At 69.6% G+C, this 55,389-nt stretch carries 47 protein-coding genes, 1 tRNA gene and 2 pseudogenes; 22 read left to right on the top strand and 28 right to left on the bottom strand.

Going from position 1 to position 55,389, the window contains the following annotated elements; translation table 11 throughout:
* Positions 1 to 44: 44 nt before the first annotated feature.
* From ACFRMN_RS35220 to ACFRMN_RS35200, 5 genes are all read right to left on the bottom strand, one after another.
* Positions 45 to 1,118: a C40 family peptidase gene (locus tag ACFRMN_RS35220; RefSeq protein ID WP_383027726.1), complete on the bottom strand. Its 1,074-nt coding sequence runs from the start codon at positions 1,116 to 1,118 to the stop codon at positions 45 to 47.
* A 28-nt stretch (positions 1,119 to 1,146) separates the two neighbouring features.
* Entirely contained in the window at positions 1,147 to 1,629 is a 483-nt protein-coding gene (locus ACFRMN_RS35215) for a poly-gamma-glutamate biosynthesis protein PgsC/CapC (protein ID WP_382877922.1), read from the bottom strand.
* On the bottom strand, positions 1,626 to 3,362 hold the full coding sequence (gene pgsB / locus ACFRMN_RS35210) for a poly-gamma-glutamate synthase PgsB (protein ID WP_383027722.1): 1,737 nt from the start codon (positions 3,360 to 3,362) through the stop codon (positions 1,626 to 1,628). The genes ACFRMN_RS35215 and pgsB overlap by 4 nt, the downstream gene beginning before the upstream one ends.
* Before the next feature lie 6 nt (positions 3,363 to 3,368).
* Positions 3,369 to 5,684: a HAMP domain-containing protein gene (locus ACFRMN_RS35205; RefSeq protein WP_383027720.1), complete on the bottom strand. Its 2,316-nt coding sequence runs from the start codon at positions 5,682 to 5,684 to the stop codon at positions 3,369 to 3,371.
* 359 nt (positions 5,685 to 6,043) lie between these two features.
* Positions 6,044 to 7,375, bottom strand: a complete 1,332-nt coding sequence (locus ACFRMN_RS35200; protein ID WP_383027717.1) for a CapA family protein — start codon at positions 7,373 to 7,375, stop codon at positions 6,044 to 6,046.
* Between the two features lie 53 nt (positions 7,376 to 7,428).
* On the opposite strand from ACFRMN_RS35200, the gene ACFRMN_RS35195 reads away from it, so the two are divergent.
* Entirely contained in the window at positions 7,429 to 8,376 is a 948-nt protein-coding gene (locus ACFRMN_RS35195; RefSeq protein WP_383027714.1) for a hypothetical protein, read from the top strand.
* An 86-nt stretch (positions 8,377 to 8,462) separates the two neighbouring features.
* On the opposite strand, the gene ACFRMN_RS35190 is transcribed toward ACFRMN_RS35195, so the two are convergent.
* A complete protein-coding gene (locus ACFRMN_RS35190) occupies positions 8,463 to 9,323 on the bottom strand; it encodes a MerR family transcriptional regulator (RefSeq protein WP_383027712.1) in 861 nt (286 codons plus the stop codon).
* Between the two features lie 295 nt (positions 9,324 to 9,618).
* Here ACFRMN_RS35190 and ACFRMN_RS35185 point away from each other — a divergent pair, with 295 nt between their 5' ends.
* Entirely contained in the window at positions 9,619 to 10,368 is a 750-nt protein-coding gene (locus ACFRMN_RS35185; protein ID WP_383027709.1) for an adhesin, read from the top strand.
* Between the two features lie 195 nt (positions 10,369 to 10,563).
* On the opposite strand, the pseudogene ACFRMN_RS35180 reads toward ACFRMN_RS35185, so the two are convergent.
* The 4 genes and pseudogenes from ACFRMN_RS35180 to ACFRMN_RS35165 form a co-directional block, all read right to left on the bottom strand.
* A pseudogene (locus ACFRMN_RS35180) lies at positions 10,564 to 10,635 on the bottom strand (FG-GAP repeat protein); the annotation flags it as partial.
* A 173-nt stretch (positions 10,636 to 10,808) separates the two neighbouring features.
* Entirely contained in the window at positions 10,809 to 11,030 is a 222-nt protein-coding gene (locus tag ACFRMN_RS35175; RefSeq protein WP_383027706.1) for a hypothetical protein, read from the bottom strand.
* 117 nt (positions 11,031 to 11,147) lie between these two features.
* Positions 11,148 to 11,915: a DUF1775 domain-containing protein gene (locus ACFRMN_RS35170; RefSeq protein WP_383027704.1), complete on the bottom strand. Its 768-nt coding sequence runs from the start codon at positions 11,913 to 11,915 to the stop codon at positions 11,148 to 11,150.
* Between the two features lie 55 nt (positions 11,916 to 11,970).
* A complete protein-coding gene (locus ACFRMN_RS35165; protein WP_383027702.1) occupies positions 11,971 to 12,627 on the bottom strand; it encodes a hypothetical protein in 657 nt (218 codons plus the stop codon).
* 278 nt (positions 12,628 to 12,905) lie between these two features.
* Between ACFRMN_RS35165 and ACFRMN_RS35160 the strand changes: the two genes are divergently transcribed.
* Together ACFRMN_RS35160 and ACFRMN_RS35155 are read left to right on the top strand one after the other, a co-directional pair.
* The gene (locus ACFRMN_RS35160) at positions 12,906 to 13,265 is read left to right on the top strand and encodes an ArsR/SmtB family transcription factor (RefSeq protein ID WP_383027700.1); all 360 of its coding nucleotides are present in this window, start codon (positions 12,906 to 12,908) and stop codon (positions 13,263 to 13,265) included.
* Between the two features lie 113 nt (positions 13,266 to 13,378).
* Positions 13,379 to 14,743 (top strand): MFS transporter, encoded by a 1,365-nt coding sequence (locus ACFRMN_RS35155; protein WP_383027697.1) that lies wholly within the window; start codon positions 13,379 to 13,381, stop codon positions 14,741 to 14,743.
* Between the two features lie 31 nt (positions 14,744 to 14,774).
* Here ACFRMN_RS35155 and ACFRMN_RS35150 read toward each other — a convergent pair whose 3' ends face one another.
* Together ACFRMN_RS35150 and ACFRMN_RS35145 are read right to left on the bottom strand one after the other, a co-directional pair.
* Positions 14,775 to 15,179 carry a (2Fe-2S) ferredoxin domain-containing protein gene (locus ACFRMN_RS35150; RefSeq protein ID WP_383027694.1) on the bottom strand — a complete coding sequence of 135 codons (405 nt, stop codon included), beginning with the start codon at positions 15,177 to 15,179 and terminating at the stop codon, positions 14,775 to 14,777.
* Positions 15,176 to 17,179, bottom strand: a complete 2,004-nt coding sequence (locus tag ACFRMN_RS35145) for a heavy metal translocating P-type ATPase (RefSeq protein WP_383027692.1) — start codon at positions 17,177 to 17,179, stop codon at positions 15,176 to 15,178. Before ACFRMN_RS35145 ends, ACFRMN_RS35150 begins: the two co-directional genes overlap by 4 nt.
* A 98-nt stretch (positions 17,180 to 17,277) precedes the next feature.
* Between ACFRMN_RS35145 and ACFRMN_RS35140 the strand changes: the two genes are divergently transcribed.
* From ACFRMN_RS35140 to ACFRMN_RS35120, 5 genes are all read left to right on the top strand, one after another.
* On the top strand, positions 17,278 to 17,652 hold the full coding sequence (locus tag ACFRMN_RS35140; protein ID WP_383027689.1) for an ArsR/SmtB family transcription factor: 375 nt from the start codon (positions 17,278 to 17,280) through the stop codon (positions 17,650 to 17,652).
* A gap of 218 nt (positions 17,653 to 17,870) precedes the next feature.
* On the top strand, positions 17,871 to 18,248 hold the full coding sequence (locus ACFRMN_RS35135) for a hypothetical protein (RefSeq protein ID WP_383027687.1): 378 nt from the start codon (positions 17,871 to 17,873) through the stop codon (positions 18,246 to 18,248).
* Positions 18,249 to 18,416: 168 nt separating this feature from the next.
* Positions 18,417 to 19,088, top strand: a complete 672-nt coding sequence (locus tag ACFRMN_RS35130; RefSeq protein ID WP_383027684.1) for a carbonic anhydrase — start codon at positions 18,417 to 18,419, stop codon at positions 19,086 to 19,088.
* A complete protein-coding gene (locus ACFRMN_RS35125; protein WP_383027682.1) occupies positions 19,085 to 20,614 on the top strand; it encodes a SulP family inorganic anion transporter in 1,530 nt (509 codons plus the stop codon). The genes ACFRMN_RS35130 and ACFRMN_RS35125 overlap by 4 nt, the downstream gene beginning before the upstream one ends.
* Positions 20,615 to 21,352: 738 nt before the next feature.
* A complete protein-coding gene (locus ACFRMN_RS35120) occupies positions 21,353 to 21,511 on the top strand; it encodes a hypothetical protein (RefSeq protein WP_383027680.1) in 159 nt (52 codons plus the stop codon).
* A gap of 100 nt (positions 21,512 to 21,611) precedes the next feature.
* On the opposite strand, the gene ACFRMN_RS35115 is transcribed toward ACFRMN_RS35120, so the two are convergent.
* From ACFRMN_RS35115 to ACFRMN_RS35105, 3 genes are all read right to left on the bottom strand, one after another.
* Positions 21,612 to 21,896 (bottom strand): hypothetical protein, encoded by a 285-nt coding sequence (locus ACFRMN_RS35115; RefSeq protein ID WP_383027678.1) that lies wholly within the window; start codon positions 21,894 to 21,896, stop codon positions 21,612 to 21,614.
* Positions 21,897 to 21,981: 85 nt separating this feature from the next.
* Positions 21,982 to 22,398 (bottom strand): hypothetical protein, encoded by a 417-nt coding sequence (locus tag ACFRMN_RS35110; RefSeq protein ID WP_383027675.1) that lies wholly within the window; start codon positions 22,396 to 22,398, stop codon positions 21,982 to 21,984.
* 116 nt (positions 22,399 to 22,514) lie between these two features.
* Positions 22,515 to 23,483, bottom strand: a complete 969-nt coding sequence (locus tag ACFRMN_RS35105; protein WP_383027673.1) for a hypothetical protein — start codon at positions 23,481 to 23,483, stop codon at positions 22,515 to 22,517.
* A 144-nt stretch (positions 23,484 to 23,627) separates the two neighbouring features.
* Between ACFRMN_RS35105 and ACFRMN_RS35100 the strand changes: the two genes are divergently transcribed.
* Positions 23,628 to 23,819 (top strand): hypothetical protein, encoded by a 192-nt coding sequence (locus ACFRMN_RS35100; RefSeq protein ID WP_383027670.1) that lies wholly within the window; start codon positions 23,628 to 23,630, stop codon positions 23,817 to 23,819.
* A 564-nt stretch (positions 23,820 to 24,383) separates the two neighbouring features.
* Here the strand turns inward: ACFRMN_RS35100 and ACFRMN_RS35095 are convergent.
* From ACFRMN_RS35095 to ACFRMN_RS35085, 3 genes and pseudogenes are all read right to left on the bottom strand, one after another.
* Positions 24,384 to 24,456 (bottom strand) — tRNA-Arg (locus ACFRMN_RS35095).
* A gap of 379 nt (positions 24,457 to 24,835) precedes the next feature.
* A pseudogene (locus ACFRMN_RS35090) lies at positions 24,836 to 24,978 on the bottom strand (sensor histidine kinase); the annotation flags it as partial.
* 288 nt (positions 24,979 to 25,266) lie between these two features.
* A complete protein-coding gene (locus ACFRMN_RS35085; RefSeq protein ID WP_383027667.1) occupies positions 25,267 to 26,193 on the bottom strand; it encodes an MBL fold metallo-hydrolase in 927 nt (308 codons plus the stop codon).
* A gap of 100 nt (positions 26,194 to 26,293) precedes the next feature.
* On the opposite strand from ACFRMN_RS35085, the gene ACFRMN_RS35080 reads away from it, so the two are divergent.
* Positions 26,294 to 27,286 (top strand): cupin domain-containing protein, encoded by a 993-nt coding sequence (locus tag ACFRMN_RS35080; RefSeq protein WP_383027664.1) that lies wholly within the window; start codon positions 26,294 to 26,296, stop codon positions 27,284 to 27,286.
* A 59-nt stretch (positions 27,287 to 27,345) separates the two neighbouring features.
* Here ACFRMN_RS35080 and ACFRMN_RS35075 read toward each other — a convergent pair whose 3' ends face one another.
* The 6 genes from ACFRMN_RS35075 to ACFRMN_RS35050 all read right to left on the bottom strand — a co-directional run bounded on the left by ACFRMN_RS35075 (position 27,346) and on the right by ACFRMN_RS35050 (position 34,860).
* On the bottom strand, positions 27,346 to 27,909 hold the full coding sequence (locus tag ACFRMN_RS35075) for a hypothetical protein (RefSeq protein WP_383027662.1): 564 nt from the start codon (positions 27,907 to 27,909) through the stop codon (positions 27,346 to 27,348).
* A gap of 27 nt (positions 27,910 to 27,936) precedes the next feature.
* Positions 27,937 to 28,128: a hypothetical protein gene (locus ACFRMN_RS35070; protein ID WP_383027659.1), complete on the bottom strand. Its 192-nt coding sequence runs from the start codon at positions 28,126 to 28,128 to the stop codon at positions 27,937 to 27,939.
* A gap of 205 nt (positions 28,129 to 28,333) precedes the next feature.
* Entirely contained in the window at positions 28,334 to 28,735 is a 402-nt protein-coding gene (locus ACFRMN_RS35065) for an XRE family transcriptional regulator (protein ID WP_383027656.1), read from the bottom strand.
* Positions 28,736 to 29,411: 676 nt separating this feature from the next.
* Positions 29,412 to 30,098, bottom strand: coding sequence for an RES family NAD+ phosphorylase (locus tag ACFRMN_RS35060; RefSeq protein ID WP_383027653.1), 687 nt, complete (start codon positions 30,096 to 30,098; stop codon positions 29,412 to 29,414).
* A gap of 321 nt (positions 30,099 to 30,419) precedes the next feature.
* Positions 30,420 to 32,783, bottom strand: coding sequence for a WD40 repeat domain-containing protein (locus tag ACFRMN_RS35055; protein WP_383027651.1), 2,364 nt, complete (start codon positions 32,781 to 32,783; stop codon positions 30,420 to 30,422).
* A complete protein-coding gene (locus ACFRMN_RS35050; protein ID WP_383027648.1) occupies positions 32,770 to 34,860 on the bottom strand; it encodes a hypothetical protein in 2,091 nt (696 codons plus the stop codon). The genes ACFRMN_RS35055 and ACFRMN_RS35050 overlap by 14 nt, the downstream gene beginning before the upstream one ends.
* Before the next feature lie 119 nt (positions 34,861 to 34,979).
* On the opposite strand from ACFRMN_RS35050, the gene ACFRMN_RS35045 reads away from it, so the two are divergent.
* A complete protein-coding gene (locus tag ACFRMN_RS35045) occupies positions 34,980 to 36,458 on the top strand; it encodes a hypothetical protein (protein WP_383027645.1) in 1,479 nt (492 codons plus the stop codon).
* A 140-nt stretch (positions 36,459 to 36,598) separates the two neighbouring features.
* On the top strand, positions 36,599 to 38,356 hold the full coding sequence (locus ACFRMN_RS35040) for a class I adenylate-forming enzyme family protein (protein ID WP_383027643.1): 1,758 nt from the start codon (positions 36,599 to 36,601) through the stop codon (positions 38,354 to 38,356).
* A gap of 73 nt (positions 38,357 to 38,429) precedes the next feature.
* On the opposite strand, the gene ACFRMN_RS35035 is transcribed toward ACFRMN_RS35040, so the two are convergent.
* Entirely contained in the window at positions 38,430 to 39,839 is a 1,410-nt protein-coding gene (locus ACFRMN_RS35035) for a M6 family metalloprotease domain-containing protein (protein ID WP_383027640.1), read from the bottom strand.
* A 303-nt stretch (positions 39,840 to 40,142) separates the two neighbouring features.
* Here ACFRMN_RS35035 and ACFRMN_RS35030 point away from each other — a divergent pair, with 303 nt between their 5' ends.
* Both ACFRMN_RS35030 and ACFRMN_RS35025 read left to right on the top strand, forming a co-directional pair.
* Complete coding sequence (locus tag ACFRMN_RS35030; RefSeq protein ID WP_383027638.1) at positions 40,143 to 40,799, top strand: TetR/AcrR family transcriptional regulator; 657 nt, start codon at positions 40,143 to 40,145, stop codon at positions 40,797 to 40,799.
* Positions 40,800 to 41,139: 340 nt separating this feature from the next.
* Positions 41,140 to 42,675 carry an MFS transporter gene (locus ACFRMN_RS35025; protein WP_383027635.1) on the top strand — a complete coding sequence of 512 codons (1,536 nt, stop codon included), beginning with the start codon at positions 41,140 to 41,142 and terminating at the stop codon, positions 42,673 to 42,675.
* 187 nt (positions 42,676 to 42,862) lie between these two features.
* Here ACFRMN_RS35025 and ACFRMN_RS35020 read toward each other — a convergent pair whose 3' ends face one another.
* Positions 42,863 to 43,396, bottom strand: a complete 534-nt coding sequence (locus tag ACFRMN_RS35020) for a MarR family winged helix-turn-helix transcriptional regulator (RefSeq protein ID WP_383027731.1) — start codon at positions 43,394 to 43,396, stop codon at positions 42,863 to 42,865.
* 135 nt (positions 43,397 to 43,531) lie between these two features.
* On the opposite strand from ACFRMN_RS35020, the gene ACFRMN_RS35015 reads away from it, so the two are divergent.
* On the top strand, positions 43,532 to 44,314 hold the full coding sequence (locus ACFRMN_RS35015) for a dioxygenase (RefSeq protein ID WP_383027633.1): 783 nt from the start codon (positions 43,532 to 43,534) through the stop codon (positions 44,312 to 44,314).
* A 422-nt stretch (positions 44,315 to 44,736) separates the two neighbouring features.
* Positions 44,737 to 45,732, top strand: coding sequence for an RNA polymerase sigma factor RpoD/SigA (locus tag ACFRMN_RS35010; protein WP_383027630.1), 996 nt, complete (start codon positions 44,737 to 44,739; stop codon positions 45,730 to 45,732).
* Between the two features lie 231 nt (positions 45,733 to 45,963).
* Here ACFRMN_RS35010 and ACFRMN_RS35005 read toward each other — a convergent pair whose 3' ends face one another.
* Entirely contained in the window at positions 45,964 to 46,938 is a 975-nt protein-coding gene (locus ACFRMN_RS35005) for a helix-turn-helix transcriptional regulator (RefSeq protein ID WP_383027628.1), read from the bottom strand.
* Positions 46,939 to 47,193: 255 nt separating this feature from the next.
* Between ACFRMN_RS35005 and ACFRMN_RS35000 the strand changes: the two genes are divergently transcribed.
* From ACFRMN_RS35000 to ACFRMN_RS34980, 5 genes are all read left to right on the top strand, one after another.
* The gene (locus ACFRMN_RS35000) at positions 47,194 to 48,684 is read left to right on the top strand and encodes an MFS transporter (RefSeq protein ID WP_383027729.1); all 1,491 of its coding nucleotides are present in this window, start codon (positions 47,194 to 47,196) and stop codon (positions 48,682 to 48,684) included.
* 184 nt (positions 48,685 to 48,868) lie between these two features.
* Positions 48,869 to 50,131: a S1 family peptidase gene (locus ACFRMN_RS34995; RefSeq protein WP_383027625.1), complete on the top strand. Its 1,263-nt coding sequence runs from the start codon at positions 48,869 to 48,871 to the stop codon at positions 50,129 to 50,131.
* 134 nt (positions 50,132 to 50,265) lie between these two features.
* Entirely contained in the window at positions 50,266 to 51,033 is a 768-nt protein-coding gene (locus tag ACFRMN_RS34990; protein ID WP_383027623.1) for a DeoR/GlpR family DNA-binding transcription regulator, read from the top strand.
* A 17-nt stretch (positions 51,034 to 51,050) separates the two neighbouring features.
* Positions 51,051 to 51,998, top strand: coding sequence for a 1-phosphofructokinase (gene pfkB / locus ACFRMN_RS34985; RefSeq protein WP_383027620.1), 948 nt, complete (start codon positions 51,051 to 51,053; stop codon positions 51,996 to 51,998).
* Between the two features lie 148 nt (positions 51,999 to 52,146).
* On the top strand, positions 52,147 to 54,312 hold the full coding sequence (locus tag ACFRMN_RS34980; RefSeq protein WP_383027617.1) for a fructose-specific PTS transporter subunit EIIC: 2,166 nt from the start codon (positions 52,147 to 52,149) through the stop codon (positions 54,310 to 54,312).
* 79 nt (positions 54,313 to 54,391) lie between these two features.
* Here ACFRMN_RS34980 and ACFRMN_RS34975 read toward each other — a convergent pair whose 3' ends face one another.
* Positions 54,392 to 55,240, bottom strand: a complete 849-nt coding sequence (locus ACFRMN_RS34975; RefSeq protein ID WP_383027614.1) for a DUF6227 family protein — start codon at positions 55,238 to 55,240, stop codon at positions 54,392 to 54,394.
* Positions 55,241 to 55,389: the final 149 nt, after the last annotated feature.

Raw genomic sequence — 55,389 nt, 5'->3', positions numbered from 1 at the left:
GGCGTAACCGTACGTACGGTTACGCCCCCGCCCCCCGCTGTACGTCAGAGGCGCTTCGCCGCCCGCAGCAGCCCCGCGTAGAAGCCGTTACCGTCCAGGCGCGAGGTGCCGCCCTGGTCGCCGATCGTCGGGCCGTTGACCTCTTTGCGGCTGGAGACGAAGATCTGGTGGCCGTCGGTGTCGTTGCCCACGTACAGGCCGACGTGGTCCATCCGGTTCCCGGTCCGCTTGTCCATCTTGAAGAACACCAGGTCGCCCGGCTGGAGCTTGCTGGTGGACTCCGGCCGCGTGTACCAGGGGGCAGGGCCCTGCAGCTTGTAGATGTCCACGCCGACGTCCGAGCGCGTCATGCCGTTGGCGGTGCGCGGCAGACCGTCGCCGACCTTGTCGGTCCCCATCAGCGGGTAGCGGGCACGATAGCCGAACACCGTCCGGATGAAGCCCGAGCAGTCCAGCGCGCGGTACTTCGGCTGCTCCGGCTGCATGGTGGTGCCGTCCCGGAAGGTGTACGGGATGCCGAGGTAGTCGTAGAAGTCGGACTGCTCCAGGCGGTTCGTGGGATTCGACTCGTCGATCGGTCCGAAGAACGCGTCGCCCGCGTACGGAACGCCCTCGTCGTCCTTCTTGATGGGCGCGCCCTCGACGTACTGGAAGGCGAACGCGAAGATGTCGTCCTCCTCGCTGCCGTAGTACTCCTTGAACCAGTCCTTGAACCACTTCTCCTTCTCGGCGCCCTTCTTCCACGCCTCCGGCATGAGCCGCACCCAGTTCTCGGTGACCACCCGGGACTTGGTGTTCGTCGGCTCCTCGAACGTACGGCTGGGGCCGGTGAGGGTCGCCGTACGCGCGTCGTCGGTGAAGGTGGCGAGGATGTCGCCGTCGCCGCTGCGCAGCACCGAGCGTGCCGGGTTCTGCAGCCGCTCCCAGGTCTGCTCGCCGGCCGTGCTCCCGTTCCCGGACGTCAGCGCGGGGATGTCGGTGATGGCCTGGACGGCGGGCGCCTTCGCCTGCTCGTCCTTGCGGAGTTCAACGGTGAGATAGGCGCTGCCGGCCAGCAGCGCGAGGACCGTCGCGGCGTGCAGGACCGGGCGGCCCCGCTTCTTGGACTTGGCACTCATGACGAATCGGCTCCCGTGGATGGGCGGGTCAGGCTGACGGCAGGGCGCCGAGCAGGATGCCGGCGGTGAGGACGACGTAGGCCGTGAGCGTGACCGTGCCGGTGGCGAGGATGGTCGCGCCCTTGGGCTGGCGTACGAGCTGGTAGGCGATCAGACCCGGGACGATGAAGCCGAGCGTCTGGTTCGCGTACATCAGCGGGAATTCGAGCGAGAGCACGATCATCACGGTGCCCTGGAGGAGCACACCGATCATGACGACCGCGGAGAACAGGCGCTTTCCGTAGAGGATCACGAAGCGCTGGACGAGCAGGGTGGTCACATACGTCAGTACGGTCACGCCGACGACCATGGCGGCGCGCTGAAGGTCCTCGACGAGGGTCAGCGCCAGCCAGCCCGGCGTGATCATGCCGCCGGGGGAGAGGTTGGTCGTGAGGTAGCAGATCAGGGAGAACATCAGGCCCAGACCGATGCCGATCGCGGCGATCTCGGGGGTGAGGACTGCGGGGATCAACGGGGTTCTCCTGGGTTCTGCGGCGCCACGGAGTGCGAGGGGTTCGGGGAGGGCGGGAGCTGCCTGTGCTCGGGGTGGTGCGGCTGCTGGTGGGAGGCGGGGTGGTGCTGCGTGGGATCGCCGGAGCCGGACGGGCCCGGCTGCTGGGACTGTGTCCGCTCCGGCGTCTGCTCCGGCGTCTGCTCCGGCGTCTGGACCGGCATCTGGACCGGTTCGAACAGGCCGCGCTCGCGCGGCGGCCCGGCGGCGGGACGCTGCTGGTAGCGCTGCTCGTACGCCTCCGGGTAGGGCTGGAACGGGTCGAGGCGCGGCGCGTAGCGGGCCAGTGCCATCGTCTCGTCGTGACGCGGGTGCTGCTGGTTCTGGTGCTGCTGCGGGACGGTGCCGGGGACGGCGTCGGCGGAGACGACCGGGATGGCGACGGTGTCCGACGCCTGGCCCTGGCCCTGTGCCTGCCCCTGCCCCTGCCCCTGTGCCTGTGCCGGAACGTGCGGTTCCGCCGTCCGTACGGGGGCGGACGGGCCGGCGGGCCCGTCCTCCGGGTCCGGCGTCTCGTCCGGCGGCAGCTCCGCCAGGTGTTCGAGCAGCAGCTCACCCTGGCCGTGGATATTGCCGATCGCGACCAGTGAGGAGTCGGGCCCGAGCATGCCGAGCAGCTCGCGCATGAACTCCTCGGGGTCGCGCTTGTCGCCGCCCAGGTCGACCGCGCGCGAACGCCAGTCGGCCGGGATGGCGTCGATGGCGCTCTTCGCCGGATGGCCGATGACGAAGACCTTCTCCGGCTGGAGTTCGGGGATGATCTCGCCCATCTGGCCATTGCGCTCGACCCGGTCGGGACGGCAGTTGATGACCACGTGGAGCGGACGGTTGATCGCGCCCAGATCGAGCAGCTGGTTGATGTTCATCAGCGTCGACTCGGGGTCGTTCGCCGCGAAGACGTTCGCGAAGCGCAGCCGCTTGGCGTCCGGCGTGAGGTAACGCTCCACGGAGAGGACACCCGGGTCCGGCGGCGCGTCGTACATCCCCTGGAGCGCGGTCTCGCGCTCCACGCCCAGCAGTTCGGCGACCTTCAGCGCGATGGCCACGTTCTCCTTGAACGTGAACCAGCTGAAGCCGCGCAGCTCCTCGTCGGAGACCGTCTCCGGGTCCGCGTAGATCAGCTGGCAGTTCCTCGCGTCGGCCTCCTCCTGGAGGATCGCGAACCGGTCCTTCTCCGCGGTGACACAGATGCCGTCCTCCGGCATGGAGCGGGAGAGCGAGCGCGCCACGTCGTCGAGCGTCGGGCCCATCTCGGCGAGATGGTCCTCACGTACGTTGCACAGCACACCGATCGTGGACCGGATCAGCTTGGACTGGTTGATCTCCTGGAGCGCCGGCATGACCGCCATGCACTCGATCACCAGCGCGTCGGGGTTGTACGCGGCGGCCCGGCGCACGATGCCGATCTGCTCCACCACGTTGGCGATGCCGAACTTGCGGTAGACGGGCTCCTCGGTCGCGTCCGGGTGGATGAACCTGGCCGCCGTACCGGTGGTCTTGGCGACCGTGATCAGCTCGCCGCCGCGCAGCGCGCCCGCGCACAGCCGGGTGATGGACGACTTGCCGCGGATGCCGTTGACCAGTACCCGGGTGGGGATGCGGTTCAGGTTGGTGAAGTGCCGTCGCTGTTCGACGAGTCCGGCGACCAACAGGATCGCGCTGCACACGAGCAGCACGAAATAGAGGAAGAGCACGGTCGGTCAGATCCTTTCGGCGAGGGCCGGCGGCGCGCCTTCGCGCCTGCGCTGCTCCTGGAGCTGCTGGCGCAGCAGTTCCAGGGAGCGTGCGATGGCCCCGACCTCGTCGTGATGGCGCGGGTAGAGGACGGTGCGGCGGTCGCCGTCGGCCAGCGTCTCGGCCTGCTCGGCCAGTTCGCGCAGCGGACGTACGACCACGATGTGCAGCCAGCCCAGACAGGCGGCGGCCGCGGTGACGCCGAGCAGGCCGGCGAGGACGGTGCGGTTCTGTGCGCTGTATTCGGGGATGGCGAGGGCGGAGGCGGGCTGCCAGCTGACGACGGTCCAGCCGAGTGACTTGGCCGCTCCGCCGCCGGCGAAGGGGGCCGCCGCGGCGATCTGGATGCCGTCGCTGTCGCGGAAGAGGACTCCGCTGGGGCGTGTGCCGAGGCCGACCTTCTGGCCGGTGGCCTCGACGAGGGAGTCGAGCCTGCTGGAGGGCAGTTTCTGGAACGCGCGGTAGCCGGTGTTGGAGCCCACGGTCCTGCGCTCGGCGTCGACGATCCGTATCTGGCCGAGACCGGGCCGCTTGAGGAGCGAGTTGAGGAAGTCGACGCGGAACTCGCCGACCACCGAGGCGCCGTCGCGGCCGGGCAGCTCGGCGTATCCGGCGACCTGGGGTTCCTTGGCGTCGGTGCTGAGGATGCCGATCGGTTCGGTGCTGGTGCGCTTGCCGCCGGGGTGCTGCGGGTCGTCGCCCGCCTTGGCGAGGACGGAGCCGTCGGCGGAGAGCACGTACAGCGAGCGGTAGCGCGGGTGCTCGGTCCTGGTGCGTTCGAGGACCTTCGCCATGTCCGCGGGTGCGGTCTGGTCGCCGATGAGGGTGGCGACGGACAGCAGGTCGGCGTGGCCCTCGTTGAGGGCGCGGCGTACCCGGTCGGTGACGGTGTCGGTGCGGTCGCGCTGGTCGTTGACGAGCTGCTGCGGTACGACGGCGGTGTCCCCGGCGCGGTTGAGCAGCAGCATCATCGGGGCGGACCAGATCAGCAGCAGGATCCCGCCGCCGGCCAGCAGCGCGCGGGTGCCTACGCGCCGCCCGCGCCGCTTGGAGCCGCTGGTTCCGGTTCCCTTGTCCGCGGCCGGGCCCGCGCCGGGCGCGGGAGCGCCGAGCAGCTGGAGCCGCAGCTGTTCCAGCGCGTCCCCGATGCGTCGCGTCTCGCCGAACCGGGGCACGGTCACCGGCCGGGTGAGATCGCCGCGGGTGAGGCGGCGGCTCTCCAGGAAGAGCCGGAGCAGCGGGCGCTGGACCGTACCGAGCAGCAGGGCCACCGCGAGCGCCCCGATGACGATCAGGGCGGCGGCGGACAACAGGCCGAACAGCGGGTCGTTCACCCGGCTGGTGTTCTCCGGGACGGTGACCTGCGTGACCACGGAGAGACCGAGGCCGGTCGCGTCGGTGCTCTCGCCCGCCTCGGGCGCCGCGAGCGTCGCGTATCCGGCGACCGTGCGCTCCTCGGAGATCCGGGGGCCCGTCATCGTCCCGCTGACGCCGAGGAAGCCGCCGGAGCCCGGCTCCTTGGTCGTCTGCGGATTCTGGCCGGACTTCTGCGCGGCGAGCTTCGCGAAGGCCTTGAGCTGCTTCTCGGTCTCCTTCAGCTCGTCCTTGATGCTCTCCGATTCGGTGTCCGCGGAGATCTGGAGGCCGTCGCTGCTGAGGATCGTGCCGTCCGAGTCGGCCACGGCGATCACCCGGAACTTGCCGAGGCTGATACCGGGGACCTTCAGGCTGTTCGAGGTGACCAGAAGCTGCTGCGGCTGCCCCTCCCACGACAGCAGGGCGAAGGTGAGCAGGCGGGTCTCGCCGTTCTTCAGCCGCACCATCCGGGGGGCGAGCCCGTCCTCGTCGGACAGCTTCTTCCGGTCGACCGCGAGGAGCGGCACGTTCTCACCGCGCGCGGCGAGCAGCTTGCCGGACTTGATCTCGACGATGGCCGAGCCGCGCCACTTCTGGTAGACGCTCCCGAGCTTGTCGAGGACGGTGTCGGCGGAGACCGGATCGCCCGCGTTGAACAGGGCCGCCGTCCGGCTGAGGTCCGTGATCGACTCGTCCAGCGAAGCCCGCAGCGCGATGGCGCCGTCCTCGGCGAAGTGCTGCTGGGAGATCCGGACCGCCTTGGGGAGCGCCTCGTTCTCCGGCTTGCCGAAGCCCAGGGCCGTGAGGCCGGCCAGCGCGAGCAGCAGTGCCGAGAGGACCGCGATCGGTGGGCGTATGCCGCCCAGGAGCGACATGTCGGCCCGTCTGCGGACCTTGTGCCGCCGCTTCGCAGACGAAACGGCCATGGGGTACCTCTCTCAGCGTGGTGCGGGCAGCGCCGGTGCGCGCGCGTCCGTGCGCGCAGGCGGATGAGCGGATAAAGACGAGCGTGTGGGGGAAGGAGGGGGGACGGGGGGATTTCCCCCACCGTTCCCACGCGTCCCACGCGCGAAATTAGGACCGGTCGCGCCGTCGAATGGTTGTGCAAAATCAGACAGTCGCGCGTGTGATCTGTATTACAGATGTTACGTACCGGACATGCGGAACCTCCGGCCGGAAGCTACCGTCAGGGTGCCTCGTACCGAAGGGATTCCGGGCCGCGGGGCGTTGGAGCGCGGTATCCGCGCCCGAAACCCCGGCAGACCGAACAACCGCCGGAATCAGCCTAGTTGGGCGGCTCCTCAAGAGGTGTCAGCCCGTCCTTCGCCGCACCGCGGTTCAGCATCGTGCCTTGTGTACGGTCGAAGGCCAGCCGGTAACGGGCGAGTTGCACCTCGGTGTACTTCTTCCCCTCGTCCGGCGTGCCGCTTTCCGGCCCGCCGTTCTTGAGTGCCCGCGCCACATCCACCAGCCGGTAGTCCGTGACCGCGCCGTCCGGCAGCTTGTCGGGCGTCTCGGGGTCCTCCGGGTCCGGCGGGATGTCGACGAACGTCGGCACGTACTGCGCCCGTACATCCCACGTGCCGCCGCGCTTGGTGAAGGTGAACCAGCCGATGACACCCTCCTCGGACTGCCCGGTGGGCACCTCGTGCCGGGCGACCTGGTTGCCGAGACTGTAGGCGACCCAGGTGTTGTTGATCTTCTCCATCGGCTGCACGACATGGGAGTGATGGCCGATCACGAGATTGATGCCGGTGTCCTTCGTGATGCGTTCGGCCAGCTTCATCTGCTGGGGGCTCGGCGCGTTCTGGTGCTCACGCCCCCAGTGGATGCTGAGGATCACCACCTCCGCGCCCGCCGCGCGGGCCCGCTTCTCGGCCGCCGCGATCTCCTTGAAGGACGTCTTGTTGACCAGCCACGGCTTGTCCGCGGGCACCTCTTCGGCCCCGAATCCGTAGGCGAAGGAGAGCTGCGCCACCTTCACGCCCTTCACCTGGCTGATGAGTGGCGTGCGCCACTCGTCCTCGCTCCTGGCCGAGCCCGTGTGGCGCAGACCGGCCTCGTCGAGCGCGTCCAGGGTGCGCTTCACGCCGTCGGCGCCGTGGTCGATCGAGTGGTTCGACGCCGTCGAGCAGGTGTCGTAGCCGACGCCCTTGAGCGTGGTGGTGATCTCGGGGGGGACCTGGAAGTTCGGGTGCCCCTCGTAGGGCCCGCCCTTCTTGGCGACCACCGGCTCCATGTGGCAGATCGCCAGATCCGCCTTGCTGATCACCGGCTTCACTCCGGCCATCAGCGGTGCGAAGTCGAGCGTCCCGGCCTTGCCTCCCATGGCCTTCGCGTCCTTCGTCGCCTGATCCGTCAGCGGCGGATGGATCAGTACGTCACCGGCCGCGGCGACCGTGAACGACGGGCCTCCGCCTCCCTTGGCGTCCGCGCCGCCGTCGCCGGAGCCGAGTACGGAACAACCCGCGACGGCCGTGGCGAGGGAGGCGGCGAGACAGGCTGTCGCGGCGGTGCGGAGGGCCGTACGGCCGGCGGCACGTCGCTCGCGGAGCGGAGAGAGTCGTCCGCGAAGCAGGGGGAGTCGTCCGCGAAGCAGAGGGAGGGGTTGTTTCACATAGGTATTTTGAACGTCATATGACACGATCTCCGACCGTGAAGATAACAATCATGGCAAGCCTGCTGGTCGGGGTCCTGATCGCGGCAGCTGTGGTGATCGTCACTCCGGTCCTGGACCGGCACTCCGACGACCCCTCCGCACCCGCCACCGGCAACGGTACCGACCTCGATCTGGAACGCCGGATCGCGGGATTCGCCACGGACACCGTGGCCGGTGCCCGTTTCCTGCCGCCCAACCGCGTCGAGCGCGAGACCGTCGCCGCCGGGGTCGGACTCTATCTCGACGGCAAGCGCGGTGAGGCCGAACGCAGGCTCGCCGAGGTCGACTTCGGCGTACACATCCTCCGGGACACCGTGAAGGGGCGGCGGTACGCGGAGATCGCCGACCGGGCCCGCGAGGGCGCGCGCGGCTGGGGGCGGGTCTACATCGACCTCGACGCGCCCGCCCGCTTCTCGGTGCAGGTGCCGCACCCCGTCGCCGACGCGTACAGCGAGACCCTCGGCTTCGGCGTGCTGCGCGGCGCCCCCGGCGGAGTACTGGTCGTGGCCGGTGCGCATCGCGCGGCGGGCGAGGGGAACGCCGCGGACGTCGCGCACCGTACCGACACGGTCTTCCACGCGGTCTGCGCGGAACTCGTCGCCCGCGGACTCCCCGGCATACAGGTCCACGGCTTCGCGGACGAGACGTCACGGGCGCACGACGCGGTGGTGTCCACGGGCGCGGGCGACGACGGCCGCCGACAGGCCGTCACCCTGGCGCGGGCCCTGGCGGACGACGGCTTCCGGGTGTGCCGCGCCTGGTCGGCCAAGTGCCCGCTGGCGGGGCGTACGAACAAGCAGGGCCGGCTCGCGGCGGACGACGGAGTCCCGTTCATTCATGTGGAGTTCAGCCGTACGGTCCGGGAGGACGCGGGCCGCAGCCGCCGTGTGGTGGAGGCGATGACGACGGCAGTGGCGGAGTGGAAGGCGCCGGCCCGGGAGGCGGGCGCGGGGAAGTGAGGGCGGGAGGGTGAGGGCGGCCCCGGGGTCAGCAGCTGCCCTGGCGTCCGCTGCCAGGGGCTCGCTGCCCCGGGGCCGCCCCGGAGTCAGCCCGCCGTACCCGCCCCACCCACCGGGAAGGCGATGTCGCAGACCTCGTCCGTGGCCGACGCGGCGTCCCAGTCGGCGAAGTAGATCTCACGGCAGGGCCCGCTGACCGACAGTCCCCGTTCCGTGATCCACTCCTCGACCGCCTCGAACGCGGACAGGATCTGCGGGTGCGCCACCTGGGCCTTGGTGATGCGTACGTACGCCAGGCGCTGTGCCGGTTCGATGCGCAGCGTGGTCGTACGACCCGTCCCCGTAGAGCCGCTGGCTGCCGCGTACGCCTCCGCCGCCGCGATGTCCGCGACCGGAACACATGCCTCGGCGGGTCCGTCACTGTCCGGGCTCACCGCCGCGTAGTACGCGATGAACGGGATGCCGGCGACGCCTCCGCACTCCCCGGCGGCCTTCGTCAGCCGGTCCAGGGCGGCCGGGATCCAGCGAGGCAGCTCATCGGCGAGCACGTGCTTACGCTCGGTGAGGACGGCCTGCTCCGGCGTGTCGACGGTCTTGATCTCGTACATGTGGGTTCTCCTGCCCGACAGTCGGTCACGGATATGGTCGGCGACCTCGCGCCGTACGGCATGGCGTTCCTCGACCTCGGTCCAGTAGCCCGCCACCTCGTCGGCGGCCCGCTCACCCGCCAGCGCGACCACTTCGGCGATCCTGGCGAGCGGCATGTCGAGCTGCCGCAGCAGTGCGACCAGTCTGGCGCGCTCCACCTGGTCCGTGCGGTACCAGCGATAGCCGGTGAACGCGTCGACCCGCGCGGGAGTGAGCAGACCGAGCCGGTCGTACAGCCGCAGTGCCTTGGGCGAGAGCCGCGACCGCGCCGCGAACTCGCCGATCGTGAGCAGTTCCACGAGGTCCCATCCTCCGTCACCGGACCGCTTTCGGCCCGGTGGCCCGACGGTGCGCTCTGACCTTGGGGAAAGGTCAACCAACCAATCGTGAGCTTCTGCCGCCGGAGAGTGGCGGGATCCTCCATAGTGAGGCGGCATGAGGTGCGAACGGTGCGGGAGTGGCCGGGGAGTATCGCTGCCGGGTGTGGTGTGTCCTGTGTGCTCCGCGTGCGACACGGCCGCGCGGGAGCCCGTCGGGCACACGCCCCACGACGGCCGCCGCTCGCGCGGGCGCCCGCTGGTGAGGGTGACGGTGGTGGCGCTGGCACTGGGTTCCCTGGGCGCGACGCTCGCCCTGGTCGCCTGCTCCGGGGGCGGTGGCGGGGGCGGAAGCGGGGCGGACGGCGCAGCGGCGCGCGGGGTCCCGACCAGGATCGGCCCACCGGAGCTGCCGGGCCTGGGCGGCGGAGGCTCATCCACGCCCTCGTCTCCGTCCCAGGACGCCGGCGAGACCTTTTCCCCGGAGCCGGAGCCGGAGCCGGAGCCGGACCCGGACCCGGGCTACTCGGCGTGGGCGGGCCCGGGCTGCGCCTCGGGCGAGTACAGCGAACACGGCCGCTTCGAGAACGGCGACGCCGCCTGGTACACCGTCACCAACGGCGGCTACGAGGGCGGGTCGTGCGACGGACGCTTCTCCGCCGTCCCCATGTCCGGCAGCCCCGCCCAGGACCGCGGCTCCACGGCGACCTGGTCCTGGAAGCTGGGCAAGGCCTACGCGAAGTGCGCCCTGGCCGTCTACGTCCCGGACAGCGGCCGTCCCACCGACACCGCGGGCCACCCCACCGTCTACCGCGTCCTGCGCGACCCCACCGACACCACATCCGCCTACGCCGCCTTCGGCGTACGCCAGACCGCCCACCGCGGCAGCCTAGTGAGGGTGGGCAGCTACCGGGTCGAGGGGGAGTCCTTCTCGGTCCAACTCCTCGACCGCGGCAGGGACTGGGGAAGCCAGGACCGCTACGGAGCCCACCACGCGGCGGCGCAGATGAAACTCAACTGCGGCTGACTCCGACGGGCCCTGGACAGGGGCCCGGCCCGAGCCCTGTCCAGGCCCCTGTCCCGCGTGTCGCGGTACGCCCTGTCCGGCGAGGACGTCGCCGAAGTACGACAGACCGGTGGGCCCGCCGACCGAGGCGGCGCCGAAGGACGTCGAACCGGTGGCGGTGATACCGCTCGTACCGGACTTGAAGAGCCGGACCGAACCCGCGCCCTCGTTGCTCTCGCCCGGCGCACCGATCGCGACATCCGCGTATCCGTCGCCGTCGAAGTCGCCCTGTACCCCGGACGGCGCGGCGTCGGCGCTGCCCCCGGACGCCGTGGCGGCCCATCCGGGCGAGCTGACGCGGAAGCCGTACTGCCGCCCCCTCTATTCCAGGACACCCCATGTCGCCGGGGGAGAGAGGTCCGCCCCTCGGCCTTCTGATGTCGGCCGAGGGGCGGAAACCGCTACTTGGCGGTGGTGTCGAGTGCCGCGAGTGCCTGGGCCCAGCGGGCGTACTTCAGGTTGGCCAGATCCGCCACCGTCTTGATGCCGAACGCCTCCTCCAGCAGGTCGCCCTGGCGGTCCGACACGCCCTTGAGGGCGGAGACAGGAGCGGCAAGGACGGCGGGCAGGTCCTTGTCCGCCCACGCCTTGTCGAGCACCTTGTCCAAGTCGATCTGAGCCACTGCGTCCTCCTGTGACGTACTGGTCCCGCCGGCGGGCGGGGAGCTGCGAATGCGACCACCAGCGGAACCGCGCCTACAGGTAAAGGAGTTCCCAAGTCGGCAGCCGACGCTCTCCTTTCAGCCATCCACCACACGTCGGTACGTCAGGCCGTGTTGGCGTCGCCTCGGCGGCGGAACCACCACAGACCGCCGCCGATCAGGGCGACGACGACCACCACGAGAGCGATGATCAGGACTGGACTCGATCCGTCGTCCCTCCTTGCCGGCCGTGGCGGCTTCGGTGGGCGAGGCCGACTGCTTGTCCGTCGGTTCGCTGGCCGCTGGGCTGGACGGCTCGGCTGTGCTCGGCTCCGCGGCCGGGCTGGGACTGGCCGGCTTCGCACCGGGCGCCGCGGGCTTGAGTTCAAGCATCGGTGCGGGGCTGCCGTGCTCGCCTTCCGCGGGCTCTTCCAGTTCGATCCATCGGTCGACGCGGCCGTCGCTGTAGGTCTGGAGCGTCTTGAAGGCAAGGGACTTGGCGTCCGGTAGCTGTCGCACGGTCACGGCGTAGGCGGCGTCCTTACCGGCGGCGACCTGGGGGCCGCCCACGGTGTAGCCCCGGTCCGTGGCTTCGAGCTTCCAGCCCGTGGGGCCCTCCTTGTAGGTGACGTCGGCCGGTGCGATGCCTTCGGGCAGGATCACCTCCAGCTTGGTGATCCCCGCCTTGTCGGACTCCGTCTCGGCGCTGAAGTCCAGGGTGACGTTCTCGGCGAGAGCGCTGGCGTCCTTCGCCTCGACTTCCACATGCGCCGACGCCGGAGCGGCGAGAGCGACGGAGGCGGCCAGAGCGAGGACGGTGAGGGCGGACAGGCGACGCGCGGTGTGCGACGCGGTGAATCGGGACACGGGTAACTCCCATGATGGTGACGGGTGTACGGGCACGCGGCAGCGCGCCCCGAGGTCAGGTGGCTGGGGCGAGTTCAGCCGGTGGACCTCGGCGCACCACCGCGTGCGCCAGTACCAGGGAGTTGTGTGGGGGTGACTGCGCCCGCGCTCTGACGGGTCGCAGAACGCGCGGTACGGCAGGCGGTACTCCTGCCGGGACCAGTCGTACGAGCAGTTCGACGAGCACATCGCCGAGACGTTCGCCGGCCGCCCGGCACGCGGCGTCCGCTCGCTGCAGGCACCACGCCACCAAGAGGGCGGCCGCGATGTGTGCTGCGGTCATCGAGGTTCCGTGGTGCCCCGCGTGCCATACCTCGTGGGCGTCGAGCGGCGCGCCATGGTCGGCCATCGTGTGCGGATCAGTCGCCGGGTGGCCACCCGCACGCGCGAGCCAGAAGTGCAGGGCGGCCTGTGTGGCTCCGGTGGCCGACATCACCGCGGGCAATGACCTCGGCCCGCGGACGGTGGGAATGGTCAGGAGGAAGAGCAGGCAGAGGGCGACCGGGACGCTCCGCCAGGGCACCGGATGCCCTGAAGCCAGATGGTGCCCGGTGACGGCCAGCCCGGTACTCGCCACGGCGAACACCGCGGCGCGGACAGCGGCGACCGGCGCACCGGTCGGCGGGTCTGAGCCGGCCCGGCGCGCAGCGCGGAATCCACTCGTCCACGACATGGCGGCCCCATCATGCGGCATGACCACCGGTTGCCGGTACGGACTTCCGGTATGTCATACGACGTCCGGGAAGCGGATCGCTCCCCAGCCACAGCCGACGCCCGCCAGCCACAGCCGACGCCCGCCAGCCACAGCCGACGCCCGCCAGCCACAGCCGACGCCCGCCAGCCACAGCCGATGCCCGCCGAACGCGGCCCGCTCTCCTGGCAGCGTTCCCGCCCAGACGTCCCACCGGTGGCTGAGGGCTTCCCGTCAGCGCACACGCCTACGATGTGTTCATGCCCGGACGCACAGAACCCTCAACAGCGAGTGATACGCATCAGCACACGCCCGGCGTCCGTGAGCTTGCCGCGGCGGCGTCGGTCTTCTCCCTGCTCGCCGACCCCACGCGACTGCATCTGGTGTGGCTGCTGACCCGAGGCGAGTCGGATGTGACCGCGCTGGCGGAGGCGTGCGGGGCGGCGCGGCCCGCGGTGAGTCAGCATCTGGCCAAGTTGCGGCTCGCGGAGCTGGTGCGGGCGCGGAAGGACGGCCGTCATGTCGTCTACGCGCTCACGGACGGACACCTGCGCCGCCTGGTCGTTGAAGCGATCAGTCATGCGAACCACCAGGTCACCGGCGAACCCTGGCACGACTGAGCACTCCCGCTGATTTCCTCCTGGCCGGATCCAGCTCCAACATGTGCATGGATGCGCACATGTGCACTAAATTAATGAGCGTAGCCCGCCCGCCGGTCTAAGGAGCACGTCGCATGCTCGTTGTGCTGCGCAACCGCACGTATCGGCATCTCTTCACGGCCCAGGCCATCGCGCTCGTCGGAACCGGTCTCGCCACGGTGGCCCTGAGCCTGCTCGCCTACGACATGGCCGGGGCGGACGCGTCCGCCGTCCTCGGCACGGCCCTGGCGATCAAGATGGTCGCGTATGTGGGCGTCGCCCCGGTCGTCGGCGCGTTCGCCGACCGGATACCGCGCCGCGCGCTGCTGGTGTCGATGGACCTGATCCGAGCCGGTGTCGCGCTTTCCCTGCCCTTCGTCACCCAGGTCTGGCAGGTCTACGTCCTGGTCTTCCTGCTGCAATGCGCCTCGGCGGCCTTCACCCCGGCGTTCCAGGCGACGATTCCTGAAGTCCTTCCGGAGGAAGGCGATTACACTCGCGCGCTGTCGCTGTCGCGACTGGCGTACGACCTGGAGAGCCTGTTCAGCCCGGCGCTGGCCGCCGCTCTGCTGACCGTGATCTCCTACAACTGGCTGTTCGCCAGTACCACGGTGGGCTTTCTCGCCTCGGGGGCACTGGTGGTCTCGGTGCTGCTGCCCCGGCCGGCGCCGGTCGAACGCGGTGGTGGCGTGTACGCGAAGACGTCCTTCGGTACGCGGCTGTTCCTCGCCACCCCCAGACTCCGTGCCCTGCTGGCGCTGGACCTGGCGGTCGCGGCGGGCGGCGCCATGGTGATCGTCAACACGGTGGTGCTGGTGCGCGACAACCTGGACCGGACCGTCGGCGACGTCTCGCTGGCGCTGGGCGCCTACGGAGCCGGATCCATGGCCGCCGCGCTTCTGCTGCCCCGAGTACTGGACCGCGTCAACGACCGTACGGTGATGCTGCCCGCGGCCTTCGCCCTGACCGGGGTGCTGATCGCCCTCTCCTTCGGCACCGCCGTCGCCCCCGGTCCCTGGGCCTGGCCCGCCCTGCTCGCCGGCTGGACGGTGCTCGGCGCCACGTCCTCCGCGATCCTCACTCCCAGTGGACGGCTCCTGCGACGCTCCGTCACGGCCGCCGATCTTCCGGCCGCCTTCGCCGCACAGTTCTCCCTGACGCACAGCTGCTGGCTGCTCACCTACCCCCTCGCGGGCTGGCTGGCGTCAAAGGCGGGCATGCCCGTGGCGGCCGCCGCACTGGCCGCTGTCGCGCTCGCCGCCGCTGTCACCGCACTGGGCATCTGGCCACGCGAAGACCCCGACCAGCTCGACCACCTGCACGACGAACTCCCCGCGGAGCATCCGCATGTACGGGACGCGATCCCCACCCGTGACGGATGGCGGCACGGCCACGACTACCGCATCGACACCCTGCACAGCCGCTGGCCCTCACCCCGCCGCGCCTCCGAGAGAGTCTGACCGCCGGGGCCCACGGGGGCGCCCCGGGAGATCAGTCCTCGAGTTCCCGTCGGACGCGGCGGGAGGGGGTGAAGGTGTAGAGGTCGAGGATCTCGGGCGGGTCGGCCAGTCCGGGGCCGCCGTTCTTCACCCAGGTGGTGATGTCGGCGGCGGCGTCGAGGTCGTTGACCGGGCCGAGCCAGACCGGGCGGCCACCGGCCCGCCGTCCTTCGGCGGAGGGCTGGATGACGACGACGTTGGCGTGTTCGCAGGCGTCCAGGCAGTCGGTACGCCGTACGGAGGCCACGTCCGCCAACGATGCGCGGAGACCGGCCAGTTGAGCGGCGTGGTCCAGGTGCGGGACCTTGGGGGTGCCGCAGCAGCAGCCGCGGCAGACGGTCACGGTGGGACGGGCCGCCCCCGGCGGGGTGGCGGCCTCCCGACCACGGCGGCTCATCGCGCGTCTTCCGTACCGGCGGGTGTGGCGGCGCGGCGCCAGGCCGCGTCGCGGAGCAGGCGCAGGCCGTTGAGGCCCACGATGACGGTCGAGCCCTCGTGTCCCAGGACGCCGAGCGGCAGCGGCAGATGGCCGACGAGGTCCCAGATGACCAGGCCGGAGATGAAGACGCTCGCGATGATCAGGTTCTGGATCACCAGGCGGCGGGCCGCGCGGGAGAGCGCGACGACGGCCGGCACGGTGGCGAGTTCGTCGCGGACGATGACGGCGTCGGCGGTCTCCAGGGCGAGGTCGGAGCCGGCCCGGCCCATGGCGAGTCCGGTGTGGGCGGCGGCCAGCGCGGGGGCGTCGTTGACGCCGTCGCCGACCACCAGCACCTTGCGGCCGGCCGTCTCCTGCTCCCGTACGGCGGTGACCTTGTCCTGCGGGAGCAGCCCGGCGCGGACATCGGTGATCCCGGCCTCCGCGGCGAGGCGGGCGGCGGCTCGCGGGTTGTCGCCGGTCAGCAGAGTGGGGGCGGTGCCGGTCAGGGTGGTGAGGGCGGCGACGGTGGCGGCGGCGTCGGGGCGCAGCCGGTCGGCGATGCCCAGTACCCCGACGGGGACACCGTCGCACTGGACGAGGACCGCGGTGCGGCCACCGTCCTCCAACTCGCTCACGGCCTGGGTCACGGCCGGGTCGGCGGTGTCCGTGAGGAGACGCGCGGGCGCGCCGACGGCGACCGTACGGCCGTCGATGACGGCGGTGACTCCGACGCCGGGGGCGGAGGAGAAGTCCCGTACGTCCGGGAGGACAAGGCCCCGTTCCCGGGCTGCGGTGACGATCGCGCGGGCGAGCGGGTGCTCGCTGGGATGCTCGGCCGCCGCCGCCAGGCGCAGCAATCCGTCCTCGGTCGGCTCGTCCTCGGCCGGTCCGGCGCCGGGCAGGGGGCGGATGTCGGTGACACGGGGGGTGCCTTCGGTGAGGGTGCCGGTCTTGTCGAGGGCGACGGCGTCGATCTGGCCGAGCCGTTCCATGACCACGGCGGACTTGACCAGTACGCCATGGCGTCCCGCGTTGGCGATGGCGGACAGCAGCGGTGGCATCGTGGCCAGCACCACGGCGCACGGGGACGCCACGATCATGAAGGTCATCGCCCGCAGGAGCGCGTCGGTCAGCTGCGCGCCGAAGGCCAGCGGAACGCCGAAGACCGCGAGGGTGGCGAGGACGATACCGACCGAGTACCGCTGCTCGACCTTCTCGATGAACAACTGGGTCGGCGCCTTGGTCTCGGAGGCCTCCTCGACCATCGCAACGATCCGGGCGATCACCGAGTCGGACGCGTCGCGCTCGACCTTCACCCGCAGCGAGCCGGTGCCGTTGAGGGTCCCGGCGAACACCTCGTCCCCGGACTCCTTGGGCACGGGCAGGGGCTCACCGGTGATGGTCGCCTGGTCGACCTCACTGGCGCCGTCCAGTACCCGGCCGTCGGCGCCGACCCGCTCACCGGGCCGGATCAGGAGGGTGTCGCCGACCACGAGGTCCTTCGTGGCGACGGTCTCCTCCCCGCCGTCGTCCAGCAGCCGGGTCGCGGTCGTGGGCGCGAGATCGAGCAGACCGCGCACGGAATCCGCGGTACGGGCGGTGGCCAGCGCCTCCAGCGCGCCGGACGTGGCGAAGATGACGATCAGCAGCGCGCCGTCCATCACCTGCCCGATCGAGGCCGCGCCGATCGCCGCGACGATCATCAGCAGATCGACATCGAGCGTCTTCTCCCGCAACGCCTGGAGCCCCGCCCAGGCGGGCTCCCAGCCGCCGGTCACATAAGCGAGCGCGTAGAGCGGCACCCAGGCCCACGCCGGGGCGCCGGTCAGTTGCAGGGGCAGCGCGATCAGGAAGAGGACCAGCGCCGCGGTCGCCCAGCGGGCCTCGGGCAATGCGAACACGCGCGTACGACGCCGGGGAGCGGCACCCCGCCCGGCCGTGACCGGGGGAGAGGGATCGGTGAGCGTGGAGGACATGGAGGCGGATTCCTTCAGCAGCGGACAGCACGGACCAACCCATCCACCATACAAGAAAGAATGAACATGTCTTCATCTGTCATCGGTAGGATGGCGCCATGGGCCACGGAGTCGATGACACGAGCACCGCCACCACCCGCGAGCGTCTTGACGTCGCGGGGGTCGCCGATGTCGCCGCCACCCTTCAGGCGCTGGCGACTCCTTCGCGGCTGTATATCCTCGCCCGCCTCCAGGAAGGCCCGTGCGCCGTCGGCGAACTGGCCGAAGCGGTCGGAATGGAGCAGTCCGCCTGCTCCCACCAGCTCCGCCTCCTGCGAAACCTCGGTCTCGTCACCGGCGAGCGCCGGGGCCGCTCCATCGTCTATGCCCTCTATGACCATCACGTCGCCGAACTCCTCGACCAGGCGCTCTTCCACGTCGAGCACCTGCGCCTAGGACTGCGCGACGTCGCCCCCGGTGACGTACTGCCGTAGGGGGCCGAACCAGCGACCGCGACCTGGCCCGATCGCCGTGCCGCCGCCGCTGGTGGGCCGGCCCGACCACTCTTCGGTTTGCCCGGGCCAGGAGCCTCACGGGGGTGAAACCCTTCCGTAACCACGAGGCATCGGCTGCGTTTACTATGGCAACTAGCCTTGTGGAACAGGCGAATTCGTACGTCGTCGCAGCGGAGCCGTTTCCAACGACGTGGGACTTGGAGCTGAGCGTCGTGTCGCAACGCAAGCCGGTATGGGCCGTGTTGGGGGCTCTTACCGCCGTCTTGCTGGTGCTCCAGCTGTTCACGCACGCGGCGCCGGTGGGATCCGCCCACTCACGGCACGTGACGGCAGCCCAAGCCGAGACGGTCACCTGCCACGGCTCGCTCATCCTCGGTGATGTGTCCCAGCACTACCTGACACGCGATCGCCAGTGGTCCGAGACGTACGCCCCGGATGGTTCCACAGCCGACGCGCCCGCCATGGACGCCGGCGTGCTCGTGGAATCTCCGTTCCGGGCCGCCGGAGTGTCACTCCCACAACCAAGACCGGCCGTCGGACCGACTCTCGCGGCGCTTCAGACCTACCGCTGCTGATCGATCCCGCGGGCAAGCGCCGATCCCGACGGCTGGAGCCGGGCTCCAGCCGCCGTGCTCACCCGCGCGTTCGCGCGAGGCACGGGGCGCCGGCTCCCGCTCGCTGTTGTGACACTCCGCCCTGTAGGACCGACGCGCCCTCGTGGCGCGCCCAGGAGGCATCCCCACATGCAGCCCCTCATCGATTACGCCAGGTCGTTCCGGCAGCAGACCGCGGCGCGGCCGGAAGAGTTCGCCCGGCTCGCCGAAGGCCAGGCACCGCAGGCCCTGTTCATCACCTGTTCCGACTCACGGGTCATCCCGTCCCTGATCACCGGCGCACGCCCGGGGGAACTCTTCGAACTGCGCACCGCGGGGAACATCGTTCCCCCCTACGATCCCGAGCAGCCGACCGGCGAAGCGGCCACCATCGAGTACGCGGTGGAGGTCCTTGGTGTCACGGACGTGGTCGTCTGCGGTCACTCGCACTGCGGCGCCGTGGGCGCGCTTGTGCGCGGCGACGACCTGACAGCCGTGCCCGCCGTACGCGACTGGCTCACCCATGCGGCGCCCCGGGCGGACGGTACGAAGGCCGACGGTACGAAGGCCGACGGTACGAAGGCCGACGGTACGAAGGCAGATGGCACGAAGGCCGATGGCGCGAAGGCCGACGGTGATCCCGCGATCGCGGACGCGGTGCAGTCCCATGTCCTGGCCCAGATTCTCCGGCTGCGCTCGTACCCGTACCTCGCGCGGCGGCTCGACGCCGGGCAACTGCGCCTGCACGCCTGGTTCTACGAGATCCACACCGGGACCGTGCTGGCACACCGCCCGCCCGCCGACACCTTCGTCGCGCTGTGAGCGCGCGCAGGGGGAGTGCCGGTCCATCGTCCGACGGCTCCCGCAGGGGCGGTCACCGCAAACCCGCCGGCACCCCGGGCTTCCTTCCGCGGCAGGACTTCGCCGCCTCCCTCGTCGTCTTCCTCGTCGCCCTGCCGCTGTGCGTGGGGGTGGCCGTGGCCTCCGGGGTTCCGGCGGAACTCGGCCTGGTCACCGGGATCGTGGGCGGGCTGGTGACCGGGCTGCTGCCCGGCAGCAGCCTCCAGGTCAGTGGCCCGGCGGCCGGACTGACGGTGCTCGTGTTCGAGGCCGTGCGGGAGTACGGACTCCCCGTGCTGGGGGTCATCGTCCTTGCCACGGGCCTGCTCCAGATCCTGATGGGGGCGCTTCGATGGGGGCGGTGGTTCCGTGCCATCTCGGTCTCCGTGGTCGAGGGCATGCTGGCCGGGATCGGACTTGTCCTGATCGCGGGTCAGCTCTACTCCATGGCCGACAAGAAGGCTCCGGCCGAGGGCCTCGCGAAGATCGCCGGGCTGCCCGCGATGCTTGCCGACGCGGCCGGTTCGCCTCAGGCGCGGGCCGCGCTCGGCCTCGGTGCCGGCACCGTCGCGGTGCTCATCCTGTGGAAGAGGCTCCCCAAGGCGATCCGGACGGTGCCGGCGCCACTCGCCGCCGTGGGGCTCGCCACGCTCGCCTCGGTGTTCCTCAGCCTGCCGGTGTCCACGGTGGAGGTGCGGGGGCTCCTCGGCGCCGTCCAGCCCCCGTCACCGGGGGCTTTCGGGGAACTCATCAATGTGGGTGTCCTCGGCACGGTGGTCGCTTTCACTCTGATCGCCTCGGCCGAGAGCCTGTTCAGCGCGGCCGCGGTGGACCGGCTTCATGACGGAGCGCGCACCCACTACGACAAGGAACTGATGGCCCAGGGCGCGGGCAACGCGGTGTGTGGCGTACTCGGGGCGCTGCCGATGACCGCGGTGATCGTGCGCAGTGCGGCCAACGTCCAGGCAGGGGCGCGGACGAAGGCGTCCCGCGTGCTGCACGGTGTCTGGCTGCTGCTTTTCGCCGCACTCCTCCCGGCCGCCCTGGGAGTCATCCCGATCCCGGCGCTCGCGGGCATCCTCGTCTACTCCGGTTTCAAGCTGATCCCGGCCAAGGAGGTGGCGGGGCTGTGGCGTGAGCACCGGGGCGAGGCGCTGATCCTGGTCGTCACCGCGGTGTCGATCGTCGCGGTGAGCATGTTCGAGGGTGTACTGATCGGGCTCGCCCTCGCGGTCGTGAAGACGGCCTGGGAGACCTCACACGCCCGGCTGGAGGTCGTGGACAAGGGCGCCGGCCCCGTTCAGGCATACGTATCGGGAAACGCCACGTTCCTGCGCCTCCCGAAGATCCTCGACAGCCTGGAGGCGCTGCCGCAGAACCGGCCGATCCAGCTCGACCTGTCGGGGCTGCACCACCTTGACCACGCCTGCCGTACCGCCCTGGAGAACTGGGCCGTGCGGCACAGCTCCGCGGGCATCGAGCCCGTAAAGGTCACTTCCTCGGGCTGACGCGCACGCCGGCTGGGCGGTCGTCGATCCGCGACCGCCCAGCCGGCGAGGTACGGCCGGAGTACCGGGTCACACGCGCCTCGGCGGCCACGGACCGGCTTGCCCCAGTCTCGCTAGATGCTTGCGTGCGCGCATATGCACATAATGAAGTGTGCGGGCAGTGCCCAACCCACCTGCCCTGTACGTGAGACCGGAAGGTGTGAGCCGCCGTGAGCGAGACGAGCGCACCCCGGGAACCGCACGGCCATGACCACGGAGGCCAGGGACATGATCACGGTTCGGGCCGATGGGCGAGGATCAAGCATGGCGTCGCACATGCGGTGACCCCGCACGGTCACGAAGCCGCGGACGAGGTCGACCCGGCGATGGAGTCCTCGGCTCAGGGCATGCGCACTCTGTGGATCTCGCTCGCGGTGCTGGGTGTCACGACGGTGCTGCAGGCCGTGGTCGTGGTCATGAGTGGGTGGCTCACTACCGGATCAACACCGGACGGAAGATCGGGTCGGCGGCGCTGGTCGCCTGCCACGTCGTCATCCGCTCGCGCACCAACGCTCCGTTCTCACCCGATCGAATCCATCGGGTCGTATCACGCGTTCGAGTGCAGATACCTGGACTCAGGGGCAGGCCCCTGCACCCCTCAATGAATTCGAATGCCAGTTCCATTGCATGATCGGCGGCACAGGCACCGACTCGCTCGCCGCACCCCCAGCGCCCGCGACCCGCCACAGGAGGCACCACATGCCCAAATGGACCCTGCACCACGGTGACGCACTCACGCTTTTGCCCCAGCTCGACATACCCGTCGATGCCGTGACCTGCGACCCGCCGTACAACAGCGGCGGCCGCGAAAACGCCGACCCCCGCGACCAGCGCGGCCACGCACGCTCGCCGCGTTGACCGAAGACCCGAGTAGCTCCGCTACCAGGGCCTTTGGCCGCCTCGCGATCGCACGCACCGGACGCCTCTCCTTGACGCGCAAACGTTGCCGGTCGCGGCACTAGGCATGTGCCTCGACCTCTCCGGCCATGACCTGAGGAGCGTTGGGAAGCAGGGACGCGAGGTTGTCCCGCACAAAGTCCGACGCCCTCTTGATCGACTCATCGGCACCGGCTTGGTCCCGGAAGACGCTGGTCGAGAAGACCACTCCGTTCCCGGGATTGATCCAGTAGAAGGCCACGAAGCCAGGGATCTGGCGAACGAGGGGAATGAATCCCTCGTTTACGAGGCGGCCCACCTCGGCAGGATCGGTTACCCCTTCGTACCGGCGGACTGCTGCGTACATGGCGCTCCTTACGGGTTCGGGGTGGATCCTTTGCTGAGACGCCATACCCGCACGGCAGTTATCCGCCGCGCGAGGCGTTAGGCAATCACCGGAAAGGCCGCCTCCAGTGACGCCAATGGCGCTGCTTGGCGCCGAATGGGATGTCTGACCCGATGGCGCCCACCTGTCGGCCGCAGTGGATTACGTCGCGCAGTCGAACAGGCAACACGAAGGCCCCGACCGATTCCCACGGTCGGGGCCTTCGACGTACGGGGCGACTACGGCCGCCGGTCTTCGCGGCAGCCCTCGTGGTCGACGCAGGCAGGGCGAGTAGGCGCAGCGTGAGGCACGGCCCCACCGGTACATGCTCGCGCCGCTGGTAGTTCGAGTGCTTGGGGACGCGGAGGCCGCAGACCGGGATCTCGCCGTGTTCCTCTTCGCCGTTCTCCAGCCACCCGATCTCGCGGTGCACGATGCGGTGCAGGTCCACGATCAGCCGCTTGGCGTCGATCGCGCGCAGCACCCGCGACGGCGGCCATACCGAGCGACGCCACTCGGGCGGTTGCACTACGTCTTCCACCCACTCGCCGCCGATCCAGCGCCGGGTTGTCGTCGTCCGCTTCAGTTTCGACGCCGTCGCTACACGGTGTGCGAGTCCATGCCTTGGGACCGCCCCCACCACGCCATCACCTGCTGGAGGGTGTTGGCCCCAATCGCGATCTTCACGGTGGCCAGTTCCTTTGCCACGGTCCGCTCACTGAGCCCGATGCGCGGGCCGACCGCTTGTTGGGCAACGCCGGCGTCCAGCTGCCGGAGGATGGCCTCCTGGCGCTCCGACAGGCCGCTGCTCGGAGCCGGGCGCAGATCCTGCCGGCGGGTGCTTCGCTCCCAGGCGATCCGGAAGGTCTCGCGCATCGAAGTAACCGCGGCCCTATCGACAACGTGCCAACCGCTATTCACAGCGGCGCCCTCTACGACCAGGTTATCGACGAACAGGTCCTTGCCATCCACGATGATCATCCGCTGGAAGGAGTCTCTGCTCACACGTACCTGGCCGCCGGCTGCGATGATCTCCTCGACGGAGGCCCGCGTCTGCTCGTCGTCGTAGGCGAGGGCCGTGTACAGCGTCATCACCTCTGCCCCACGCCCCAAGGCCGCCACGTTGCGGGCGACGCCCACCCGGACGATCTCCGGGTCTCGCTCTCCTGGGGCGCCCGGCTGTGCCGTGCACAGTTCCTGGCTCGCGTTACCCACGATCTCACCGACGCGCGCGTTCATCTCGGCAGGGCTGCCAAGGAACTCTGAGCCCGGCCCGCCATACCAACGGTGCGGGTCGAAATGCACATGCAGCGCTTCCAGATCAGGGATGTGACCCATCCGCTCTACGGCCCGGGTGAGGTCCTTCTGATACGCGGCCAGGAGGCGCGAGGCAACTCCGCGGGGGTCGTGGGGGATCCAGGCACCAGCCGTGTAGGGGTTGGGGGAGACGAGTCCGGCGCCGACAAGCCGGCCTACGGGCCGGTCTCCGGGGTCACCGCCCGACGCGATGATGCGGTAAGTGTCATGGTCGTCATTCGTCAGCGACAGATCCGCCGATGCGCCTGTCATATGCCCCCCCTTTGGCATGCAGGTTCCAGCCGTTGCAGGTTCTCGCTTCAACCATCTCTTGGGTATCACCCATCCCGCATAGCACGCTGACTTTCAGTTACTTGATCGCATGTGCATTCGAAGTGTTACTGAAAGGGGATCACTATGCCCAGGACGGCTTACCGCCTCGTGGTTGCGTCTCTGCTCGCACTCGCCGCCGTCATTGCACCCGTCGCCATTGCGACGGCCGATGACGCGCCCCAGACCGCGACCGTCACCACAGATGCCGGATGGGGCTCCACCCCCGCGAACGCCCCGGAGCCCGTCCTCGCCCAGGATGACGCCGGATGGGGCTAGGCCTCCGCACCACTGGAGGCCCGGTGGCCGGAGAGTGGGCCACCGGGCCTCGCCATCACCACGCAGGGGGAAGCACGAACGGACAGCAGAAACGATCCTTGCGGCTGGACCTCCAACTGGAAGCAATAGCTGACACCGTGGCGATGGCCCAGCAGGAGCCGTCGCCGGAGCGCCGAGCCGACCTTCTGCAGTTAGTGGAGCGGGCCTTCGCCGTGTATCACCAGGAGCACAGGGCGGCACTGGCGGCGCGACAGCATTTCCGGCTGCTTCAGGGAGGCATGAGCGTCGTCGTACCGGTCCGCCCAGTCGGCGAGGGTGGATCGGCGGCCCCGTCTGATGGACATCGACTTGCCGCTGATGCGTATAGAGCCCAGCCGCCTGATGTGCGTGCGACTTCGGGAGCGCTTTCGCCCGCTTGGCAGCGCTGACCTGGGGATAGTCCATGATCAAGTGGGAGCGAAATGGGAGCCGATCTTGATTCCCGGACGTGCTCCAAGGTGCTCGACCGTCCCCCCACATGCCTGACCGTTCGCGAGAACGTGCAGGTCATGTGGGGGACGGGCGTGCCCCCGGCAGGATTCGAACCTGCGACACCCGCTTTAGGAGAGCGGTGCTCTATCCCCTGAGCTACGAAGGCGAGGGCTTGTGGAAAACCTTGTCGAAAACCCGGAAGGGAAGCCGCGCTCGGTCAGACCAAAGTCCCAGGTCAGACGGTTTACCCCTGGCCTCCTGACCGTTTTCGGAGCGACGGTTGAGTAGGCGCGGAGAGGTGGACCTCCCGACCCCAGACAGGGTAGCGGATTAGGCGACAGAGGGTTGGCCCCGGCCGTGCACGGCCAAGAACTCGCAGTTGTGGGGGTTGCCCGTGCGGCTTGTCCGGCGCGTGGGGGCCGCCCGTTTCCGTGTCGGGCAGCCTGGCCGGAGATGAGGATCCCCGCGACGGTCAGGGGCGTGCCCAGGACCCTGCGCCGCTGTCCCGGTCATCACTCACGCGGCGGTTTCCGGCCCTGTCCCGGTCACCATACGCAGGGCAGTTCCACGTTGATCACTGTCGGGCCTCCCGGGGGCTGGTCACGAGCACCGCTCCGTCGAGTGCGGCGACCCGGCGCCGTATGCCCGCCAGTCCGGAGCCGCCCTTCTCGTCGGCGCCGCCTCCTCCACAGGAAGGTGACGAACCATCGCCACCCGAAGGCGATGCGGCCCACGTGATACAGAAAAGTTGCCATGACGGTGAGAAGGCCTCCACGTCGGCGGTGCGAGAAAGGGGATGAGAGGCTTCCTTCGTCCGCGTCGGCCGGGGGCCGGGACGGCGTGCCTCATTGATCTCCACGATCCCGTCCGGCGAGCTCCGTCACGCCCGTTTCAGGAACAGGTGAAGCCCGTCCGGTCCGGGGCAGGAAGAGGGCTGTGAGCGGGGTGGGGCCGAGGCTCACTCAGAGACTGACGCCTACTCCTTCGGGGCGGCCGTCGCCCATGGGCCGAGGGCGAACCCACCACCCTCGCGTCGGACTTCCAAGGCACCCGCACCACCGAAGTGCGCGGGGACGAGCAACTCCCGTTCATCGGCCGCCCGTCCGAGAATCCGGCGGCGGCTGGCCGCCGCCTGTTCCGGGGCCAGGCAGGCGTTGCTGTTGCGGCAGGGGTCGAGGATCTGCACCGGGCTGTGCAGCAGATCTCCGACGAAGACCGCCCGGTCGCTGTCGGACGCGAGTCGCAGTACGGAGGAGCCGGGGGTGTGGCCGGGCGCGGACTCCAGGGTGAGGTGTTCGTCGATGCGGTGGAGGCCGTCCCACAGCACGGCCTGTCCGGCCCGGTGGATGGGCGCGACGCTGTCTTCGTAGATCAGGCGGTCGACCTCCTGCGCGCCGTTCCCGTACGCGTTGTCCGGACCGTAGTGGAAGTCGTCGGCGGCCGGAATGAGGTATTGGGCGTTGGGGAACGTCGGTATCCACTGCCCGTCCGCGTCGACGGTGTTCCAGCCGACGTGATCGACGTGGAGGTGGGTGTTGACGATGACGTCGACATCCCCCGGGCGGACACCGGCCCTCGTCAGGAGGCCGAGGAAATCCCCCTGACGCCGGTGGAAGTACGGCGCCATGCCCGGTCGTTCGCGCCCGTTGCCCGCTCCTGTGTCGACCAGGACAGTCCGTCCGGCGCTACGCAGTACCCACGACTGCAGCGCGAGCACCGTCCTGTCACTGTCCGGCCTCCAGTGGTCCGGTGCGAGCCACTGCTCGTTGTCCTTCCATACATCGGCACCGACTTCCGGAAGGAACTCGGAGGTGGGCAGGAACGGCTCGTGCCACTCCACGACCCGGATGACCTCGACATCCCCCAGCACCATGCTCTGCACACGCTCGTTCTCATTCATCATGTGCTCGACCCTAAGAACGGTGAACGATCCTCTCAATGCGCATCCGGCTCAATGAAATACGCTTCCGTCTCATGTCTGAGATGGGAGATATCCTGGATGGATGGATGTGGTGAGCGACGCGATCTCTGCCGTGCACCTCGGGCACCCTTCGTCCCAGCGGGTGCGGATGGGTGGTAGCTGGTGCGCGCGGCTGGATCCGTACGACGGCGCGGGCTTCCACGTCGTCCTGAAGGGCAGCTGCTGGCTACTGACCGACGGCGGTGCCCAGGTGTCCCTCGGTGTGGGTGACGCGGTGCTGCTGCCCCATGGCGCGGGCCGCGTGATCGCCGATTCCCCGGTCGACGCGGCGACCGCGAGGGAGAAGGCGGTGCCGGTCGATCGATTGCTTGTGGGGACGGGGACGGGAACGGGGGCGAGCCCGAGGTCGGGGCCGCGAGCCCGGCCCGGTCGCGACGAGACGGAGCTGCTCTGCGGCAAGTACTCGCTCGACTGCAGCCGTATGCACCCGCTCATGGCGGAACTCCCCGAGGTCGTCCACCTCCCCAGCCGCGTGGGCAGCCATCTCGAACTCCGGGCCGCCATCGACCTGCTCGCCGGGGAACTGGACGAGGTGCGGCCCGGCTCCTGCGTCGCGCTCCCGAACCTGCTCGACCTGCTCCTCGTCTACATGATCCGCTCCTGGATGGCCGAAGCCACCAGCGGATCCTGGCCCGGTGCACTGGCCGACCCGGTGACGGCCGCCGCCCTGCGGGCGCTGCACTCCAACCCGGCCGCGCGGTGGAGCAACGACCTGCTGGCCGCGGAGGCGGGCGTCTCCCGGCCCACCCTGGCCCGCCGGTTCACCACCCTGGTCGGCCGCCCTCCGATGTCTTACCTCGCCTGGTGGCGTGTGATCCTCGCCGCCACCCTGCTCCGCGACACCGGGGAGACCCTGGCCACCATCGCAGGCCGAGTCGGCTACGGCAGCCCGTACGCACTTTCCCACGCCTTCGAGAGGGAGTTCGGTACGACACCGGGGCGGTATCGAGCGCAGGTCGCGGGCCGATCCGCTTCCGCCGCAAACCCTCAACCGGCGTCAAAAGGAACACACTGACCTGGTGCTTTCGGAACGTTGCTGCGCCGGCACGGATTGGCGACCGGATCACAGCCGGATCACAGGTCGTTGAAGTTCCAGAACAAGCCGACCTCGGTGTCCGAGACGATGACCAGGCCGCAGTCCTCCGTGAAGACGCTCAGCGGGCTGTACCCCAGGCTCTCCAGCGTGAAGTCGAGTGTGCCGGGCGCGCTGCCGGTCTTGCTGACGTTGGTGCGATAGATGGCCTTGTCCCCGAAACGGGCCAGGATCGTGCGCGCCATCGCCCTCAACTCGTCAGCGGACTCTTCGAAGTACCGGAGGTTGGACAGGGTGCAGCCGCCCTCGGTGAGGGCCAGGAGCAGGTTCTCGGCACTGTCCTGGTCGATCGCCTTGAGGCGCGGCGCGACATACTCCGGGGGGTGGACGGCGAAGGGCCACGTGGGGTTCCCCACGCGCTCGGGGTCCTTCTCCGCGTCGTCGACGCGGGCCCAGCCCCGAGGGTCCGGCACGGCCCGGGCCATCAGCGCGAGGACGTCGAGCGTCCAGTCCTCGTGGCGGTGCGGGCCGGTGGCGATGTACGCGTACGCGTCCCTGTACAGGTGGCGTACCGCGGCGTCCCAGGACGTCTGGCCGGCGGACATGTGGTGCGGGCCTTTCTCGGCGGGACGCTATGGCTTGTAGGGCATCGACGTCATGACGGTGAACGGCGGGGTGCGGTTGCTGTCGTACCGGATTCGCGTGTCGATGCCGGTCACGTCGTACGCCTTGGCGTCCATCCCGCCCTCCTTGTACCCGGACAGCGGGCAGCAGACCATGCGACTGCTCGCGTCGGGTGTCCGTCTGAGTGAAGACGGCTTCACGAGGCTCCCGTGCCGTTGAAAGAGGTGTTCGAACGGGACGTCATGGTCGATCACGGTTGGACCTCACCGGGGGGCTGGTCACATGGGCCTGTGACAGCTCCAGGGAATGGTGCTTTCTCCCTGGTGCGTGCCTGTGCCGCCCCGCGGCCTTGTCTGCGGAGCGGCACAGAACTCTGCGCCGCCGGGTATGTCCAACCGCGGTGAGTCAACCGCCGTCAACGTAGGCGCGTGCGGCGACCATGACGTCCTTGAAGCGCCCGTCGGCGATCACCGTAAGAGGGGCTTCGTCCTCAAGCTGCGGGTTCATCCCGATCATCCAGGCACGCGCGGTGTAAAGGCTCTCGGCGTCCTGGATGAGTTGGAACACCTGCAAGGCCGCGCGGAGACGGTCCTCCGCCTCCTGGCGTGGTGCTGAATCGCCCGAAGCCCACTTACCGACCTGTCGAGGATCGTTGATGTTGGTGATCCGAGCGGTCAGGCGCTGGCCGAGGTTATCCTGCAGGAAACGGGCGATGTCCGCGATGGACATGCGTACGGTGGTGACGTGGGCTCGCTCGGCGCTTGCCGCACTCTTGCCGGCTGCAGGATTGTTGGCTGTGGTGACCATGGCATTTCCTCCCTCGTGTGTCCGACCGCACGCCTGGCCGATGGCCGGCTGGTCGCGTGTCAGGCAACGGGTGCAGGACTTGATCGCGGACAACTCGGCCTGTCGCACGTCCGATGGAGTGCGGATGCGGGCTCGGCGCCGCTAGCTGGTGGGACGCTTCTGATGGGTGGATCCGCGGGGAAGCGTGACCTCTACGGACGTGACGGCGCTAGACGCCTGTGGTCAGCACCGCCGCATGCCGGTCTCGGAGGCAGATCCGGTGCTGGGCTGACTTAGAGGGTGCAGGCTGTGCGAGAGCTCGGTGCGGCGCCAGTAGCTCAGTCGGTCGGCCTGCGGAGCGCTGTCAGGGGGTATCAGCGCGATCGCGGGCGTGGCGATGGCGGCTGTTCGTAAGTGGTGGCTGACTGCGTTCATAGTCCCTCCCCAATAGTTCATGAGTTAAGGCTACCCAGAATCCACCGCCAACTCCACCGTTTTTGCGCTAACTCTGCTGCCTGATAGTTCGTCAAGGCCGGTGTGCGGAGCCGAGGTTGGGTCGCTGACGTGCGGCTTCACTCCGTCCCTGAGGTCTGACGGTGCCACATGGCGACTGAAGTTTTCCTTCGTTCGGGTTACGGGATTGATGGAGGTTTCAAGGTGGGTGAGACCAGGGGGTGGTGGGTGTGATGCCGCAGCGTCAGCGGATGGTGAGTCTGTACTCGTCAGCGACTGTGCGCAGCCCCTCGGTCTCCGGCCAGATGGGCTGACTCTCCACCTCTTCCAGGTCGACATCGCTGAAGATGGCCCAGCACTGACGCATCCCGAAGCGGGAGCGGTAGGCGATCCCGTGGATCAGCCGGCCCTGGTGCGGGTCGCGTTGTGCGATCGCCCAGGCGGCGATCTGGCGCGTCACCCTGCGGTTCGTGCCTTGGATGTGTTCGGCGGTCAGGCCGGTGATGCCGAACTGTGCCAGCTCTTCCTTGAGCTCTCTCGACAACGTGCTCAGGGTCTGCTCGTCGTCGACGTCCAAGAACCGTGCTTCCTTGGTCGGTTGCAACCGCACCAGCGTGTGCCGGGTGCGCCAGTCCTGGGGAAGGTTGCCGGGATTCATGAAGTAGGGCTCGTTCCAGTCGTCCCCGATGAACTCACGCAGTTCGGGATCCACGCGGAAAGGCGCCAGAGCTTCGGCGAAGCACCCGTCGAGGTCGGAGGCGCAGTACAAGGTGCCGTAGCTCACCAGGCTCCACCGGTTGCCCCCCGAGCGGCTGTCGTCCTCCCGGCTGATCTTGTTGTACTTACGCGGGTTCTTCGCCTTCCCCAGACGCCAGACCCCGCGCTCCGGTGCCGGTATGAGACTTACCTCTAACGGTGTGCCCTCGCTCATGGGCCACTCCTCACTCGGGTACGCACGTGCGCGTGTCGGTTCGCGGGTCTGGCTCGTTGCTCGCCGCGTGTGCGGTAGGGGCGGCGTGCTTCGCCGCGTGCAGGGGACAGGGCTCCATCTGCAAGGCATCCAGATCTATAAGGCATCCAGCCTCTCACGCGGTGTTGTGACGGGTGTTGGGCACGCACTCCCGGATGCCCAGGCGTCCGAGCGCGGCCGAACGATCATTTTCTGCTGCTGGGAAGGCGAGAGCGACTGATCCTGCCGATCCCATGAGGGGCGCACGAAGGATCTGAGGGGGCGCACGACCTATCTCGTAGGTCACAGGTCATCCAAGTCCAGCTCAAGAACGGCGACCCCGGCCTCTCCCGCCATGGCGAGGACGACCCTGCCGGTGGATTCACCGGAGAGACGTGCGGACAGCGTGTGCACGGGACTTCCCGTGGCCAGTTGCAGAACGCAGCACGAAGTCGCCGCATCCCAGAATCGGATCGTGCCGTCCCGGGAGGAACTGGCGATGTAGGAGCGGGGGAATTCGGCGGATGTCGTCCAGGTGGTGACGGCCTCGACGGCATCCGTATGGCCCTGAAGCGGTTCGCCGATGGGCGCGAGGGCGGAAAGGTCCCACAGGCGCACCGTGCCGTCATCTCCACCGCTGGCGAGGAAAGGGGGCAACGGGGAGGGGGTCGCGTTGATGGCTACGGCATTGATGATTCCCTGCCGACAGTAGAAGACGTGTCCGGGCGCACCGTCCGTGGTGTCCCACAGGCGCACTTGCCCGTCGGCGCTGCCGGAGGCGAACCAGTCCGCGCCGACTCCGTCGGACGCCGCGGCCACCGTTCGGACCGTGAAGGGATGCCGCCACAGCTGTAGTGGTTGTCCGCTCTCCAGGTCCCACAGCCGGACTGTGAAGTCGTCACCGCTGATGGCCAACCGTCGTCCACCGCGGGCCACCGTCGAGGCAAGGGCGCGTATCGGCTCGGAGTGCCCCTTGAGAAGGGTGTCGGCGGCGGTGGCGCGCACCGGGTCCCAGGACCGGATGCTGTGGTCGGAAGCCGCCCAGAGGAGCAAGCGCCGGCCCTGATTCTCCGGTGCCCAGGTGAGGGCGGGCGGCGGGCGCCGCGGGTCACTGCCGAACGTGCCGGTGGGCTTCCCGCTGAGAGTGTCCCAGACCTGGGTCTGCGCGGTGGCGTAGCTGACGGCCAGGTGTGGTGCGGCAGCGGAGTCCGGGGCGATCGCCGCGGTTACCGCGGCGGGGGCTGTGGCGGTGCCCTCGATCGCGCGGTGGATGGCGTGTGTGTCCCACAACCGGACGGTGTTGTCGCGGGCTGTGGAGGCGAGTCGGTCGGCGCCGTCGGTCGAGATCGTGCGCAGGGCGGTCACGGCGTCTGTGTGTCCGGTGAGCTGACCGGTCCGCTGCCCGGCGCCGATGTCCCACAGGATGATCGGTGATCCCGAGCCTGCCGCGGCGAGGAGGTCCACACCGCCGGTGTGCAGCGCCGCCAGGGCGGTGACGGGCTCTCCCTCCCCCGGGAAGGTGGTTCGGGCACCTGAGGCCGTGTCCCACAGGGTGATCGAGCCATCGCTGTGGCCTGTGGCGACCCAGCCCGGCACGCTCGTGTCGGTCAGGGACCTGACCGGAGCGCCGACGGGGTACTCACGCAGTAGTCGATGATCCGCGATGTCCCAGATCCTCAGTGTGCTGCCGACGCCGACCAGCAGCTGCCGGCCGCCGGGGCCGACAGTGAGGGCGAGTGCGAACGCGGCCTGTTCCAACGGGTGAGCGCTCATGTCGGCCAGGTGGTGTTCCTCCGAGTGGTGGTGTTCCTCCGAGTGCTCGCGCCACAGTTTCACGGCGCCGTCCCCGTTGATCGCTGCCACGGTCAACGCCCCCGCGTTGTCGCGATATCCGGTGACGGCTGAGATCCAGGTGTGTCCCCCGAACGTCATGTGATTGAGCAGCGTTCCTCGGATCGTGTCCCAGACGCGCACCGTGCCGTCGGTGCTGCCCGAGACAAGCGCTCCACCAACGGTGGACCGTGGCACGAAGAACAGGCACCGTACGTCGCCGTCGTGTGCGGGAATCCGGTCCCCGACAGGTGCGCCGGTTGCCGTGTCGATGAGTTCGATGCTGCCCGACACATGGCCCACGGCCAGCAGTTCGGCACCACCGGGGCCTTCGGCCGTGGCCAGCGACAGACTGCGACGGCTGAGTGTCGCGAGCACGTTGGACGGCGGCTCCCATCGCGACCAGAGGACGCACAGTCGGGAGCCCGTGAGTTCTGTGGCCTCCTGAGGGATGAGCCGGTGAGGAATGCCGGGATACCGTAAAGCGGTGTAGGCCAGGTGCAGGCTTGAGTACCGGGAGGGAAGATCCGCATCCTGGACGTAGGGCTCGACAGCGGCCCACGCGGTGAGCCAGGCCCGGTCCGCGTCAGGGGAGTGCGGGAGGCTGAGAAGCCCCCTGACCCCGTCGCCGGTGACCCACGGCAGCAGAGCGGGCGGCACATGGCTGTCATCCAGTGCCCCGCCGAGCGCGGCATGGTGAGCCAGATACCGGCTCAGGTAGGGGTGCGGTACGTTCACGGCGTCAGGCCTGACCAAACGCGCCAGTGTGGCCGCGATACGCGCGTGAGCCTGCTGCTCGTCGGCATGGGGATCCCTCTGCCGGTCATCCGGACTCATCCAAGGTCCTCCTCATCTCTTGCGGCGGTCGCGTCTCTTGCGGCGGTCGCGGCCACCGGCGCAGCATGGCCCCGAGTCGCTCATGGGCGGGCCGGTACACAACGTGGTCATCCTCGATGTCATGCGTGAGATACCCGGCGAGCCGGCCTCCTAGAAGCCGTCGGATCTTCTCGTCGGCGTGATCGAGGCGGGTCGGCAGCAGCTCTGAGGCCACGGCCGGCCATACCTGGGCCCAGGGAATCCCCCGGCCCAGCCCGAAAGCGGTGGCGCGCAGCAGCGCGAGTGCCTCCTCGCTGTTCAGGCCGTCATCGGTGACCTGGTCGAGGTCTTGCTCGAACAGGCCCACCGTGCCGCGGTCGAGCTGTGAGAGCCACAACGGGTCGCTGAGCAGCGTGACTCCGTCGCCGCGGCGTAATTGTTCGGAGGCCAGGCGCGCGTCGAGGAAAGACCGGCCCACATGACGCGCCACACACTCCGCCGCCGAGGTGATCACCGTCGGATCGGTACCCCAGGCGGCGCCGGCCAGCAGAGCCGCTGCGTAGGCAGCGATGTCCGCCCGTACCCCCTCGCCATCCGTACGCACTACCTGCGCCCCGGGGAAGACGATCAGCAATTCCCGCAACAGCCCTCGCAGGCCGGTGGCGACGGCCGCTTCCGGGGTACCCGGGCTGGTGCTGCGGACTCCGAGCAGAAGACGCAGGCCCTGGTGAGCGGGGGGCGATACGGCCGGCGCGGAGCCGACGGCCTGCGCGGGGATGGAGATCCTGCCCTCGCTGCCGGGCCCGCAGGCATAGGCGGCGAGAGGTACGAGAACATCGCGGACGCAGGCAACGGCGTCGGGGGATTCATCGAGGCCATCGACGACCACGGTGACCGTGTCTTCCTGACAGGCCGTGAAGAAGGCGCGCAGTCCTTCCTGCCATTGCCGCAGAGCATCTGTCGCGGGCTGCGTGCGGTCCCGCTCACAGCCCAGTCGGGTGCCGATGGCTTCGATCAGGCTCAACGGCCCGCGGTTGCGGGCGGATACCGCGACCTGGATGGATCCCTCGTCCGGAACGGTGTCCGCGGGTGCCTTGCTCACCGCCTCCGCGTAGCGCGGTGACGCTCTGAACGCGGAATCGCTGAGGGTCACCGCACGGGCCAGTACCGCGGACTTTCCACTGGCCGCGGTGCCCGTCACGATGAGGACGCCCGCGGGACCTTCGACGAAGCTCGTCAGCCGGCGGTTGAGTTCCTGGCGGCCGGAGAAGTACCAGCCGGGATCATCGCTGCCGGCCCGGCCGCTGGCGCGGTCCAGCCAGTACTCCAGTTCCTCGGGCGCCGCCGCGACCTCCTCCCGGGCCTGGGTGACCACCCGCGGTCTGGATTGGTAGCCGGGGTTGGGCAGAGTGGGGGTCGGGGCGCCGAGCTTGCCCTGGAGGACCGTGCGTGGACCGGCGAGCGAGAGACCCCGTTCTTTGTTGAGTCGCTCGGTGGCCTGCTCCAGGGCCTGGATGAATTCTGAGATCGACAGGTGAGGGCGGGCGATACCGGCCGCGTCCTGCAGCCACTCGAAGGCCATGCGCAGGACGACGGCGAACTCGCGGCCCAGTACCGGGGAACGGGTCGCCGTTGTCGCCACGACATTCAACGTCCTCTCAGGGGTCCCTGGCCGGGCAAGGTCGCGGACGAGGGCCCTCAGCTCCACGTCGATGCCTTCCGCCTCACAAGCGTTGACGATCGCCAACACGTGGCGGGCCCGCGAGTCGAGAGCGGCGATGACGACCTCGTTCGTCGGCATACCCGTCGCCGGCAGCCGGTCGGTGTCAGTGCCTGGCAGGAGCAGAAAGTGTCTGGTGGACGTGCCGACAGCGCCGTGTGACGTGATGTACAGGACCAGCGCCTCGTCCTCCGTCGCTTCCCGGATGCCGGAAGTGTGCAGAAAGCGCTCCACATCGTGACGTTCTTCCGGCGCGCGCAGAACGGTCTGTACGAACCCTTTCCCCGGTGCCGGGTCGGCCCGCCACCACGCGGTCACGACCGACAGTTGTTCCTCGATGGCTTTGGCGAACTCGGGATCCCCGTCCTCAACTGTCACGATGACCAGTGAGCCGGAGTGCGCCAACTCCGCGTCCGCTTCCCCCTGTGAGGACTTGGCCTGCCCGGCTAAGCCAATCTCCCCGTGCTCCCCCCGCATGTTCTCTATTGTTCACAGCCATGAATCGCCACGGGCCAGAACTCGCGAAATCCGCAGCCGGCGCCTCGGCTGTGATCGCCGACATCACCCAGGACGCCGTCGTCATCGTCCCCGGCATCATGGGCAGTGAGCTCTACGACACCGTCACCCAGAAGACCATCTGGGGCTTATCCGGTGTGTCGTGGCTCCTGAAGGCATGGACCCGGCCACAGGGCCTCGAAGCACTGCGCCTGACTCCGGAGGAACTGGAAGGCAGGACCAGCCGAATCAAGGCCACCCAACTGATGCGCCACTCGTCCTGGACCCCCTACCTCCAGGGATTCGAGCCCTACACCAACCTGATCAACGCTGTCCACAGCTGCGTCGCCGATTCGGCCGCCGTCCTGGAGTTCGCCTACGACTGGCGTCTCCCTGTCACCGTCAACGGCCGCCTCTTGGCCGAGGCCGCCCGCCGCCACCTGACTGCCTGGCGACTGCATCCCGCCCACGACGACGCCCGCCGCAACCGTGTCGACGAGCGCCCCGCACGCCTCGTCTTCGTCGCCCACTCCATGGGAGGTCTCGTCACCCGAGCCGCCCTTGATGCCACGAACGACAGTGACCTGGCCGACGACACCCGCGCCGTTCTCACCCTCGGCACGCCCTTCTACGGCGCGGTGAAAGCAACCGCGATCCTCAACACCGGGCGCGGCGCTCCAGTCCCGCTCCCGCACCGGCAACTGCGGTCCATCTCCGCCACCATGCCCGGCCTCCACGACCTTCTGCCGCAGTACGCCTGCCTCATCGAGGGAAACAACGTCCGTCGCCTCACCCCCAGCGATGTGACCAGCATCGGCGGTAACGCCGAGCTCGCCCAGGCAGCGGCTGACTTCCACGGGAAACAAGCCCACGTCATGCTGCCCGGCCACTGGGCCGTAGCCGGCACCAACCAGGCCACCTTGCAAAGTCTCGACATCCGCGACGGGGTGGTCCACCCGCATCACCATGGCGCTCGCCGGCACACCGGAGGTGACTTCATCCGCGACCCGCGCGGCGGCCTGCGGTTCTATGACGTCAAGGGCGACGGCACCGTCTACAAGGATTCCGCGGCCGTAGGGCCCGCTGTCACACCACTTCCGTTGCAGCATGGAGCCGTTGCCTCCGATCGCGTCGCGCTCAGGGCCGTCGCGGAAATACTGCGGGACGACGAACATCTCGGCCCGCCTCAGGGCACACCCGGCTGTGGGCTGGAGGTCCCCGATCTGGTAGCTGTCGGAACCCCTTGGACCATCGCGCTCAGCGGCGTGGATTCCTTGGCCGGCCTCCGGTGCGAGATAGCCGATGTCGCGGGTCAGAACTCACAAGTCCCCAAGCTGGGCTGGGGCGACGGACACATCAAGGCCAGAACCACCGTGAGCGTTCCGGGCCTGTACCGCGTCACCGTCCGCACCATCGACGGCCACACCGTCACCCAACTCGTACTGGCCAGTGAACCCGGCACCTCGCGGGAAGTGGATTGAGAGGTCGTGCGCCGGGCATCGCGCCAGGCGTGGTGCCGAGCGTGGCCGGCGCCGCACCGCGGGCGGCCCGGGTCGACTCCCTCGGGCCGGTGGAGTAGCGTCGCCTCCGTACTGAGCAAGCGCTTAGAGAGATTCCCGAGGTGCCCGTGTCGCACATCCTCACCGCGCCCGGGGCGCCCTTCGCGGTCGTACGCGCCGAGAACGGCTCGCTCGTCTACGCCGAAGGGCCGCGCACCCTGCGCGAGTTCGTCGAGCCGACCTGGGCCTTCGGCGATCAGCCGTTCCTAGTGGCGGAGGACCGGACGTATACGTACGGGGAGTTCTTCGCCGCCGCCTCCGCCCTCGCCAACCGGTTCCTCGATACGTACGGGCTGCGCCCCGGCGACCGTGCCGTCATCGCCATGCGCAACCACCCCGAGTGGCAGATCGCCTTCTGGGCCGCCCAGTTGGCGGGGCTGATCGCCGTGCCCCTCAACGCCTGGTGGACCGAGGACGAGTTCGGGTACGCGCTGGACGACTGCGTGCCGCGCGTTCTGCTCGTGGACGGTGAGCGGCTGCCGCACGTCAGCCGATGGGCCGAGAGACAGGGCCAGGGCCAGGGGGAGGGGCAGGGGCAGGGGCAGGGGCAGGGGCAGGGCGAGCGTGTGCGGATCGTCGTCTTCCACTACGAGGACCGCCATGGTTACGACGGCGAGGTCGGCGCCGACGTCGGCGTCGGCGTGGAGCGGTACGAGGATCTGCCCGCCCCCGATCCCGCCGCCGCGCCCCCCGACGTCGAGGTGCGGCCCGAGGACGACGCCACCATCATCTACACGTCGGGGACGACCGGTCGGCCCAAGGGCGCCGTCGCCACCCATCTCGCGCAGGCGGGCGCGGCCATGAACCCGCGCTTCCAGGCCGCCGCCTCCGCCCTCGGACGCGGGCAGATCCCCGGCCAGGGGCCCGCGCCCGTCTCGCTCATGACGTTCCCGTTCTTCCATGTGGCGGCGTTCACCAGCCTCTATTCGGCGATGGCCGTCGGCGGCACGCTCGTCCTGATGCGGAAGTGGGACGCGGGGCGGGCCCTGGAGCTGATCCACGAGCACCGGGTGACGCACTACGCGGGCGTCCCGGCCACCGCGCTCCAACTCCTGGACGAGGCGACGGCCCTGAACGACCCGCTGGAATCCCTCACCATGCTCGCCACCGGCGGCGCCGCCGCGCCGCCCGATCTGGTCGCCCGGCTCACCGCCCGCTACGGGGAGCGCGTCGAAGCCCGTAACGGCTACGGCCTGACGGAGACCTCCGGCGGAGTGCTCGCCAACTTCGGCGCCGACTACCGGCGGTTCCCGGCGAGCGTGGGACGTCCGACGCCCGTCACCGAAGTGCGGATCGCGGATCCGGCCGGCCGGATCCTGCCCGAGGGGGAGGTGGGGGAGCTGTGGCTGCGCGGCCAGTCGCTCGTACGCGGTTACTGGCGGGACGAGGCGGCGAGCGCGCGGGCGTTCTCCCGCGACGGCTGGTTCAGGACCGGTGACCTCGCGGTCGTACGGGACGAGGGGCGCGTCAGCGTCGTCGACCGGATCAAGGACATGATCGTCCGCGGTGGCGAGAACGTGTACTGCGTCGAGGTCGAGGACGTACTCCACGCCCACCCGGACGTCATCGACGCCGCCGTGCTCGGCGTCCCCCACCCGGTGCTGGGCGAGGAGGTCGCGGCGGTGGTGCGGATCAGGGCGGGGGCCGGGACGGACGCCGGGGAACTGCGGGCCCATGTCGGCCGTCGTCTCGCCGCGTTCAAGGTGCCGGCCCATGTGCTCGTACAGGAGGAGCCGTTGCCCCGTAACCCGACCGGCAAGATCCTCAAGCGTGAGCTGCGGGATCCCGTGGCGGAGCACATCCGCGCGCGGGAGGAATGACGGGAATGACCGCTCGGGGCCGCTCAGGGCCGCTCAGGGCCGCTCAGGGCCGCTCAGGACCGTTCGGGATCACTCATGAACGCTTCACTCTGATCTTGAAACTTCCGTCCGGCTCCTGCGAAAGCACCGATATCCGGATGCCGTTGTCCGGGTCGGTGAAGGTCTGCCCTGGCCGGTACGGCGCGTCCGAAAGCTCCGCGTGCACATTGGGCCTGCGCGTACAGCCGCCGCTGTTCGGCTTGCTGTCCGCGACGGTGATCGGGCCGCGCCCCGTGTCGACCTCGGAGTCCACGCGGTAGATCAGGACCCCCGGCTCGCAGACCGCCTCGTCGTTGCCCTCGCGCGTCCGTACCTCCACCGCGTACCCCGACTCCTTGGAGATCGGCACGAACGCCAGCTTCGGCCCGCCCGCGGTGGCCAGCGGCCCGAGCACATGGTCGCTGCTGCCCGCACCGGACGCGCAGCGGATCTGTTCGTCGTCGAGCCAGCCGAGCTTCCACTTGTGCCAGCCCAGCAGATCGTTGTTGGCGCCCCAGTCCTCGGACATGATGTCCCAGTGTCCGACCGAACTGCCGCCGTCCATCGTGTAGAGATCGGGCAGCCCGAAGACATGGCCGTTCTCGTGCGGCAGCACCCGGTATCCGGTCTCGGCGTACGATCCCGAGCCGTCGTCCTGGCGGCTGTAGACGAAGGACGTGTTGGAGAGCGGGGCGCCGTCCGCCTGCGGGGCGTCCGTGTTGCCGGAGAAGGTGACGGACAGGACGGTGTCCAGCGCCGAGGGGCCCGCGTTGGGCGTGACCAGTACGTTGATCAGGTCGTACGCGCTGAAGTCCACCTGGGGGTCGGTGACGGCCACGATGTCGTCGACCAGCTTCCGGTAGCCCGGCTCGTACGGTGACCCGCGCGCGATCCCGTACTCCGCGAAGGACAGCGGCATCCGTACCCAGTCCCGCAGCGGGGCTTCGGGGAGGTAGTCGAGACGCCCGTACGAACTGGTTCTGTACCACTCCGATGTCTTCGGGAAGAACTCGGAGAGCCGGTCGAGCGCCTTCCCCGGGCCCGGTGCGTCCGGGAAGTCGATCATGAGGTTGAGAGCGCGGACCTTGCCCGTGGAGCGGGAGTAGCCGGGAGGGGTGGGCAGGCCCTCCGACATCTGTACGGCGGTGCTTGAGGCGATACGGCACGGGCCGAGAGAGGACGCCATGGCCAGTCCCGGGCCCCCCGAGGCGGGGCCGGTGGCGTGGAGGGGCGAGCTCGCCGTGGTCAGGGCGGCGAGGGTGAGCGCGGTGAGGCCGGCGATGGCGGTGAGCCGGCGGGGGCCCTTGGCCCGGGCGACGATGCCACTGACGTGTGCGGTTCCGGTGTCGGTGCCGGTGTCGGTGTTTCCGGTTCCGCTCGTGTCCGCGGGGTCTTCTGTGGCTTCTATGGGGCCTGTGGCTCCGGCGCTGCCGCCGGCTCCGCGTATCTGACGCCTCTGCTGCATGCGGTCGCCCTTTACGTCCGCGGCAGTCGGCCGTCCTGACTGCGCTGTTCGATCACCCTGCGTCGGTCGGCGTGTCGGCGCTCGCTGGGTGCGCCGAACGTGGGTTCCCGCCACCGAATGGAGCAGGGTGACCCAGCTCACATGTTTGAGTGAAATAACCGGGGATGGCTTCCCCGTTTGCACCGGTGTCTCTGGAAAGCGGGGAAGCGATCCCCGCTTGCGATACCTGCGACACCTGCGACATCCGCCACACCTTTGGCACCCGCGACCTGCGAAGTGCTACGACCGAGGGAAGGGTTCGACGTGACCGCCACCGCAGCTGAAACCCCGGCGCGCCGAGTGTCCCGTCCGCGCGCGGACGCTCTGCGCAACCGGGAGCGGATCGTGGCGGCGGCTCGTGAGATGTTCGTGGAGTTCGGGCCCGAGGCCCCGCTCGACGAGATCGCTCGCCGTGCCGGCATCGGCAATGCCACGCTCTACCGGCATTTCGCCGACCGGTACGCCCTTGTTCATGCCGTAGTGCACTCCGTCATGGAGAGTGTCGCCGACCAGGCGGACCGTATCGCCGCGGCGGAGTCCGACCCGTTCATCGCGCTGCGCCGCTTCGTGCATGCCGCGGCCGACGAACGAATCGGAGCGCTCTGTCCGATGCTGTCCGCCACGTTCGACAGGGAACGTCCCGATCTGGACGCCCAGCGCGTGCGTCTGGAGACGGTCGTCGAAGGGCTCATGGAGCGGGCACGTCAGGCCGGAAGGCTGCGTGCGGATGTCGCCGTCGGTGATCTGATGGTGGCGCTGTCCCAGCTCACCCGCCCACTGCCAGGCACCGGCTGCCTGGGCATGGACCGGTTCATCCACCGGCATCTCCAGCTGTTCCTCGACGGCCTGGAAGCACCCGCCAGGTCCGAACTGACCGGCTCGGCCGTGACTCTGGAGGATCTGCGCCGCGCCGCTCCGTGACGCGCCCTTGAACCAACGCACCGGCCAGGCCCGCGAACCCCGGCGGCCAGGCCCCACAGGTCCCAGTAGCCCATTGCCTCCACGGTCCCACTAGTCCATTTCCAGCCCCACCAGCCCACCCCGTGGCCCGCAGACGCTCCGGTGGCTCCACCAGCACCGGCGGCTCCAGTGGCCCGTTCAGCTCAGAGGTCCGCCGGCCCATGCCCGAGCCCGCGGCCAGCGGCGCGCGCATCAGCGGCCGCACCAGAGACTCCGTTGACTCCATGACTTCGTAAGTCACGCAGCGTCGCATGCGCTTACGTGCGTTTTCGCCTTTACGCACCCTTAGGTGGATCCCTCCATGTCAAAAACAGCCGAAGCACGGCGCCCCGACCCGGGTGCCACGGCAGCCGACCCCAGCCGCTGGAAAGCGCTGGTGTTCATCGCCCTCGCGCAACTCATGGTCGTGCTCGACGCGACGATCGTGAATATCGCGCTGCCCTCCGCCCAGCAGGACCTGGGGATATCGGACGGCAACAAGCAGTGGGTCATCACCGCCTACGCCCTCGCCTTCGGCGGACTGCTCCTCTTCGGCGGACGCATCGCGGACCTGTGGGGCCGCAAGCGCACGTTCGTCACCGGCCTCATCGGCTTCGCCGCCGCGTCCGCCATCGGCGGCGCGGCCAACAGCGAGGGGCTGCTGCTCGGCGCCCGCGCGCTCCAGGGTGTCTTCGGCGCGCTGCTCGCGCCCGCCGCTCTGTCGCTGCTCGCCGTGACCTTCACCGATGCCAAGGAGCGGGCCAAGGCCTTCGGCATCTTCGGAGCGATCGCCGGTGGCGGTGGCGCCGTGGGCCTGATCCTCGGTGGATTCCTCACCGAGTACCTGGACTGGCGCTGGACGTTCTTCGTCAACATCCCGTTCGCGATCGTGGCCGCGCTGGGCGCGTACTTCGTGATCCGCGAGCCCGCGGCAGGCCGCAACCGCTCCGCGCTGGACATCCCCGGTGTCGTGCTCTCCACGCTGGGCCTGGTCTCGCTGGTGTACGGCTTCACCCGCGCCGAGTCCGACGGCTGGGGCGACGCGACGACGATCTCGCTCTTCGTCGCCGCCGCGGTCCTGCTCGCGACGTTCGTCGCCGTCGAGTCGAGGGTCAAGGCTCCGCTGCTGCCGCTGCGCGTGGTGACCAACCGCAACCGCGCCGGTGTCTATCTCTCGCTGGGCCTCGCCATCATCGGCATGTTCGGTCTGTTCCTCTTCCTGACGTACTACCTCCAGGTGGTCGAGGGGTACTCGCCGGTCAAGACGGGCTTCGCCTTCATGCCGATGATCGTGGGCATGATCACGGGCTCGACGCAGATCGGCGCCCGGCTGATGACCCGGGTGGCGCCGCGGTACCTGATGGGTCCCGGCTTCCTGGTCGCGTCCGTCGGCATGCTGCTGCTGACCCAGCTGGAGATCGGCTCCTCGTACACCGGCCTGATCCTGCCGGCGGAGCTGCTGCTCGGCCTCGGTATGGGTACGGCGTTCATGCCGGCCATGGCGCTCGCCACGCACGGCATCGAGCCGCGTGACGCGGGTGTCGCCTCGGCGATGGTGAACACCTCGCAGCAGGTGGGCGGCGCGATCGGGACGGCGCTGCTGAACACGATCGCGGCCTCGGCCACTACCGCGTACGTCGCCTCCCACGCGGCGACGGCCACCAACGCGCAGCTGCTGGAGCTCCAGGCCCTGGTGGCCGGCTTCTCCAGCGCCATCTGGTGGGCGGTCGGCATCCTGCTGGTCGCCGCGGCGATCGCCGTGACCCTCATCAACACGGGTCGTCCCGGTGCTTCGCCGGTCGCCTCGGGTGCCGAGGGCGCGGAGGACGAGATCAAGATGCCGGTGGCGATGCACTGACCGGCAAGGTCGTTGCCCTACGCCCTACGGCATGGGACTGCCCCGGCGCCGCCGCGATTCAGCGGTGGCACCGGGGCGGTTCCGCGTCAAGGGCGGTTCCGTGGACAGCTCCGTGGACAGCTCCGTGTCCGTAGAACGTCGTACGTCAGCGGCAGAACGTCGTACGTCAGCGGCAGAACGTCGTACGTCAGCGGCGCCAGGGCAGATCCGCGCCCGTACCCTCCGGCTGGAGCCCTTCCGCCATCACGCGCATGATCTCGCCGAGCTGCCCGACCTGCTCGGGGCTGAGCCGGTCGAAGATCGCCTGCCGTACGGCGGCGACATGGCCCGGCGCCGACTTCTCCAGGACATCGTTTCCCTGGTCCGTCAGGAACGCGTTCTGCCCGCGCTTGTCGGAAGGACAGTCCTCGCGCCGCACCCAGCCGTGCTGCTCCAGCCGCGCGATCGCGTGCGACAGCCGTGACCTGGTTATTTTGGCGTCCTTGGCCAGCTGGGTCATCCGCATCCGGCGCCGGGGAGCGCGCGCGAGATGCACGAGCAGGGCGTAGTAGATGTGCGGCATCCCGGCGTCGCGCTGGAGCTGGCGGTCGAGATGGTCCTCCAGCAGCGTGGTGGCCTGGAGATACGCCTGCCAGACGCGCTGCTCCTCGTCGCTGAGCCAGCGAGGCTCCCCGCCCGTACCGGCGCCGCTGCCGGTGGATGCCGTGGTCATGTGTTCCACTCTACCCATTCTTGAAAGTTAAACTAGGTCTGGTTAGGGTAGTGAGGAATTGAATGCTTGAGGGTTCAAGTGATTTCGGATGCTCAGGTAGTCAGTAGGCAGGTAGATGGATCGACCGACCGACTGGGAGTAGTCATGAACGCCGTCGCGGAGCGCATGCCCGCCCTCTACCTCTCCCATGGAGCCCCGCCACTGGCCGATGACCCGGTCTGGCCCGGCGAACTGGCCGCCTGGTCCACGACACTGCCCCGCCCCAAGGCGATCCTGATGGTCTCCGCGCACTGGGAAGAGGCCCCGCTCGCGCTCGGCGCGACCGAGACCGTGCCGCTGGTGTACGACTTCTGGGGCTTTCCGGAGCACTACTACACGGTGCGGTACGCGGCGCCGGGGGCGCCCGAGCTGGCCGACTCCGTACGGAAGCTGCTGCGCGGCGCCGGGACGCCGGTACAGGACGTGCCGGACCGCGGGCTCGATCATGGCGCGTATGTGCCCCTGAGGGAGATGTTCCCGGAGGCTGACATTCCGGTGCTCCAGGTCTCCATGCCCACGCTCGACCCGCGGAAGTTGCTGGAGATCGGGCGCAAGCTGGCGCCGCTGAGGGACGAGGGCGTACTGATCGTCGGCAGCGGCTTCTTCACCCACAACCTGGCCGCGCTGCGGCACACGGGCGGCGGGGTGCCCGGCTGGTCGGCGGAGTTCGACGACTGGGGTACGAGGGCGCTGCGGGCGCGGGATGTCGATGCTCTGCTCGACTTCGAGCACAAGGCCCCGGCCGGCCGCCTGGCCCACCCCCGTACTGAACACTTCGCGCCGCTCTTCGTGACGCTGGGGGCGTCGGAGGGGGAGCTGGAGAGCTGCCGGAGCGTGATCGACGGTTTCTGGATGGGCCTGGCGAAGAGGTCGGTGCAGTTCGGCTGACGAGCAGGCGTCGCTCACGTGCTCACCTGCTCACGTACTCACGTACTCACGTACTCACGGGCTCACGGGCTCACGGGCTCACGGGCTGAGGGGCTGAGGAGCCGACGGGCCGGCGACAGGCACCGGCGGGGTACGGGCTGAGCAACCAAAGACGGGCCCGAGCCGTCTTCAGGAATGTGGGGTTACAGGGACGGCTACGGGGATACGGGACGACCGGCTCCCGGCCCGCGCCCCCGCCCTGACCTGCGCTTCTGGACCTCCCCGCAGCACCGGCCGACTCCTCGCGGCGTCACAGGGTACTGCATGATCACAAAATCCATGTACGGCATGGGAATTCTGTCCGGATTCCAGTCGTTGTTTCCTTCGGATGCAGGGTACCCGGGAGGGTGTCGCGACCTACTCAGTTCAGTAAGGGAGCTCGCATGGCAACCCGTGCCGTCGCCCGTCGTACCGCCTCTGGCGGGACGAAAGCGGCAAGCGGTGTTCGCGCTGTAGGCGGGGAGATCGCCGACCGCGACCTGGTCGGCATGTACCTCGACGAGATCGCGCGTACGCCGCTGCTCGACGCCGCAAAGGAAGTCGAGCTGTCCCAGACCATCGAGGCAGGAGTCTACGCCCGGCAGATCCTCGACGGAGAGGTGAGGAGCGAGGCGGATGGCGCTTCGCGCGAAGAGCTTGAGGCGCTGGTCGCCGCGGGCGAGCGTGCGAAGGACATCTTCATCCGCTCGAACCTCCGCCTGGTGGTCGCCGTGGCGCGGCGCTACCCGCGCAGCGGTCTGCCCCTGCTGGACCTGATCCAGGAGGGCAATGCCGGCCTGGTGCGCGCCGTGGAGAAATTCGACTACGCCAAGGGCTTCAAGTTCTCCACGTACGCGACGTGGTGGATCCGCCAGGCCATCACGCGTTCCATAGCGGACCAGTCGCGGACGATCCGGCTGCCGGTGCATCTGGTGGAGGAGCTGGGCAGGATCCGACGCGTCCAGCGGGAGTTCAACCGCGAGAACGGACGGGATCCGGAGCCCGAAGAGGTCGCCGCGGAGCTGGGGTCGAACCCGGCGCGGATCAACGACGTACTGGACTGGGCGCGCGACCCGGTCAGTCTGAACATGTCGGTGGACGACGACGGGGACACGCAGTTCGGTGATCTGCTTGAGGACACCTCCGCGGTATCGCCCGAGCAGTCCGTGCTGACACTGCTCCGCAGTGAGGAGCTGGAGGATCTGATCGGCAAGCTCGACCAGCGCACGGCCTCGATCATCAAGATGCGGTACGGCATCGAGGACGGCCGCGAGCGGACGCTCACCGAGGTCGGCAAGCAGCACGGCCTGACTCGCGAGCGGATACGGCAGATCGAGAAGCACGCGCTGATGGAGCTGAAAAAGATGGCTCGCGACACAGGTTTCGACGCGGCGGCGTGACGTCGCCGCTCTGTGGCCGTAGTGTCGCCTTTACTCGTACTGTCTCTCCGAGCGGTACGTACGGGCCGATCCGTCGGCCCCCGAGAACGAGCCCCGGCACCAACCCCCCCCAGGTGCCGGGGCTCACCTCTGTCCAGTCTGTCCAGGGTGCCCCTCCGGGTTTCCGGGATGTGCCCCTTCGTGGAAGAGGCGGGCGCCTCCGTGGGCGAGGCGCCTTCGTGGGAGAGGCGCCTACGATGCCGCTTCCGGGACGGCCGCCCGGGTGAGCCTCGCCCCCAGTTCCCGCAGGTAGTCCGCCAGCCGGTCCGGCCGGTGCGCCGTGAACTCGCAGTCCAGCAGCGCCAGTCGCAGCGCCAGCCACTCCAGCGAGTCGTTCACCGAGGTGCGCAGCCGGCAGGAGTCCGGGCCGGTGGGTTCGGGCACGCCGAGACGGGCGGGGAGCCGCGCCGCCACGAACCGCGCGGGCGCCCGGAAGCTCACATCCACCTCCATTTGCGGCTGCATCCGGGACATCGACCGGCTCAGGAACTTCGCCGCGTCCCCGGCGGGCAGCTCGCGCTGGTGGAACCGCGCGCCGGTGGCGAAGGGCTCGCTGACCCGGTCGACCCGGAACGTACGCCAGTCCTCGCGCCCGAGGTCGTACGCCACCAGATACCAGCGCCGGCCGGTGGAGACGAGACGGTACGGCTCGACCTGCCGTTTCGTCTCCGTACCGTCGCCCGAGCGGTAGCCGAACCGCAGCCGCTCGGTGGCGGTGACCGCTGAGGCCATCACCGTCAGAGTGCGCGGATCGATGGTGGCGCCGTCGCCCTGGGTGAGGGGGATCGTCGCGGCCTGGAGTGTGGAGACGCGGCGGCGCAGTCGGGAGGGCAGCACCTGCTCCAGCTTGGCGAGCGCCCGTACGGAGGCCTCCTCGACGCCCTCGATGGCGTGCCCCGCGCCGGCGCGCAGCCCGACGGCGATGGCGACGGCCTCCTCGTCGTCCAGGAGCAGCGGCGGCATGGCGGTGCCGGCGACCAGCCGGTAGCCGCCCGCCGTGCCCATGGTGGCTTCGACGGGGTAGCCGAGGGCGCGCAGCCGGTCGATGTCGCGGCGGATGGTGCGCGGGCTGACGGCGAGCCGCTCGGCCAGCTCGCTGCCCGGCCACTCGCGTGGAGTCTGGAGGAGGGAGAGCAGACTGAGGAGCCGTGCCGGGGTGTCGGTCATGGCATCCATGGTGCGCGCTCTCTAGGACATGTTCTGGCCTAGATGGTCCCTAGCTTCTTCCGCATGAGTTCTTCGCCCGCCTCTTCCTCGCCTTCCGCGCCTCCTTCTCTTTCTGCCTCAACGTCTGTGGCTGTTCTGGACAAGGCGTCCACCTCCGGTGCCGACGCCAGTGCCGGTGCCGGTGCCGAGTCCGAGTCCGGTCCCGGCGCTTCGGGCAGGGGCGACCGTCGTCGCTGGCTGGCCCTCGCCGTCGTCATGACCGCCGCGTTCATGGACCTGGTCGACGTCACGATCGTCAATATCGCCATCCCGAGCATCGAACGGGACCTGGGCGCCTCATTCGGGGCCATCCAGTGGATCACCGCCGGATATGCCCTCGCCTTCGCCGCCGGGCTGATCACAGGCGGTCGGCTCGGTGACATATACGGCCGCAAGCGGCTCTTCCTGATCGGTATCACCGGCTTCACGATCGCCTCCGCGCTCTGCGGCTTCGCCGCGAGCCCGGAGATGCTGGCCGGCTCACGGCTGCTCCAGGGCGCGATGGCGGCGATGATGGTGCCGCAGGTGCTCGCGATCATCCATGTCACCTTCCCCGCGCACGAACGCGGCAAGGTCTTCGGGATGTTCGGCGCGATCGTCGGCCTCGGCGCCGTCTCGGGACCGCTGCTCGGCGCGCTGCTGACGCAGTGGAACATCGCCGGGCTGGAGTGGCGGCCGATCTTTCTGATCAATCTGCCGGTCGGGATCGCGGGCGTACTGCTCGGCCGGAAGTTCATCATCGAGTCCAAGGCACCCAAGGCGCTCCGGCTCGACCTGGTCGGCGTGGTGCTGGTGATCGCCGCGCTGCTGATGCTGATCTACCCGCTCACGCGCGGGCGCGAGCTGGGCTGGCCGCTGTGGGGCCATCTGTGCATGGCGGGCAGCGTGCTGGTGTTCGCGGGCTTCGTGGCGTACGAGAAGAGGAAGACGCGCAAGGACGGTTCGCCGCTCGTCGAGCTGTCGCTGTTCAAGGTGAAGAGCTTCGCCGCGGGTATCGCCGTGCAGCTGACCTTCGGGGTCGCTCTGGGCATCTTCTTCCTGGTCTGGACGCTCTATATGCAGATCGGTCTCGGCTGGAGCCCGCTGCGGGCGGGGCTCACGGGCGTGCCGTTCTCGCTCGCGGTCTCGGTGGCGGCGGGGCTGTCCGTACAGAAGCTGGTGCCGCGCTTCGGCCGGAAGGTGCTCCAGACCGGCGCGCTGACGATGGCCGCGGGGCTGCTGCTCTACATCTGGGAAGCCGGGCGGTACGGAATGGAGATCCACGCCTGGCAGATGGCGCTGCCGCTGACGGTGATGGGGCTCGGTATGGGCCTGATCGTCGCGCCGCTGACGGACGCGGTGCTGTCCGGGGTGCCGCGTGAGCACGCGGGCTCGGCGTCCGGTCTGATCAACACGACGCAGCAGATGGGCAGCGCGCTGGGGCTCGGGCTGGTGTCGGTGGTGTTCTTCGGGGTGGTCGACGACCGCGTCGTGGGAGCCTCGGCCGGCGACCCTTTGGCGGTCGGCATGGCCTTCGTGGACGGATTCCAGCACGCGCTCTGGTGGGTGGTCGCGGTGCTCGTGGCGATCTTCGGGGTGATGTTCGCGCTGCCGGCGCGGCCGAAGCAGCAGGTGGAGGAGCCGGTCGCGGAGGAGTCGGCCGCGGAGGAGCCGACTGTGGAGGAGCCGGCTGTGGAGGAGCCGGCTGTGGAGGCCGCTCGGACGTAACAGCCATGCGCATACGGAGACTCGCACCAGACAGGCGTCAGGGTGCGGGTCTCCGTCGTTGTCGTTGGTTCGCGTACCGCCGAGCTGAACGCAACTCAGACCTCCCGCGTATCAAGGCCCATAGCGCGTAACGCGTTTCGTCTGCTGCCGACGAGCGGACTCCGTCCCCACAGGAGGTCACGAGTTGAGCCACAAACGCATACCCAAGCGGAAGATCGTCCTCGCCGGGGGAGGCGCCGCCGCCGTGGTTGCCGCCGCGATTCTGCTGCCCCAGGCCAATGCCTCGCAGAGCGAATCCAACCCGTCTCCGGCCCCCGCGCCCAAGACGCTGAGCGCCTTATCCGCGGGGGACCTCGCCTCGCGGATGGCCGCGCGGCTGGGTCCGGCCTTCGCCGGTGCCTACTACGACAAGGACAAGCGGCAGGTCACCGTCAATGTCGTCGGCGACGACAACGATATGCGTGCCGAAGTCGCCAGGGCGGGAGCCGTGGTGCGGAGCGTCAAGAACAGCACGGCCCAACTGGAGTCCGCCGCAACGACATTGCGGCGCGAGGCCACCATTCCGGGTACCGCGTGGGCCGTCGATCCGAAGACCAACCAGATCCAGGTCACGGCGGACCGCACCGTCACCGGCGACGAGTGGAACCGGATCGAGTCCACGGTCGAGTCGTTGGGCGCGGACACGGCTCGTATCAAGAAGTCCGCCGGCGAGTTCAAGACCGTGGCCGCGGGCGGTGACGCCATCTTCGGCGGCGGCGCGCGCTGCTCGCTCGGCTTCAACGTCATCGACGGGAACGGCGCGCCCGGCTTCCTCACCGCCGGCCACTGCGGAGTCGCCGCCGCCGAGTGGTCGGACGCCGCGGGCGGGGCGCCGGTGGGCACCGTGCAGCAGGCGACCTTCCCGGGCGACGGCGACTTCGCGTTCGTCGGTTACGACGACGCCACCACCCAGGCCCCGAGTGCGGTCGACACGGGTGACGGACAGATCGTGGAGATCACCGGAGCCGCCGAGGCCACGGTGGGCCAGGCGGTGATCCGTATGGGCAGCACCACAGGGCTGAACGACGGCTCGGTCACCGGCCTCGACGCCACCGTCAACTACGCGGAGGGTACGGTCACCGGCCTGATCCAGACCGACGTCTGCGCGGAGCCCGGCGACAGCGGCGGCCCCCTCTTCACCGCGGACGGCAGCGCCATCGGTCTGACCTCCGGTGGCAGCGGGGACTGCACCGTCGGCGGCGAGACGTTCTTCCAGCCGGTGACCACCGCGCTGGCCGCGGCGGGCGCACAGATCGGCGACGGGTCGGTCGGCGACGGGTCGGCCGGGGACGGGTCGGCCGGGGACGGGTCGGCCGGGGACGGGTCGGTCGGCGACGGGTCCGTCGGGAATGAGGGCGGCGAGGGAGCCGTCGACTACGGCGAGAGCGCCGCCGCCGAGAACGGCTGACGCCTGACGCCTGACTCTGTCGGGGGGCGCCCGACTCTGTCCGTACCGTGCCCGGATCTGTTTACTTTCTGGAAATCTGGGCGTAGCGTGTCGCCGAAACCACAGGTTCGGGCACGGAACGGACGTAAAACCACATGTACGCACCGGAGCGTCAGCAGGAGATCCTGCGCCTCGCACGCGAGGGCGGCCGCGTCGATGTGCTGTCGCTCGCCGAGGAGTTCCAGGTCACAGCGGAGACCGTACGGCGTGATCTCAAGGCCCTGGACAGGGCCGGGCTCGTACGGCGTGTGCATGGTGGGGCCATACCGGCCGGGCGGCTCGACTTCGAGCCCGATCTCGCGGAGCGCGAGTCCACCGCCGCCGATGAGAAGGACCGTATCGCGCACGCGGCGCTCGCCGAGCTGCCGGAGGACGGCAGCGTGATCCTGGACGCCGGTTCGACCGTGGCGCGGCTCGCGGCGGCGCTGCCGCTGGAGTGCGGGCTCACCGTCGTCACCCACGCGCTGCCCGTCGCCGCCCGCCTGGCCGATCACCCGGGCATCGATCTCCATCTGGTCGGGGGCAGGGTGCGGCACCGAACGCGCGCCGCCGTCGACGCCTGGGCCCTGCGCGCGTACGGCGAGATCCGCGCCGATGTCGTCTTCCTCGGCACGAACGGGTTCTCGCCGGAGGGCGGTCTCACTACCCCGGACCTCGCCGAAGCCGCGGTCAAGCGGGCGCTCGTCGGCGCCGCCCGGCGGGTGGTGCTGCTCGCCGATTCCGCCAAGCACGGCCAGGAGCACTTCGCGCGCTTCGGCGCTCTCGCCGATGTCGACCTGCTCATCACCGACAGCGGGCTGAGCCCCTCGGACGTCGCGGCGGTAGAGGCCGCGGGGACCGAAGTGCGGTGCGTCCAGCCGTGAGTCCAGGAGAGCGCCGCATGATTCTCACCGTCACCCCGAACCCGAGCCTGGACCGTACGTACGAGGTCCCTGCCCTCGACCGGGGCGAGGTGCTGCGGGCCACGGCCGAGCGCATGGACCCCGGTGGCAAGGGGGTCAATGTCTCGCGGGCCGTCGCCGCCGCGGGCCGGCGTACGGTCGCGGTACTGCCACTCGGTGGTGCGCCCGGCGCACTCGTCGCCGAACTGCTCGCGGGGCAGGGCATCGAGGTCGCGCCGGTTCCGGTCGTCGGCGCGACCCGTTCCAATATCGCGCTCGCCGAGCCGGACGGCACCCTGACGAAGATCAACGCGCCGGGTCCCGAACTGACGGCCGTCGAGTCGGAGTCGCTGCTCTCCACGATCCGTACGCACGCGGGCACGGCCGCCTGGATCGCCTGCTGCGGCAGCCTGCCGCGCGGCCTCGCACCGGAGTGGTACGCCGAACTGGTCGCCCGCGCGCATCGCGCCGGGGCCAGGATCGCGCTCGACACCTCGGGGCCCTCGCTGCTGGCCGCGCTCCGGGAGCGGCCGGACGTCGTCAAGCCGAACGCCGAAGAGCTGGCCCAGGCCGTCGGCCGCCCACTGGCGACGGTGGGCGACGCGGTCAAGGCCGCGGAGGAACTGCGGACGTACGGCGCCGGGGCCGTGCTCGCCAGCCTCGGCGCGGACGGCCAGCTGCTGGTCTCGGACGTGGGGACGTACTTCGGCTCCGCCGCCGTCGCCACGGTCCGCAGTAATGTCGGTGCGGGCGACGCCTCACTGGCCGGCTTCCTGGCGGCGGGCGGCGAAGGCCCCGACGCTCTCGCGTCCGCCGTCGCGCATGGCGCGGCGGCGGTGCAGCTGCCGGGCAGCGTGATGCCGTCGCCCGCGGACCTGGACCCGTCCGCGGTCACGGTGACCGCGGACGTCCCGCTGGACCGTCCTCTCACGGAGCCTGTCTCATGAGTCCGTCCCCTGCCACCCGGCATCCCGCCGCCCGGCACCCGGCCACCCCTTCCGCTGCCCCTCCTGCCGGCCCTCCCTCTCCCTCCCCCTCTCCTGCCTCCTCCCCCACTCACCTGACCCGCGCGATAAGCAAGCGAAGGAGCCCGCGATGAGCGACATGATCACCGCGGACCTGGTCGACCTCGACCTGGCCGCCGAGACGAAGGAAGCCGCGGCCCGCTCGCTGGCCGAACGGATGGTGACCCTGGGCCGGGTTACCGACCTGGACGGCTTCCTGGCCGATGTGGCCGCGCGCGAGGCGCAGATGCCGACCGGACTCGACGGCGGTATCGGTATCCCGCACTGCCGCAGTGCCCATGTCAGCGAACCCACGCTGGCCTTCGGCCGCTCGGCACGGGGCATCGACTTCGGAGCGCCGGACGGTCCGGCGGATCTGATCTTCCTGATAGCGGCCCCGGCCGGTGCCGACGACGCCCATCTGACGATCCTCTCCGCCCTGGCGCGGCGCCTGATGAACGAGGACTTCACGACTGCGCTGCGTACGGCTACGGACGCGACCGCGGCGGCGTCGCTGATTCGCGGCGCGGACGCCACACGGCCCGAGCCCGAGCCGGGGTCCGGGCCCGAGCCGGGGCCCGAGCCCGAGCCGGGGTCCGAGCCCGCCGCTTCTGCCGAGCCCGCCGCGCCGGTAACGCCGACGGAGGAGCCCCCGGCAGCGGAGGAGCCCCCGGCCGGGGAGGAGCCCGTGGTCGCGGCCGTGCCTCCGGCAGCCGAGGAGCCCGAGACGTCCGCCGACCGCGTCTTCCGGATCGTCGCCGTCACCTCTTGCCCCACCGGGATCGCCCACACCTATATGGCCGCCGAGGCGCTGGAACAGGCCGGGCAGCAGGCGGGCGTCGAGGTGGTCGTCGAGCCGCAGGGATCCGCCGGGTTCAATCGGCTCGCCCCCGCCGTCATCGCCGCCGCCGACGCCGTGATCTTCGCGCACGATGTGCCGGTACGGGAGAAGGAGCGGTTCGCCGGGAAGCCCACCGTCGACGTAGGCGTCAAGGCGGGCATCAACCGGCCCGCCGAACTGATCGCCGAGGTGCGTGGCAAGGCGGAACGCGGCGAGGTCACCGGTACGGCGAGCGACCACGCCTCACCCGTGGACAACGCGGGCGAACCGGGCGAGGGCTACGGCACCAAGCTGCGTAAGTGGCTGATGTCCGGCGTGAGTTACATGGTCCCGTTCGTGGCCGCGGGCGGGCTTCTCATCGCCCTCGGCTTCGCCATCGGCGGCTACACCATCAATAAGGCCCCTTCCGTCGCCGAGCACTTCATCTGGACGGACCACACCAGCTGGGCCGCCCTGCTGTTCCAGGTCGGCGGCCTGGCGTTCAGCTTCCTGGTGCCGGTCCTCGCGGGCTATATCGCGTACGGGATGGCCGACCGCCCCGGTCTGGTGCCCGGCTTCGTCGGCGGCTCCATCGCCCTCACCATCAACGCGGGCTTCCTGGGCGGCCTGGCCGCCGGTCTGATCGCCGGTGGCACGGTGATGGCCATCCAGAAGCTGAGGGTCCCCGCCCCGCTGCGCGGCATCATGCCGGTCGTCGTGATCCCGCTGATCTCCTCCGCGGTCGTCGGCTTCCTGATGTTCCTGGTGGTCGGGAAGCCCATCGCCTCACTCCAAAAGGCGCTGACCGACTGGCTGTCCGGTCTCTCCGGCGCCAACGCGATCATCCTCGGCGTCATCCTCGGCCTGATGATGTGCTTCGACCTGGGCGGCCCGCTGAACAAGGTCGCGTACGCCTTCGCGGTCGGCGGCCTCGCCAACCCCAACGAGGGCAGCCTCAAGGTCATGGCCGCCGTGATGGCCGCCGGCATGGTCCCGCCGCTCGCCATGGCGCTGGCCACGACCGTACGCGGCAGGCTGTTCACCCGTACCGAACGGGAGAACGGCAAGGCGGCCTGGGTGCTCGGCGCCTCCTTCATCACCGAGGGCGCGATCCCCTTCGCGGCCGCCGACCCGCTGCGGGTGATCCCGTCCGCGATGGCGGGCGGCGCGGTCACCGGCGGGCTGTCGATGCTCTTCGAGTGCACGCTGCGGGCCCCGCACGGCGGCATCTTCGTGATCCCGCTGATCGGCAATCCGTTCCTCTACCTGATCGCGATCGCGGTGGGTACGGCGGTGAGCGCCGGGCTGGTCATCCTGCTCAAGGGAGCCCGCAGGACGGGCCGCCCGGACCACACGGCGGACGCCGGAAGCGCCGGTGGTGGCATCACCGGTGACGGGGAAGCCGGGACGGACGTCAAGGTACCGGTGGCCGCCTGAGCCGGGTCTTCGTGGTCGTACGCCGTCCGCCACTGACGGCGTACGACCCACCCCGTCCCGCCCTCGTCCTCATCGCATGTCATCGCACCTGCGCGCGGAGCTCCATGGCCTCGCGCGCGAGGTGTTCCGTCTCGTACACCTCGCACATATGACGGCCGTCCGGAGTCGCCGTGTGCTCCACCTCCCACAGGCTCGTCTCGCTGCCGTCGATCAGCAGGAACGCGTGCTCGTAGAGCATGAACCCGGCGTCCTTGCCCTCGACCTGGCACTGTCTGCCGAAGACCTGCGTGATGTGGTGCGCGAATGCCGTCCGCAGCAGCCGCGCGGTCTCCTCGCCCGGCCGGTCGGCGTTCTCCGCCCGGCGCAGCACCCGGCGGGCATGGTCCGGGGAGTTGTCCGGCGAGTACATCCGGTGCCGTGGAACCGGCGTCGACGGCATGGCGCGCAGACCGCGGAGCAGGGCGAGATGCGCGTCGATCTCGGCCGTGCGCTCGGACTCCAGCTCCGCGAGCAGACCTGCCGCGACATCGTCCATGGGCGGCCCGTCCGGATCGCGCACCGTTTCCGGTCCCGCTGACCCGTCACCGGAGAGCCGCGGCGCCTCGGGGCTGCCGGGGCGGCAGAGACGGGCCGCGGCCAGCTGCGCCTCGGACTCCTCCGCGTACAGCTCGTGCGAACGCGCCTCGTCCCGGCCGGTGTTGTGCACCAGCTCCCAGAGACTGAGCGCGCTGCCGTCCACGAGCAGATACGTGTGTCGGTACGTCTCGCGGTGCAGCCCCGCACTGTGGTGCGCGGAGCACAGCGAGCTGGCGTGCGCCAGCGCATGGCTCAGTTGCCCGACCAATGCGTCCGGCAGGTCGAAGGAGTTGAGTGCCCGACCCAGGAGTCGCTCGAGGTGCGTCTCGGTTGTCTCGTAGGGATCGTTCAAGATGGGTCTCCAGGCCGTCGCCACATGTCACTTGGTGATTGCATAACGTAGTGCCTAGTGTCTTGTGATTCTGTTTGTGGAACCTGAGGCGTCCGTGGTCGTTGAGTCGGGTATGGATCTTTCCTCTGAACAGATGGCTGAGCTGCGGG

This window comes from Streptomyces sp. NPDC056835 (assembly GCF_042789485.1).
In the GTDB taxonomy this organism is placed as follows: Bacteria; Actinomycetota; Actinomycetes; order Streptomycetales; family Streptomycetaceae; genus Streptomyces.
Note: the sequence above shows the minus strand (reverse complement) of the source record. Positions and strands in the feature narration are given on the sequence as shown.

What these genes read in the sequence shown, in the direction of transcription:
- ACFRMN_RS35220 (WP_383027726.1), bottom strand. Translation starts at nt 1,118, where the DNA reads ATGAGTGCCAAGTCCAAGAAGCGGGGCCGCCCGGTCCTGCACGCCGCG.
- ACFRMN_RS35205 (WP_383027720.1), bottom strand. Translation starts at nt 5,684, where the DNA reads ATGGCCGTTTCGTCTGCGAAGCGGCGGCACAAGGTCCGCAGACGGGCC.
- ACFRMN_RS35195 (WP_383027714.1), top strand. Translation starts at nt 7,429, where the DNA reads ATGGCAAGCCTGCTGGTCGGGGTCCTGATCGCGGCAGCTGTGGTGATC.
- ACFRMN_RS35165 (WP_383027702.1), bottom strand. Translation starts at nt 12,627, where the DNA reads ATGTCGTGGACGAGTGGATTCCGCGCTGCGCGCCGGGCCGGCTCAGAC.
- ACFRMN_RS35160 (WP_383027700.1), top strand. Translation starts at nt 12,906, where the DNA reads ATGCCCGGACGCACAGAACCCTCAACAGCGAGTGATACGCATCAGCAC.
- ACFRMN_RS35155 (WP_383027697.1), top strand. Translation starts at nt 13,379, where the DNA reads ATGCTCGTTGTGCTGCGCAACCGCACGTATCGGCATCTCTTCACGGCC.
- ACFRMN_RS35150 (WP_383027694.1), bottom strand. Translation starts at nt 15,179, where the DNA reads ATGAGCCGCCGTGGTCGGGAGGCCGCCACCCCGCCGGGGGCGGCCCGT.
- ACFRMN_RS35145 (WP_383027692.1), bottom strand. Translation starts at nt 17,179, where the DNA reads ATGTCCTCCACGCTCACCGATCCCTCTCCCCCGGTCACGGCCGGGCGG.
- ACFRMN_RS35140 (WP_383027689.1), top strand. Translation starts at nt 17,278, where the DNA reads ATGGGCCACGGAGTCGATGACACGAGCACCGCCACCACCCGCGAGCGT.
- ACFRMN_RS35130 (WP_383027684.1), top strand. Translation starts at nt 18,417, where the DNA reads ATGCAGCCCCTCATCGATTACGCCAGGTCGTTCCGGCAGCAGACCGCG.
- ACFRMN_RS35120 (WP_383027680.1), top strand. Translation starts at nt 21,353, where the DNA reads ATGCCCAAATGGACCCTGCACCACGGTGACGCACTCACGCTTTTGCCC.
- ACFRMN_RS35115 (WP_383027678.1), bottom strand. Translation starts at nt 21,896, where the DNA reads ATGTACGCAGCAGTCCGCCGGTACGAAGGGGTAACCGATCCTGCCGAG.
- ACFRMN_RS35105 (WP_383027673.1), bottom strand. Translation starts at nt 23,483, where the DNA reads ATGACAGGCGCATCGGCGGATCTGTCGCTGACGAATGACGACCATGAC.
- ACFRMN_RS35100 (WP_383027670.1), top strand. Translation starts at nt 23,628, where the DNA reads ATGCCCAGGACGGCTTACCGCCTCGTGGTTGCGTCTCTGCTCGCACTC.
- ACFRMN_RS35085 (WP_383027667.1), bottom strand. Translation starts at nt 26,193, where the DNA reads ATGATGAATGAGAACGAGCGTGTGCAGAGCATGGTGCTGGGGGATGTC.
- ACFRMN_RS35080 (WP_383027664.1), top strand. Translation starts at nt 26,294, where the DNA reads ATGGATGTGGTGAGCGACGCGATCTCTGCCGTGCACCTCGGGCACCCT.
- ACFRMN_RS35075 (WP_383027662.1), bottom strand. Translation starts at nt 27,909, where the DNA reads ATGTCCGCCGGCCAGACGTCCTGGGACGCCGCGGTACGCCACCTGTAC.
- ACFRMN_RS35065 (WP_383027656.1), bottom strand. Translation starts at nt 28,735, where the DNA reads ATGGTCACCACAGCCAACAATCCTGCAGCCGGCAAGAGTGCGGCAAGC.
- ACFRMN_RS35060 (WP_383027653.1), bottom strand. Translation starts at nt 30,098, where the DNA reads ATGAGCGAGGGCACACCGTTAGAGGTAAGTCTCATACCGGCACCGGAG.
- ACFRMN_RS35055 (WP_383027651.1), bottom strand. Translation starts at nt 32,783, where the DNA reads ATGAGTCCGGATGACCGGCAGAGGGATCCCCATGCCGACGAGCAGCAG.
- ACFRMN_RS35045 (WP_383027645.1), top strand. Translation starts at nt 34,980, where the DNA reads ATGAATCGCCACGGGCCAGAACTCGCGAAATCCGCAGCCGGCGCCTCG.
- ACFRMN_RS35035 (WP_383027640.1), bottom strand. Translation starts at nt 39,839, where the DNA reads ATGCAGCAGAGGCGTCAGATACGCGGAGCCGGCGGCAGCGCCGGAGCC.
- ACFRMN_RS35025 (WP_383027635.1), top strand. Translation starts at nt 41,140, where the DNA reads ATGTCAAAAACAGCCGAAGCACGGCGCCCCGACCCGGGTGCCACGGCA.
- ACFRMN_RS35015 (WP_383027633.1), top strand. Translation starts at nt 43,532, where the DNA reads ATGAACGCCGTCGCGGAGCGCATGCCCGCCCTCTACCTCTCCCATGGA.
- ACFRMN_RS35010 (WP_383027630.1), top strand. Translation starts at nt 44,737, where the DNA reads ATGGCAACCCGTGCCGTCGCCCGTCGTACCGCCTCTGGCGGGACGAAA.
- ACFRMN_RS35005 (WP_383027628.1), bottom strand. Translation starts at nt 46,938, where the DNA reads ATGACCGACACCCCGGCACGGCTCCTCAGTCTGCTCTCCCTCCTCCAG.
- ACFRMN_RS35000 (WP_383027729.1), top strand. Translation starts at nt 47,194, where the DNA reads ATGACCGCCGCGTTCATGGACCTGGTCGACGTCACGATCGTCAATATC.
- ACFRMN_RS34990 (WP_383027623.1), top strand. Translation starts at nt 50,266, where the DNA reads ATGTACGCACCGGAGCGTCAGCAGGAGATCCTGCGCCTCGCACGCGAG.
- pfkB (WP_383027620.1), top strand. Translation starts at nt 51,051, where the DNA reads ATGATTCTCACCGTCACCCCGAACCCGAGCCTGGACCGTACGTACGAG.
- ACFRMN_RS34980 (WP_383027617.1), top strand. Translation starts at nt 52,147, where the DNA reads ATGAGCGACATGATCACCGCGGACCTGGTCGACCTCGACCTGGCCGCC.